Annotated in this window: 55 protein-coding genes, 1 pseudogene and 1 riboswitch; of the genes and pseudogenes, 25 read left to right on the forward strand and 31 right to left on the reverse strand. The window is 70.9% G+C overall.

Going from position 1 to position 53,506, the window contains the following annotated elements; translation table 11 throughout:
- Positions 1–70: 70 nt before the first annotated feature.
- Entirely contained in the window at positions 71–1,336 is a 1,266-nt protein-coding gene (thrC, locus tag AB0F15_RS33225; RefSeq protein WP_360279094.1) for a threonine synthase, read from the reverse strand.
- A gap of 12 nt (positions 1,337–1,348) precedes the next feature.
- Positions 1,349–1,482: riboswitch (SAM riboswitch) on the reverse strand.
- Between the two features lie 148 nt (positions 1,483–1,630).
- Between thrC and holA the strand changes: the two genes are divergently transcribed.
- Complete coding sequence (gene holA / locus AB0F15_RS33230; RefSeq protein WP_360279097.1) at positions 1,631–2,611, forward strand: DNA polymerase III subunit delta; 981 nt, start codon at positions 1,631–1,633, stop codon at positions 2,609–2,611.
- A gap of 207 nt (positions 2,612–2,818) precedes the next feature.
- Here the strand turns inward: holA and rpsT are convergent, their stop codons facing one another.
- Positions 2,819–3,079 (reverse strand): 30S ribosomal protein S20, encoded by a 261-nt coding sequence (gene rpsT / locus AB0F15_RS33235; protein WP_155545692.1) that lies wholly within the window; start codon positions 3,077–3,079, stop codon positions 2,819–2,821.
- A 330-nt stretch (positions 3,080–3,409) separates the two neighbouring features.
- Here rpsT and AB0F15_RS33240 point away from each other — a divergent pair, with 330 nt between their 5' ends.
- Positions 3,410–4,273 carry a DMT family transporter gene (locus AB0F15_RS33240; RefSeq protein ID WP_360279101.1) on the forward strand — a complete coding sequence of 288 codons (864 nt, stop codon included), beginning with the start codon at positions 3,410–3,412 and terminating at the stop codon, positions 4,271–4,273.
- 23 nt (positions 4,274–4,296) lie between these two features.
- Positions 4,297–4,671: a VOC family protein gene (locus tag AB0F15_RS33245; protein WP_360279104.1), complete on the forward strand. Its 375-nt coding sequence runs from the start codon at positions 4,297–4,299 to the stop codon at positions 4,669–4,671.
- Here the strand turns inward: AB0F15_RS33245 and AB0F15_RS33250 are convergent.
- Positions 4,668–5,288 carry a class I SAM-dependent methyltransferase gene (locus AB0F15_RS33250; RefSeq protein WP_360279107.1) on the reverse strand — a complete coding sequence of 207 codons (621 nt, stop codon included), beginning with the start codon at positions 5,286–5,288 and terminating at the stop codon, positions 4,668–4,670. The two genes, AB0F15_RS33245 and AB0F15_RS33250, sit on opposite strands and share 4 nt — an antisense overlap.
- Positions 5,289–5,403: 115 nt before the next feature.
- Between AB0F15_RS33250 and lepA the strand changes: the two genes are divergently transcribed.
- Together lepA and AB0F15_RS33260 are read left to right on the forward strand one after the other, a co-directional pair.
- A complete protein-coding gene (gene lepA, locus AB0F15_RS33255) occupies positions 5,404–7,254 on the forward strand; it encodes a translation elongation factor 4 (protein ID WP_360279110.1) in 1,851 nt (616 codons plus the stop codon).
- Positions 7,255–7,386: 132 nt separating this feature from the next.
- Positions 7,387–7,956 (forward strand): Uma2 family endonuclease, encoded by a 570-nt coding sequence (locus AB0F15_RS33260; protein ID WP_360279233.1) that lies wholly within the window; start codon positions 7,387–7,389, stop codon positions 7,954–7,956.
- Between the two features lie 6 nt (positions 7,957–7,962).
- Here the strand turns inward: AB0F15_RS33260 and AB0F15_RS33265 are convergent, their stop codons facing one another.
- From AB0F15_RS33265 to AB0F15_RS33275, 3 genes are all read right to left on the reverse strand, one after another.
- Positions 7,963–8,547 (reverse strand): hypothetical protein, encoded by a 585-nt coding sequence (locus AB0F15_RS33265; protein ID WP_360279113.1) that lies wholly within the window; start codon positions 8,545–8,547, stop codon positions 7,963–7,965.
- Positions 8,548–8,573: 26 nt separating this feature from the next.
- Positions 8,574–9,020, reverse strand: a complete 447-nt coding sequence (locus AB0F15_RS33270; RefSeq protein ID WP_360279116.1) for a pyridoxamine 5'-phosphate oxidase family protein — start codon at positions 9,018–9,020, stop codon at positions 8,574–8,576.
- A 168-nt stretch (positions 9,021–9,188) separates the two neighbouring features.
- Positions 9,189–10,961 (reverse strand): family 20 glycosylhydrolase, encoded by a 1,773-nt coding sequence (locus tag AB0F15_RS33275; RefSeq protein WP_360279118.1) that lies wholly within the window; start codon positions 10,959–10,961, stop codon positions 9,189–9,191.
- A 129-nt stretch (positions 10,962–11,090) separates the two neighbouring features.
- Here AB0F15_RS33275 and AB0F15_RS33280 point away from each other — a divergent pair, with 129 nt between their 5' ends.
- Positions 11,091–12,140 (forward strand): nitronate monooxygenase, encoded by a 1,050-nt coding sequence (locus AB0F15_RS33280; protein ID WP_360279121.1) that lies wholly within the window; start codon positions 11,091–11,093, stop codon positions 12,138–12,140.
- Here the strand turns inward: AB0F15_RS33280 and AB0F15_RS33285 are convergent.
- The 3 genes from AB0F15_RS33285 to AB0F15_RS33295 form a co-directional block, all read right to left on the reverse strand.
- A complete protein-coding gene (locus AB0F15_RS33285) occupies positions 12,137–13,582 on the reverse strand; it encodes an amino acid permease (protein ID WP_360279124.1) in 1,446 nt (481 codons plus the stop codon). The two genes, AB0F15_RS33280 and AB0F15_RS33285, sit on opposite strands and share 4 nt — an antisense overlap.
- Before the next feature lie 89 nt (positions 13,583–13,671).
- Complete coding sequence (locus AB0F15_RS33290; protein ID WP_360279127.1) at positions 13,672–14,712, reverse strand: alpha/beta hydrolase; 1,041 nt, start codon at positions 14,710–14,712, stop codon at positions 13,672–13,674.
- 147 nt (positions 14,713–14,859) lie between these two features.
- The gene (locus AB0F15_RS33295) at positions 14,860–15,825 is read right to left on the reverse strand and encodes a zinc-binding dehydrogenase (protein ID WP_360279130.1); all 966 of its coding nucleotides are present in this window, start codon (positions 15,823–15,825) and stop codon (positions 14,860–14,862) included.
- Positions 15,826–15,884: 59 nt separating this feature from the next.
- Between AB0F15_RS33295 and AB0F15_RS33300 the strand changes: the two genes are divergently transcribed.
- The 3 genes from AB0F15_RS33300 to AB0F15_RS33310 are packed head-to-tail and all read left to right on the forward strand — an operon-like array spanning position 15,885 to position 16,935.
- Positions 15,885–16,085: a hypothetical protein gene (locus AB0F15_RS33300; protein ID WP_360279132.1), complete on the forward strand. Its 201-nt coding sequence runs from the start codon at positions 15,885–15,887 to the stop codon at positions 16,083–16,085.
- An 11-nt stretch (positions 16,086–16,096) separates the two neighbouring features.
- Positions 16,097–16,570 (forward strand): ribonuclease domain-containing protein, encoded by a 474-nt coding sequence (locus AB0F15_RS33305; protein ID WP_360279135.1) that lies wholly within the window; start codon positions 16,097–16,099, stop codon positions 16,568–16,570.
- Positions 16,567–16,935 (forward strand): barstar family protein, encoded by a 369-nt coding sequence (locus tag AB0F15_RS33310; protein WP_360279138.1) that lies wholly within the window; start codon positions 16,567–16,569, stop codon positions 16,933–16,935. Before AB0F15_RS33305 ends, AB0F15_RS33310 begins: the two co-directional genes overlap by 4 nt.
- A 90-nt stretch (positions 16,936–17,025) precedes the next feature.
- Here AB0F15_RS33310 and AB0F15_RS33315 read toward each other — a convergent pair whose 3' ends face one another.
- The 9 genes from AB0F15_RS33315 to AB0F15_RS33355 form a co-directional block, all read right to left on the reverse strand.
- Complete coding sequence (locus AB0F15_RS33315) at positions 17,026–17,799, reverse strand: enoyl-CoA hydratase family protein (protein ID WP_360279141.1); 774 nt, start codon at positions 17,797–17,799, stop codon at positions 17,026–17,028.
- 38 nt (positions 17,800–17,837) lie between these two features.
- Positions 17,838–18,341: a DUF3291 domain-containing protein gene (locus AB0F15_RS33320; RefSeq protein WP_360279144.1), complete on the reverse strand. Its 504-nt coding sequence runs from the start codon at positions 18,339–18,341 to the stop codon at positions 17,838–17,840.
- Positions 18,342–18,385: 44 nt separating this feature from the next.
- Entirely contained in the window at positions 18,386–19,129 is a 744-nt protein-coding gene (locus AB0F15_RS33325; RefSeq protein WP_360279146.1) for a CbiX/SirB N-terminal domain-containing protein, read from the reverse strand.
- The gene (locus AB0F15_RS33330; RefSeq protein ID WP_360279149.1) at positions 19,126–20,388 is read right to left on the reverse strand and encodes a GTP-binding protein; all 1,263 of its coding nucleotides are present in this window, start codon (positions 20,386–20,388) and stop codon (positions 19,126–19,128) included. The genes AB0F15_RS33325 and AB0F15_RS33330 overlap by 4 nt, the downstream gene beginning before the upstream one ends.
- Entirely contained in the window at positions 20,388–21,308 is a 921-nt protein-coding gene (gene cysD, locus AB0F15_RS33335) for a sulfate adenylyltransferase subunit CysD (RefSeq protein ID WP_360279152.1), read from the reverse strand. Before cysD ends, AB0F15_RS33330 begins: the two co-directional genes overlap by 1 nt.
- A gap of 20 nt (positions 21,309–21,328) precedes the next feature.
- Complete coding sequence (locus tag AB0F15_RS33340; protein WP_360279155.1) at positions 21,329–22,024, reverse strand: phosphoadenylyl-sulfate reductase; 696 nt, start codon at positions 22,022–22,024, stop codon at positions 21,329–21,331.
- Complete coding sequence (locus AB0F15_RS33345) at positions 22,021–22,176, reverse strand: Insertion element protein (RefSeq protein ID WP_360279158.1); 156 nt, start codon at positions 22,174–22,176, stop codon at positions 22,021–22,023. Before AB0F15_RS33345 ends, AB0F15_RS33340 begins: the two co-directional genes overlap by 4 nt.
- The gene (locus AB0F15_RS33350; protein WP_360279161.1) at positions 22,173–23,861 is read right to left on the reverse strand and encodes a nitrite/sulfite reductase; all 1,689 of its coding nucleotides are present in this window, start codon (positions 23,859–23,861) and stop codon (positions 22,173–22,175) included. Before AB0F15_RS33350 ends, AB0F15_RS33345 begins: the two co-directional genes overlap by 4 nt.
- A 106-nt stretch (positions 23,862–23,967) precedes the next feature.
- A complete protein-coding gene (locus AB0F15_RS33355) occupies positions 23,968–24,162 on the reverse strand; it encodes a putative leader peptide (protein WP_360279236.1) in 195 nt (64 codons plus the stop codon).
- A gap of 184 nt (positions 24,163–24,346) precedes the next feature.
- Here AB0F15_RS33355 and hemW point away from each other — a divergent pair, with 184 nt between their 5' ends.
- Positions 24,347–25,564, forward strand: a complete 1,218-nt coding sequence (gene hemW / locus AB0F15_RS33360; RefSeq protein WP_360279242.1) for a radical SAM family heme chaperone HemW — start codon at positions 24,347–24,349, stop codon at positions 25,562–25,564.
- A gap of 68 nt (positions 25,565–25,632) precedes the next feature.
- The gene (locus tag AB0F15_RS33365; protein ID WP_360279164.1) at positions 25,633–26,553 is read left to right on the forward strand and encodes an NADP-dependent oxidoreductase; all 921 of its coding nucleotides are present in this window, start codon (positions 25,633–25,635) and stop codon (positions 26,551–26,553) included.
- Here AB0F15_RS33365 and AB0F15_RS33370 read toward each other — a convergent pair.
- Complete coding sequence (locus AB0F15_RS33370; RefSeq protein ID WP_360279167.1) at positions 26,550–27,263, reverse strand: TetR/AcrR family transcriptional regulator; 714 nt, start codon at positions 27,261–27,263, stop codon at positions 26,550–26,552. The two genes, AB0F15_RS33365 and AB0F15_RS33370, sit on opposite strands and share 4 nt — an antisense overlap.
- An 82-nt stretch (positions 27,264–27,345) precedes the next feature.
- Between AB0F15_RS33370 and AB0F15_RS33375 the strand changes: the two genes are divergently transcribed.
- From AB0F15_RS33375 to AB0F15_RS33390, 4 genes and pseudogenes are all read left to right on the forward strand, one after another.
- Positions 27,346–27,762 (forward strand): SgcJ/EcaC family oxidoreductase, encoded by a 417-nt coding sequence (locus AB0F15_RS33375; protein WP_360279170.1) that lies wholly within the window; start codon positions 27,346–27,348, stop codon positions 27,760–27,762.
- The gene (locus AB0F15_RS33380; RefSeq protein WP_360279173.1) at positions 27,759–28,094 is read left to right on the forward strand and encodes a hypothetical protein; all 336 of its coding nucleotides are present in this window, start codon (positions 27,759–27,761) and stop codon (positions 28,092–28,094) included. The genes AB0F15_RS33375 and AB0F15_RS33380 overlap by 4 nt, the downstream gene beginning before the upstream one ends.
- 76 nt (positions 28,095–28,170) lie before the next feature.
- Positions 28,171–28,983 carry a siderophore-interacting protein gene (locus tag AB0F15_RS33385; protein ID WP_360279176.1) on the forward strand — a complete coding sequence of 271 codons (813 nt, stop codon included), beginning with the start codon at positions 28,171–28,173 and terminating at the stop codon, positions 28,981–28,983.
- 9 nt (positions 28,984–28,992) lie between these two features.
- Positions 28,993–30,218: pseudogene (locus AB0F15_RS33390) on the forward strand (serine hydrolase domain-containing protein).
- On the opposite strand, the gene AB0F15_RS33395 reads toward AB0F15_RS33390, so the two are convergent.
- The 6 genes from AB0F15_RS33395 to AB0F15_RS33420 form a co-directional block, all read right to left on the reverse strand.
- Positions 30,197–31,354, reverse strand: a complete 1,158-nt coding sequence (locus AB0F15_RS33395) for a hypothetical protein (RefSeq protein ID WP_360279179.1) — start codon at positions 31,352–31,354, stop codon at positions 30,197–30,199. The pseudogene AB0F15_RS33390 and the gene AB0F15_RS33395 sit on opposite strands and share 22 nt — an antisense overlap.
- 112 nt (positions 31,355–31,466) lie before the next feature.
- Positions 31,467–32,900, reverse strand: coding sequence for an alpha/beta fold hydrolase (locus tag AB0F15_RS33400; protein ID WP_360279181.1), 1,434 nt, complete (start codon positions 32,898–32,900; stop codon positions 31,467–31,469).
- 86 nt (positions 32,901–32,986) lie between these two features.
- Positions 32,987–33,985 (reverse strand): TIGR03842 family LLM class F420-dependent oxidoreductase, encoded by a 999-nt coding sequence (locus AB0F15_RS33405; RefSeq protein WP_360279184.1) that lies wholly within the window; start codon positions 33,983–33,985, stop codon positions 32,987–32,989.
- 7 nt (positions 33,986–33,992) lie between these two features.
- A complete protein-coding gene (gene hydA / locus AB0F15_RS33410) occupies positions 33,993–35,375 on the reverse strand; it encodes a dihydropyrimidinase (protein WP_360279187.1) in 1,383 nt (460 codons plus the stop codon).
- Positions 35,375–36,157, reverse strand: coding sequence for a nitrilase-related carbon-nitrogen hydrolase (locus tag AB0F15_RS33415; RefSeq protein WP_360279245.1), 783 nt, complete (start codon positions 36,155–36,157; stop codon positions 35,375–35,377). Before AB0F15_RS33415 ends, hydA begins: the two co-directional genes overlap by 1 nt.
- A 10-nt stretch (positions 36,158–36,167) precedes the next feature.
- Positions 36,168–37,754, reverse strand: a complete 1,587-nt coding sequence (locus tag AB0F15_RS33420) for an NCS1 family nucleobase:cation symporter-1 (RefSeq protein ID WP_360279190.1) — start codon at positions 37,752–37,754, stop codon at positions 36,168–36,170.
- A 241-nt stretch (positions 37,755–37,995) separates the two neighbouring features.
- On the opposite strand from AB0F15_RS33420, the gene AB0F15_RS33425 reads away from it, so the two are divergent.
- The 3 genes from AB0F15_RS33425 (at position 37,996) to AB0F15_RS33435 (ending at position 41,354) form a co-directional block, all read left to right on the forward strand.
- A complete protein-coding gene (locus tag AB0F15_RS33425; RefSeq protein WP_360279248.1) occupies positions 37,996–38,667 on the forward strand; it encodes a response regulator transcription factor in 672 nt (223 codons plus the stop codon).
- Positions 38,664–39,656, forward strand: a complete 993-nt coding sequence (locus AB0F15_RS33430) for an ATP-binding protein (RefSeq protein WP_360279192.1) — start codon at positions 38,664–38,666, stop codon at positions 39,654–39,656. The genes AB0F15_RS33425 and AB0F15_RS33430 overlap by 4 nt, the downstream gene beginning before the upstream one ends.
- Positions 39,657–39,890: 234 nt before the next feature.
- Positions 39,891–41,354 carry a DUF4173 domain-containing protein gene (locus tag AB0F15_RS33435; RefSeq protein WP_360279195.1) on the forward strand — a complete coding sequence of 488 codons (1,464 nt, stop codon included), beginning with the start codon at positions 39,891–39,893 and terminating at the stop codon, positions 41,352–41,354.
- A gap of 116 nt (positions 41,355–41,470) precedes the next feature.
- On the opposite strand, the gene AB0F15_RS33440 is transcribed toward AB0F15_RS33435, so the two are convergent.
- Both AB0F15_RS33440 and AB0F15_RS33445 read right to left on the reverse strand, forming a co-directional pair.
- Positions 41,471–41,797, reverse strand: a complete 327-nt coding sequence (locus AB0F15_RS33440; protein WP_360279197.1) for an SSI family serine proteinase inhibitor — start codon at positions 41,795–41,797, stop codon at positions 41,471–41,473.
- Between the two features lie 58 nt (positions 41,798–41,855).
- Complete coding sequence (locus AB0F15_RS33445; RefSeq protein WP_360279200.1) at positions 41,856–43,493, reverse strand: PucR family transcriptional regulator ligand-binding domain-containing protein; 1,638 nt, start codon at positions 43,491–43,493, stop codon at positions 41,856–41,858.
- A 142-nt stretch (positions 43,494–43,635) separates the two neighbouring features.
- Between AB0F15_RS33445 and AB0F15_RS33450 the strand changes: the two genes are divergently transcribed.
- Positions 43,636–45,126: a CoA-acylating methylmalonate-semialdehyde dehydrogenase gene (locus AB0F15_RS33450; protein ID WP_360279203.1), complete on the forward strand. Its 1,491-nt coding sequence runs from the start codon at positions 43,636–43,638 to the stop codon at positions 45,124–45,126.
- 67 nt (positions 45,127–45,193) lie between these two features.
- Here AB0F15_RS33450 and AB0F15_RS33455 read toward each other — a convergent pair whose 3' ends face one another.
- Genes AB0F15_RS33455 through AB0F15_RS33470 form a run of 4 tightly spaced genes read right to left on the reverse strand, consistent with a single transcriptional unit; the run spans position 45,194 to position 47,665 of the window.
- Positions 45,194–45,688: a hypothetical protein gene (locus tag AB0F15_RS33455; RefSeq protein ID WP_360279205.1), complete on the reverse strand. Its 495-nt coding sequence runs from the start codon at positions 45,686–45,688 to the stop codon at positions 45,194–45,196.
- Positions 45,685–46,890 (reverse strand): hypothetical protein, encoded by a 1,206-nt coding sequence (locus AB0F15_RS33460; RefSeq protein ID WP_360279208.1) that lies wholly within the window; start codon positions 46,888–46,890, stop codon positions 45,685–45,687. The genes AB0F15_RS33455 and AB0F15_RS33460 overlap by 4 nt, the downstream gene beginning before the upstream one ends.
- A complete protein-coding gene (locus AB0F15_RS33465) occupies positions 46,887–47,213 on the reverse strand; it encodes a type VII secretion target (protein ID WP_360279211.1) in 327 nt (108 codons plus the stop codon). The genes AB0F15_RS33460 and AB0F15_RS33465 overlap by 4 nt, the downstream gene beginning before the upstream one ends.
- Complete coding sequence (locus AB0F15_RS33470) at positions 47,213–47,665, reverse strand: YbaB/EbfC family nucleoid-associated protein (protein WP_360279214.1); 453 nt, start codon at positions 47,663–47,665, stop codon at positions 47,213–47,215. The genes AB0F15_RS33465 and AB0F15_RS33470 overlap by 1 nt, the downstream gene beginning before the upstream one ends.
- A gap of 241 nt (positions 47,666–47,906) precedes the next feature.
- Here AB0F15_RS33470 and hrcA point away from each other — a divergent pair, with 241 nt between their 5' ends.
- From hrcA to ybeY, 6 genes are all read left to right on the forward strand, one after another.
- Positions 47,907–48,932 (forward strand): heat-inducible transcriptional repressor HrcA, encoded by a 1,026-nt coding sequence (gene hrcA, locus AB0F15_RS33475; RefSeq protein ID WP_360279217.1) that lies wholly within the window; start codon positions 47,907–47,909, stop codon positions 48,930–48,932.
- A 31-nt stretch (positions 48,933–48,963) separates the two neighbouring features.
- Positions 48,964–50,130 carry a molecular chaperone DnaJ gene (gene dnaJ, locus AB0F15_RS33480; protein ID WP_360279219.1) on the forward strand — a complete coding sequence of 389 codons (1,167 nt, stop codon included), beginning with the start codon at positions 48,964–48,966 and terminating at the stop codon, positions 50,128–50,130.
- Positions 50,131–50,133: 3 nt separating this feature from the next.
- Positions 50,134–50,886, forward strand: a complete 753-nt coding sequence (locus AB0F15_RS33485; protein ID WP_360279222.1) for a 16S rRNA (uracil(1498)-N(3))-methyltransferase — start codon at positions 50,134–50,136, stop codon at positions 50,884–50,886.
- 455 nt (positions 50,887–51,341) lie between these two features.
- Positions 51,342–51,710 (forward strand): histidine triad nucleotide-binding protein, encoded by a 369-nt coding sequence (locus AB0F15_RS33490; RefSeq protein ID WP_360279224.1) that lies wholly within the window; start codon positions 51,342–51,344, stop codon positions 51,708–51,710.
- 86 nt (positions 51,711–51,796) lie between these two features.
- Complete coding sequence (locus tag AB0F15_RS33495; protein ID WP_360279227.1) at positions 51,797–52,864, forward strand: PhoH family protein; 1,068 nt, start codon at positions 51,797–51,799, stop codon at positions 52,862–52,864.
- Complete coding sequence (gene ybeY / locus AB0F15_RS33500) at positions 52,861–53,421, forward strand: rRNA maturation RNase YbeY (protein ID WP_360279230.1); 561 nt, start codon at positions 52,861–52,863, stop codon at positions 53,419–53,421. The genes AB0F15_RS33495 and ybeY overlap by 4 nt, the downstream gene beginning before the upstream one ends.
- Positions 53,422–53,506 lie beyond the last annotated feature (85 nt).

Here is a 53,506-nt window from a genome sequence, read left to right on the forward strand (position 1 = left end):
GGGGCGGCCCCCCCGCCCCCCCCCCCCCCCCGCGGCCCGGCCCCCCCCCCCCCCCCCCCCCGGCCGGAGCTCAGTAGCCGAGTGCCTTGTTGACGGCTGCGGCCGACGGCGGCAGCGTCGCCTTGGGGCCGACGTGGTTCTCGATCGCGTCGAGGGTCTTGAGGCCGTCGCCGGTGATCAGCAGGACCGTCTCGGCGTCCGGGTCCAGCTTGCCCGTCTCGACCAGCTTCTTCGCCGTGGCGACGGTGACCCCGCCCGCCGTCTCGGTGAAGATGCCTTCGGTGCGGGCCAGCAGCCGGATGCCTTCGACGACCTCTTCGTCGGAGACGTCCTCGATCGCGCCGCCGGTGCGGTTGACGATGTCGAGCACGTACGGGCCGTCGGCCGGGTTGCCGATCGCCAGCGAGCGGGCGATCGTGTTCGGCTTCACCGGCTGGACGACGTCGTGGCCTTCGCGGAACGCAGCCGACACCGGCGAACAACCGGTGGCCTGTGCGCCGAACACCTTGTACAGGCTGGCCTCCACGAGACCGAGCTGACCCAGCTCGCGGAAGCCCTTGTCCACCTTGGTCAACTGCGAACCGGAGGCGATCGGCACGACGATCTGCGGCGGGATGCGCCAGCCGAGCTGCTCGGCGACCTCGAAGGCCAGCGTCTTCGAGCCCTCCGAGTAGTACGGCCGGACGTTCACGTTGACGAACGCCCACTTCGGGTGCTCACCCGCCAGCTCGGTGGCGAGGCGGTTGACGTCGTCGTAGTTGCCGTCGATGGCGATGAGATCGCCGTCGTACACCGCGGTGGTGAGGATCTTGGCGCGCTCGAGGGACTTCGGGATCAGCACGACCGACCGCCAGCCGGCGCGGGCCGCGGCGGCGGCCGTCGCGTTGGCCAGGTTGCCGGTCGACGGACACGCGAGCACCTCGAACCCGAACTCGCGGGCCGCGGCCAGCGCGACGGCGACGACACGGTCCTTGAACGAGTGCGTCGGGTTGCCGGTGTCGTCCTTGACCCACACGCGCTTGAGGCCGAGTTCCTTGGCGAGGCGGTCGGCGCGGACCAGCCGGGTCGCGCCCGGCTCGGTGTTCGGGATCTCTTCGACGTTGGACGGAACCGGGAGGAGCTTCTTGTAGCGCCAGATGTTCTTGGGGCCGGCCTCGATGTCTTCGCGGCGGACGCGGCCGAAGTCGTAGGCGACCTCGAGCGGCGAGAAGTCTTCGGCGGAGACGAATTCGGGAGCGAGTGGCTGCCGGTGGCCCTCTTCCTTCGACACCAGTTCGACAGCCGGACCGAGATCCGGGGTCTTCGTGGTGGAGGTCGTGCCGAGGGTTGCGGTCATCGCGAGGTTCCTTCCTCATCTGCCCCGCCGGAGCGGGCCGGAATTGGCACCGTGGTCGTCAGCTACCCCGCGATCGCGGGATGACGGGCTGTACGCCGGTTGCCGGGGCTTCGTCGGGCCGTTCCCTCTGCCCCTCTGGATGAGCGGTATTCAGTTGTCGGTGCGCGCACGCCGGAACTTTCCGGGGCGAGCTGCCTCGGCTACACCGTACGACATCTCGCTCGGGCCGTGCCATGGTGCCCGCTCGACATCACCGGAGCGGGCGCACGACTGAGCAAGTGAGAGGATTCGCGGGTGACCGCGCAAGCCACCGCCCCGGCCCCGCTGCAGCTGGTGCTGGGTGAGGAAGAACTGCTGATCGAGCGCGCCGTCCGGGAGACGCTCGCCGCCGCCCGCGCGATGGACGCCACGGCCGAGCTGACCCGGGTCCGGGTGTCCGATCTCACAGCCCCTGAGCTGGCCGAACTGGTCAGTCCTTCGCTGTTCAGCGAGGGCCGGGTGATCGTCCTCGAGTCGGCGCAGGACATCTCGCAGGAGCTGGCCGACGCCGTGGCGGGCTACCTGAAGGACCCGGCGGACGGGGTCGTGGTCGTCGTGGTGCACACCGGTGGCGGGCGCAGCAAGGCGGGCAAGTCGCTCCCGGCGGCGCTGAAGAAGGCCGGCGCCGCGATCACGGAGTGCCCGAAGCTGACCAAGCCGGCCGAGCGGGAGCAGTTCGTGCGCCACGAGGTGCGCCGGGTCGGCGGCAAGATCGACCCGGCAGGGGTCGCCGCCCTCCTTGACGCCGTGGGCTCCGACCTGCGGGAACTCTCCTCGGCGGCGACGCAGCTGGTCGCGGATACGGACGGAGCCGTCGACGCCGACGCGGTCCGCCGCTACCACCGCGGCCGCGCCGACGTGACCGGGTTCGCGGTGGCGGAGAAGGCGGTCAGCGGCGACCGCGCGGCGGCGCTGGAATCGCTGCGCTGGGCGATGCAGCTCGGCGTCCCGCACGTCCTGGTCGCCGACGCGCTCGCCGACGCGGTCCGCACGATCGCCCGGGTCTCCGCCGCCGGCCGGGGCAACCCGAACCAGCTGGCGGGCGAACTCGGCATGCCGCCGTGGAAGATCCGCAAGGCGCAGGGACAGTCCCGCGGCTGGAACCCTGACGGCCTGGCCACGGCGATGCGCGTGGTCGCCCGGCTGAACGCCGAGGTCAAGGGCGTGGCAGCGGACCCCGGCTACGCCCTGGAGCGCGCGGTCCTGGAGGTCGCCGCAGCGAAGGGTGACCGCTGAGGCCGCGGACGTCCGGAGTGGCTGCCGCGAACGGCGACCGCTGACGGGCTTGAGGTGGCTGCCTCCAAGGGCAGCCGCTGACGGCGGGGCCGTCTGGAGCTGGTCGCCTGTCAAGGTCGGCCGCTGAGGCTGGCGCGCCGAGCCGCCGCACCTCCGCGCATGGAAAAGGCCCCGGCCGAAGCCGGGGCCTTCCAGAAATCAACCAGCTCAGAGCGCGTTGACGCGCTTGGCCAGCGCCGACTTCTTGTTGGCGGCCTGATTGGCGTGGATGACGCCCTTCGAGACGGCCTTGTCCAGCTTCTGGGCGGCGTCGCGCTGCAGCTCGACGGCCTTGGCCTTGTCGCCGGACTCGGCGGCTTCGCGGACCTTGCGGATCGCGGTCTTCACCGAGGACCGGATCGCCTGGTTGCGCTGACGCGCCTTCTCGTTCGTCGTGATGCGCTTGATCTGCGACTTGATGTTGGCCATAGGGCAACTCCTGTTTCACTCGGTGAGATTCGCCGCCGCGCTGAAGTGGCCCCGCTCGAAGAGCGGGTTTCCTCCATGACGGAATGCCGCACGGGCAGCGAGCGACCACTTTAACAGCCCGGCCGCCGGCGTCCGGAGCCGGGAGTACCGTGGGCGACGGTAGTGCCTAGGGTTCCGTCGCCGGTCCGAACAGCCCGCACCACACAACCAGGGCCGGCGGGACTGGTCCGAGCGGCACCATCGGCGGGCCCGGACGGCCGGTCGTTCATCTGACGGGGCAAAAGCCTGGAGGACCGGGGTTTTCGCGCACGCGAAACCCGAGGGGATCCCGTGAACGCCACCGCCTTGTCCCTGGTCCTCGTCGCCGCCGTCGTGCACGCCGCGTGGAACCTCGCGGCCAAGCGGATCTCCTCCGGTGGCACCCAGTTCGTCTGGCTCTACTACACGGCCGGCGCCATCCTGCTGCTTCCGGTCACGATCGTGCTGCTCGTGGTCGAAGACCACCCTCCACAGTGGAGCTGGCTGCTCGCCGCCGCGGTCACCGCCGTCCTGCACATCGCCTACGGCGTCGTGCTGCAGCGGGGGTACCGGGTCGGCGACCTCTCCGTCGTCTACCCCGTCGCGCGCGGGACCGGGCCGCTGCTTTCGGTGCTGGCCGCCGTCCTGGTGCTCGGCGAGCGGCCCGGCCCGCTCGGCCTGCTCGGCGCGTTCCTGGTGATCGCGGGGGTGCTGGTCATCAGCACCGGGCGCAAGGCGGACGACCCGCACGCGGTCAAGGCCGGCATCCTCTACGGCCTCCTGACCGGGGTCGTCATCGCCGGCTACACCCTCTGGGACGCGCACTCGGTGACCGGCCTCGGCGTGCCCCCGGTCGTCTACTTCGGCCTCGGCTCGGTCCTGCAGAGCGTGCTGCTCGTGCCCGGCGCCCTGGCCGATCGCGCCGAGGTGACGCGGATCTGGCGCGAGCAGCGCCGCGAAGTCTTGCTGGTCGCGGTGCTGTCGCCGGTCGCCTACATCCTCGTGCTGTTCGCCCTCACCCTGGCGCCGGTCAGCCTGGTCGCGCCCGCCCGGGAGCTGAGCATCGTGCTCGGCGGCCTCGCCGCCTGGCTGGTGCTGGGCGAGGGCAACGCCCTGCGGCGGCTCGCCGGGTCGGTGATCGTGCTGTCCGGCATCGCGGCGATTGCGGCCGCCTGAGCCCGTCCGGTAGGGATGGTCGGATGGAGATCCTGAAGAGCCGGCTGCTGATCCGCCCGCGCGACGTCGCCGCGTCCACGGCGTTCTACCGCGACACCCTCGGTCTGGCCGTGGAACGCGAGTTCCCCGGGGGCACCGTGTTCTTCCTCGGCCACGGCTCCCTGGAGGTCTCCGGCCGGGGCGAGACGGGCTCCTCGCCCGACCTGGTGCTCTGGCTGCAGGTCCGGGATCTGGCCGGCACCATGGCCGGCCTCAAGGAGAAGGGCCTGGAGCCGGTGCGGGACGCCCAGCGCGAGCCGTGGGGCCTCGACGAGGCCTGGATCGCCGATCCGGACGGCACGCGGATCGTGCTGGTCGAGGTGCCCGAGGGCCACCCGATCCGCACGGACACCCGCTAGGCGGGCTTGACGGCGCGCAGCTGCGCGGCGAGCGCGGTGAAGCCCGGGGGCTCCCAGGTCCAGGTCTGCAGGTCGGTGAAGCCCGCGGCGGCGGCTTCGTCGGCCAGGACGTGCCTGCTCACGGGCAGCCACTTCTCGTGCGCGGACACCAGCAGCCGGCCGCCGGGGCGCAGCACCCGGAACAGCTCGGCGAACCCGGCCGCGCGGTCGTCCCACAGCATGACGTTGTTCACGGTCAGGACCACGTCGACGGACCCGTCGGGCTCCCCGGTGTGCGCTGCCGAGCCCGCACGCAGCTCGGCGCGGTCGCCGCAGCGCTCGTGGCAGAGCGCGAGCATCTCGGGGGACGGGTCGACGCCGACGACGCGCCCGGCCAGGCGTGCGGCGGCCTCCAGGCCGACGCCGGGGCCCGGCCCGACGACCAGGACGGTCTCGTCCGGCTCGATCTTCGCCAGGTCGACGACGCGGTGCTCGGTGGCGGCGTTGCCCCGCGCCATGACCCAGCCGCCGAGGCGGCCGAGCGTGCCGGAGGGGTGACCGAACGTCCGGTCGAGGACGCGGGCAAAGCCGCTGGTCTCCGGCTGGGGAGGGGGTGCCGGCTGGTGCGATGTGCTCATACTTCGAGGGCACCACGGATCCCAAAACCCCGCATCGGGGATGACCCCCACCCGCACCCGGAGGGCCATGGGACCATAGGGGTGGCCATCCCCGACTTTCCGAGGACTCATTCGAGTGACAGCGCTCAACAAGTTCGCCGACACCACCTTCACGCCTCCGGAGCTCATCCGGAACTTCTGCATCATCGCGCACATCGACCACGGCAAGTCCACCCTGGCCGACCGCATGCTGCAGCTCACCGGCGTCGTGGAAGAGCGGGCCATGCGCGCTCAGTACCTCGACCGGATGGACATCGAACGTGAGCGCGGCATCACCATCAAGGCGCAGAACGTCCGGCTGCCCTGGCAGGTCGACGGGCAGGACCACGTCCTGCACATGATCGACACGCCCGGCCACGTCGACTTCACCTACGAGGTCTCGCGGGCCCTGGAGGCGTGCGAAGGCGCGGTCCTGCTGGTCGACGCGGCGCAGGGGATCGAGGCCCAGACGCTGGCCAACCTGTACCTCGCGCTCGAGAACAACCTGACGATCATCCCGGTGCTCAACAAGATCGACCTGCCCTCGGCCGACCCCGACAAGTACGCGGCCGAGCTGGCCCACATCATCGGCTGTGAGGCCGACGACGTCCTGCGGGTCTCGGCCAAGACCGGCATCGGGGTCGGCGCGCTGCTCGACGAGGTCGTGAAGTCGGTTCCGGCACCGGAGGGTGACGCCGACGCACCCGCCCGCGCGATGATCTTCGACTCGGTCTACGACACCTACCGCGGCGTGGTGACCTACATCCGGGTGGTCGACGGCAAGATCACCCCGCGTGAGCGCATCAAGATGATGTCCACCGGCGCCACCCACGAGCTCCTGGAAGTCGGCATCATCTCGCCGGAGCCCAAGCCCAGCAAGGGGCTGGGCGTCGGCGAGGTGGGCTACCTGATCACCGGCGTGAAGGACGTCCGCCAGTCGAAGGTGGGCGACACCGTGACGTCGGAGCGCCAGGGCGCCAAGGAGGCGCTGGCCGGCTACCGCGAACCGAAGCCGATGGTCTACTCCGGACTGTATCCGGTCGACGGTTCCGACTACCCCGAGCTGCGCGAGGCGCTGGACAAGCTCCAGCTCAACGACGCCGCGCTCGACTACGAGCCGGAGACGTCGGTGGCGCTGGGCTTCGGCTTCCGCTGCGGCTTCCTCGGCCTGCTGCACCTGGAGATCACGCGCGACCGGCTCGAGCGCGAGTTCGGTCTCGACCTGATCTCCACCGCGCCGAACGTCGTCTACGACGTGGTGCTGGACGACGGCAAGGAGATCCACGTCACCAACCCGTCGGACTGGCCGACCGGGAGCAAGATCGACAAGGTGCTCGAGCCGGTCAGCAAGGTCAGCATCCTGGCGCCGTCGGAGTTCATCGGCACGATCATGGAGCTGTGCCAGAACAAGCGTGGCCAGCTGCTCGGCATGGACTACCTGTCCGAGGACCGCGTCGAGCTGCGGTACAACATGCCCCTGGGCGAAATCATCTTCGACTTCTTCGACACGCTGAAGTCGCGTACGCGCGGCTACGCGTCGCTGGACTACGAAGAGGCGGGCACGCAGGCGGCGGACCTGGTCAAGGTGGACATCCTGCTGCAGGGTGAAGCCGTCGACGCGTTCTCCGCGATCGTGCACAAGGAAGACGCCTACAACTATGGCAACCGCATGGTGAACCGGCTCCGCGAACTGATCCCGCGGCAGAACTTCGAGGTGCCCATCCAGGCCGCCATCGGCGCCCGGATCATCGCCCGCGAAACCATTCGCGCGATCCGCAAGGACGTCCTCGCGAAGTGCTACGGCGGTGACATCTCGCGTAAGCGGAAACTGCTGGAGAAGCAGAAGGAAGGCAAGAAGCGGATGAAGACCGTCGGCCGGGTCGAGGTCCCGCAAGAGGCTTTCGTCGCCGCACTGTCCACTGAGGACTCCGGGAAGAACAAGAAGTAACTGTTCCGTTGATGTGACAGCGGCGCCCATATTCACGCCTACGCGTGAATATGGGCGCCGAACTCGTGTTCGATGTGGTTTCTGTCGGTGCTGTCTGCTTTGCTCTGGTGCGAAGAGCGAAAGGAGAGCACCATGACGGTCATGGCAGATATCGAGCATCCCGCCGATTCGGGCCCCCTGACGGTGCACGATCTTGAGGGGATGCCGGACGATGGCCGACGCCGAGAACTCGTCGACGGGGTGCTCATCGTGAGCCCGGCGCCAGGAAGACGGCATCAGGCAATCGTGGTGAGACTGTGGAGAGTGATCGAGAGGGTGTGTCCGCCCGAGTACGACGTACTCGTCGCACCCTTCGCGGTGCACTCGGGGGACGATACCGAGCTGCAGCCGGACGTCCTGGTCGGCCGGGACGAAGACTTCACCGACAAGGATCTCCCGGCGCCACCGGTGCTGGCGGTCGAAGTGCTGTCGCCCAGCACGGCGATCTACGACTGGAACCTCAAGAAGGCGGTCTACGAACGGCTCGGAACCGGCAGCTACTGGGTGATCGACCCGGCGGAGCCCGCGCTGACCGTGTTCGAGCTGGACGCGGACGGCTGCTACCAGCAGGTGGCCAAGGCGGCGGGCGACGAGGCGGCCGAGCTCGAGCGGCCGTTCCCGGTCCGGATCATGCCCCGCGAGTTGCTGGGGCGGCTCGGCTGAGCCCGGTCAGAGGCGGCGGAGCCGAGGGGTGTCGCGGAGCTGGGCGGGCAGCTGCCGGTGGCGCAGTTCCTTCCGGAGCCGGTCGAGCATGGCGTCGAACAGGGCCGGCGTGAGGATCGCCGTCTGCTCGAACTGCCTCCGCTGCGGCGGTGCCGGGTCCAGCTTGCTTCGCGGCGCGTAGCGCTGCACCGAACTTTCGACGCCCCCGCCGGTGACCAGGTCGAGCCAGAGGGCGTCGCGCAGGTAGCCGTCGCCGAAGCGAGCCGAACGGCGCACGGTGACTTCGGCGATCTCCGGCCAGGGAACCAGCCGCGTGCTGAGCGTGCCCGCGGGCAGACGGATGCCCTCCTCACCGACGGTGAGGTCGCGCAGGCCCGCCAGCCCGCGCTTGAGGTCGCGGGCGCGGGAGACGCGGTAGGCCAGGACCGCCACGAGCACGGTCGCCGCGTAGGCGCCGCCGATCAGCCACGGCGAGAGACCACGCACCAGCCCGGCGGCGAGCGCCGCGCCGAACCCGGCATCGGCGACGGCGAGCAAGCCGACGAGAACCTTGACCGGTGTCGTGACGCGGTGCGGCGGGGACTCGGACAACGGGACGACTCCTGGGGCCGGAAGGGTCAGGGATTGCCGATTATCCGGTCCGCGCGGATGAACACCGCGACCCGCCGCTCTTCGGCCATCACGCGGTCGTACTCGGCCCAGTCGTCGTGGGTGCCGGTGGCGGCGATGAAGACGTCACGCAGCAGCTGCGGCAAGCCGGCGGGGTCGAAGGCGGGGTCGGGGTCGTCGGGTCCGATGAGGTGGGTGGCCCCGGTGACGGAGAGCCAGTTCCAGCCACGCCGGAAGGTCACGGTGGCGTGCCCGGCCCGGCGCAGCAGGGCGAGCTTGTGCGCCTTCCCCACGGCGACGTACGCGACACCCGGGGCACCGGTCACCGGGTCGTCGAGGACGCCGACGTTGACAACGGAGGCGTGCACGGTGCCGTCCGCGCGAGTCGTGGCCACGGTGGCGAGGCCGTGCTCCTGCAACGACAGCGTGCGAACCTGCTCCAGATCAGCGCTCATGGCCCCAACCTAGCCCGCCGAACCGGCCCGGTGCCCGAAATTCACCGGCCGAAGTGCGCCGGCAACCCTCCGCGCAGGCCGGTGACGTCCTCGCGCGGTGCGCCGGGCCAGTCGACGTCCAGCCGCGCCCGGCCGCCTGCGCGACGCCCGGTGCTTCGGCCCTTCGCCTCAACAAGCGCCGTTGTCGGTCCAGACTCCCCACTGGCCCGTCGTTCCGGGCTCCTCGCCCTGCGTCCACCACTGTGCCGTCCACTTGTGGCCGTTGTGGGACACCACGTTGCCGCCCGTGTACACCTGGGCCGCGGTCCACGCCGGGTCGGTGCACGTGCCCGGGTTCGTCGTCCCGCCGGTGTCCCACGCGATCTGCGCCGACCGGTAGAAGGTGATCCCCTGCGCCACCCAGCGCGGGGCCTGCGCGCCCAGGCGGGTCCGGAAGGCCGTCCAGTCGTGCGTTGACCACGGTGACCAGCCCAGCTCCGCGTGCGCCGCCAGGCGGGGGAACGCCAGGTAGTCGATGTCCGATGGTGTCACCACCGTTTCCGACCACAGCGGGGATTCCACCCCGCGGACCGCCGATTCGCCGACGCCGGACAGGTACGCTCCCGGGTTCCAGCCGTACGCGTCCCGGACCTCGATGTAGCCCGCCCACGACAGGCCGATCGGGGTCGAGCTGGTGTACTTCATGTCCAGGTACGCCTTGTTCGCCGGCGACAGGATCACCTTGCTGCCCCGGGAAACCGCCGTCGAGACGCCGGCGTCGGACGTCGACGTTCCCCAGAACTGCGGGGTGGCCGAAGCGGGCAACGCAGCCTTCGCGATGTCGTGCCAGCCCACCACCGACTTGCCCGTGGCCGCCACCAAGGGGAGCACCTTGTTGACGAACGTCAGGTAGTCGGCCGCCGACGTCGAGGACGCTTCGTCGCCGCCGATGTGCAGGTACGGACCCGGGGTCAGGGCCGCCAGCTCGCGCAGGACGTCCGCGATGAACGTGTACGTGATGTCCTTCGAGATGCACAGCGAGCTGTAGCCGACCGCCGTGTCCGTCCTCAACGCCGGCGCCACTCCGGTGCAGTTCAGCTCCGCGTACGACGCCAGCGCCGCGTTCACGTGCCCCGGCATGTCGATCTCCGGGATGATCGTGATGTGGCGCGAAGCCGCGTAGTTCACGATGTCCGTGTACTGCGCCTTCGTGTAGTAGCCGCCCGCGCCGCCGCCGACCTGGGTGCTGCCGCCGTACGTCGTCAGGCGGGGCCAGCTGTCGATCTGGATGCGCCAGCCCTGGTCGTCCGCCAGGTGGAGGTGCAGGTTGTTGATCTTGTACTGGGCCAGCTGGTCGAGGTACCGCTTGACCGTCGCCACCGGGTGGAAGTGCCGGGCGACGTCGAGCATCGCGCCGCGGTAGCCGAAGCGCGGGTAGTCCACGATCGTCGCCCCCGGGACGTTCCATGGGCCCTGCTGGGCCGCCGGGCTTTCCACGCGGCCCGGCAGCAGCTGCCGCACCGTCTGGACGCCGGCGAAGAGCCCGTCCGCGGTGGTGGCCCGCACGGTGACCGAAGACGCCGTCGACACCAGCTGGTAGCCCTGCGCGCCGACGGCCGCCGGCGCGCCGCTCAACAGCAGCGCGATGCTGTCCGACGGGACCGACGCCGGCGCGTCGGACACCGGCAGCGCGAAGCCGGTCGACGGCCGCAGCACCCCGGCGAGGTAGTCGCCGACCTGCCTGGCCGGCGCCGAACCGGCTTCGGTGACGATCTTCGTCGTCGCCACCAGCGGGAACGTGACCCCGGCCGCCGGGGTCACCGAGACCGGCGCCGGCACGATCGACTGCAACGCCGGTGTGGCCGCCGCGGCCGGTGTGAGGTGGGCAGCTGTCGTGCCGGCGCCGATCAGGGCCAGCACGGCGAGCGCACGGCCGAGCCGCCGCGCGAAGGACTGCTTCACCGGGGGACCTCCTGGCGGGAAGGGCGCGACTTCGCCGTCGCACCTGCCGGGATCGTCGCACTTCCGCGCGCTATGGTCTAGACCAGCTTGGGTGGTCCTCGCGCCGGACCCGGGACTACGCTCGGTGGCATGTTCGACGAGCTGACGTTCCCGGTCGTCGCCGCGCCGATGGCCGGCGGTCCCACCACTCCGGAGCTGGTCGCCGCGGTGACCGAAGCCGGCGGCTTCGGTTTCCTCTCCGCCGGCATGCTCACGCCCGCGGCGCTGGCGGCACAGATCGACCGGACCGCCGAGCTCACCGGGCGGCCGTTCGGCGTCAACATCTTCGTCCCGCAGCCGGACACCGGTGCCGACATCGGCGCGCACCGTGAGCGGCTCGAGGCGTTCGCCCGCGAGTACGACGTCGAGCTCGGCGAGCCGAAGTGGGACGACGACGCTTACCCGGCGAAGCTGGACGTCGTGGTCGAGAAACGGGTTCCCGTGGTGTCGTTCACCTTCGGGCCGCCCTCGCCGTCGGACGTGCTGCGCCTCAGGGAGGCCGGCAGCAAGGTGGTCGTCACCGTGACCACTCCGGAGGCCGCCCACCGGGCCGCGGACCTCGGCGCCGACGCGCTCGTCCTGCAGGGCTTCGAGGCGGGCGGGCACCGGAGCCTGTTCACCGACGACCCGGACCTGCCCGGCGGCGGCGCGGAATACGGCGTCCTCGCCCTTTTGAGGCTGGTCGCCGCCCGGGTCGACCTGCCGCTGATCGCCGCCGGCGGGCTGGTGCACGGCGCCGACGTCGCGGCCGTGCTCGCGGCCGGCGCCGTGGCCGCCCAGCTGGGCACCGTCTTCCTGCGCGCGGACGAAGCCGGGACGTCCGAGGCGCACCGCAAGGCCCTCGCCCTCGGCGAGCGCGAGACGGTGTTCACGCGCGCCTTCAGCGGACGTCCGGCGCGAGGTCTGGTCAACAAGTTCGTGGACGCGCTGTCCGAGGGCGCCCCGGCCGCCTATCCGCAGCTCAACAACCTCGCCGGGCCGGTGCGCAAGGCGTCGGCGAAGGCCGGGGACCCGGAAGCGATCTCGCTGTGGGCGGGCCAGACCTACCCGCTCGCGTACGACGCTTCGGCCGCCGTGATCATCGAGCGGTTGAAGGTCGAGGCGCGCGAAGCCGCGGCGCGCCTCGACCGGATCCGCTAGGCGTCCGAGCCGCCGCGGTTGAGCACCGAATGCCGCCGGCTGTAGAGGAAGTAGACGACCATGCCGATGACGAACCAGACGGCGAACCGCAGCCAGGTCGCCGGCTGCAGGAACGTGATCAGCCAGATCGAGAACACGACGCCGATCGCGGGCACCACCGGCATGCCCGGCGTCCGGAACGTTCGCGGCAGGTCCGGCTGCTTGTAGCGCAGCACGATCACCGCGACGCAGACGACGACGAACGCCAGCAGGATGCCGATGTTCGTCAGCTCGGCAGCCTCGCCGATGGGCAGGACCCCGGCGATGATCGCGGACGCGCCGCCGAGGATCCACGTCATCCGGCTCGGCACCTGGCGTTTCGGGTTGGTCTTGCCGAACCACGGCGGGAGCAGGCCGTCGCGGCTCATCGAGTAGCCGACGCGGGTGGCGCCCATCAGGAACGTGAACAGCACGGTGAGGATGCCGATGATGGCGCCGATCGCGATCACCGTGGCCAGCCCGGAGAGGCCGACCGACTTGAACGCCGTCGAGAAGCCGCTCTTCGGGTCGATCTCGGTGTACTTCTGCATGCCGGTCAGGACCAGGCAGGCCAGCACGTACAGCACCATCGAGATGCCCAGCGAGTACAGGATCGCCTTCGGCATGTGCCGTTGCGCGTCCTTCGACTCCTCCGCGGCCGTGCTCATGGCGTCGTAGCCGAAAACGGCGAAGAACACCGTCGCGGCGCCGGTCACCGCGCCACCGAAGCCGGCCGGCGCGAACGGCGTGTAGTTGCCGGTCTTGACGTAGAAGAAGCCGACCAGGATGACCACCAGCACGATCAGGACCTTGATCCCGACCATCGCCGTCTCGAACCGGGCGGCGCTGCGGATGCCGCGGTTGAGCAGGTACGCGATCAGCAGGCACAGCAGTGCGGCGAACAGGTCGACCTTGTGGCCCGGCCCGGTGCCGGGCGCGCCGAGCATCCACGCGGGCAGGTCGAGGCCGAGCTGGCCGAGCAGGAAGCTGAAGTAGCCCGAGATCCCGATCGCCACCACCGACACGATCGCGGTGTACTCCAGCAGCAGGTCCCAGCCGATGAACCAGCCGACGACCTCGCCGAGCACCGCGTAGCCGTAGGTGTAGGCCGAGCCGGCCTTCGGGATCAGGCCGGCGAACTCCGCGTAGGAGAACGCCGCCGCGGCGCTCGCGACGCCGGCGATGAGGAACGAGATCAGCACGGCCGGGCCGACGCCGGGGATGCCCGCCGCGTCGTCGCCGTGGGCGACGCTGCCGGCGAGGGCGAAGATGCCGGCGCCGATGATGCCGCCGACGCCGATGGCCGTCAGCTGCCACAGTCCCAGAGTGCGGTTCAGGGCGCCTTCGGCCTTGTCCTGGATCTGATCGATCGGCTTGCGCCGGAAGATGCCGGAGCTCGAGCCCAAGCCCCCTGGAGCGGACATCATCGCCTCCCGAACGGTCGGTGGAGAGCCCGGATCACGGGCCCTCGCGGAACCTACCGCCAACTCGGCGCGCCGACAGCTTGAGCGCGTCAGCCCGCCGCGGTGTCCTCGCTGACGGCCTTCGACGCCGTCGCGGCGGCCCGCTTGGCCTGCGTGGTCCGGACCGCGCTCGCGGCGAAGTAGGTGAGCAGCTCCGCGATCTCCACCGGGGCGTCCAGCTGCGGGCAGTGCCCCCAGTCCTCGCGGACCAGCAGCCTGCTGTGCGGCACCAGCGTGTGCAGCTGCCGCCCGGACGCGGCGGTGACGAGCTTGTCCTTGCCGCAGGCGACGACCAGCAGCGGGACTTCGACGGAGTCGAGGCGGTAGGCGTCGACCAGTTCGGCGACGAGCTGCCGGGCCTGCTCCAGCCGGGTCTTGGTCGCGCGGTAGTCCGGGAAGAGCGCGGTGAAGCGCTGCACCTGGAGCGCGTCGGCCGCGGCCGAGTCGGCGTACAGCAGCCGGGGGACGACCTGCTCGGCGACCTTGCGCACCAGGAATCCCGGCACCGGGACGGGCAGGGATGAGTACAGCCGCAGCGGCAGCGGGTAGCGCGCGACGGCGCGGATCAGCCACGAGTCGACGAATCCCGGCGCGGCGATGGACACGACCCCCGAAATCGGCAGCCTGCTGTTCTGTGCCGCGCGCAGGCTCATGGTGCCGCCGAGGGAGTTCCCGGCCAGCACGACCGAGCCGAGCACCGCCTGCTCGCGGACGACGGCGGTGGTGAACGCGTCGAGCTGCGGCAGCATCGGGCCCGGCCGCAGCGGCTGGGCGTCGCCGAACCCCGGCAGATCGACCGCGACCGCCGGGATCCCGGCGGCCGCGAGCTGCTCCAAGGCGGGGCGCCAGGTGTCGGCGCTGTCGCAGTAGCCGTGCAGGAGCACCAGGCGCGGGGCCGTGGGCCGGACGTGCGGCGCGGCGGCCCGGCGCCGCAGCGAGCGGCGCCCGGCGGGTTGCTCCGGGTCGGGGACGCTCACCTCGAGCACACGGGTGCGGACGCCGGCGTAGCGCCGGAAGGAGACCCGGATCGGATCTTCGTCACTGGGCCGGCCGCCCGGTACAGCCGGTGCGGGCCGCTTCGTCGCGGTCATGACTCCAGATTAGCTGGCCGTGGTGGGGTTTTGGTGGAATTTCGGTGCTAACGACCAGGTCTCGAACTGAAGACGTCAAACATTCACGAGATGCGGATGCTTTTCCGCGAGCGGCGGATCGCGGGATCCGCCCAGCTCGCGGCGGGTCTAGCGGGTGAAGACGATCTTGCCGGCGGTGTCCCCGTCGAGCATCGCCCGGAAGCCCTTGAGCACTTCGGAAAAAGGCAATTTCGCGCCGATCTGGGGCCGGACGCCGGTCAGGTCGAGGTAGGCGAGCAGGTCCGCGAGCTCGTCGCGGGTGCCCATGGTCGAGCCGGCGATGCGCAACTGGAGGAAGAAGACGCGCTGCAGCTCCGCGTGGGCGTCCGGGCCGCTGGTCGAGCCGGAGACGACGATGATTCCGCCCGGTTTAAGCGATTTGACCGAATGTGACCAGGTGGCCTTGCCGACAGTCTCGAACACGGCGTCAACGCGCTCGGGCAGCCGCGCGCCCGATTCGAACACCTGGTGCGCGCCGAGGCTCGTGGCGAGGGCGCGCTTCTCCTCGCTGCGGCCGGTGACCCAGACCCGGAACCCGGCGGCGCGGCCGAGCTGGACCAGCGCGGTCGAGACGCCGCCGGACGCACCCTGCACCAGCATCGTCTGGCCCGGCCGCAGCCCGGACTTCACGAAGAGCATCCGGTAGGCGGTCAGCCAGGCCGTGCCCATGGTCGCGGCTTCGGCGAAGCTGAGCGCCGCGGGCTTCGGGACGACGTTGCGGGCGGGCACGACGACCTGGTCGGCGAAGGTGCCCTGGTGCTTCTCGGTGAGCAGCGTGCGCTTCGGGTCGAGGGTGTCGTCGCCCTGCCAGCCCGGCGCGTTGATCACCGAGTGGATGACGACCTCGGAGCCGTCGTCGAGGGTGCCGGCGCCGTCGCAGCCGAGGATCATCGGGAACTGGTCCGGCTTGATCCCGACGCCGCGCAGCGTCCAGAGGTCGTGCATGTTGAGGCTGGCCGCCTTGACGTGCACGCGGACCCAGCCGCCGGGCACTTCGGGTTCGGGGCGCTCGCCCACGACGAGCGAGTCGAGCGGGCTTTCGGCGTTGGGCTCCTGCGCGTACACGGCGAACATGTCCTGCAACGTACCGCCCCTACGGGGTGGGGGCAGCAGAGCGCGCGTAGGCTCACACCGTGTTCAACGGGCTTGCCGACTGGTGGGACGGGGTCGAGCTGTGGCTCGCCCAGGCGTGGTTCCCGGTCCAGTTCGTGCTGGTCATGGTGGTCGTCGTGCCGCTGTGCCTGGCCGCCGCGTGGGTGCTCGACAAGCTCGTCGGGCTCTTCGCCCGCCGGCTCGCTCCGGGGCGTGACGACGACTCCGACGGGTCGGCATAGGCTCGCGCACCATGTTCAACCGAAGGCGGATCACCGCCGCGCTGATCGGGCTCCTCGTGCTGGTGCTGGGGGGCTGGCTGGTCAAGGACAACCTCGGCGGCGGCTCGCCGTCGCCCGCGCCGAGTACGTCGGTGAGCGGGTCCGCGAAGAGCAGCACGCCGGCCAAGGGCGGCGCGGCCGTGCCGGGCGCGGACTCCGGGTTGCCGGTGAAGGCGCTTTCCACGCTGCCCCCGCAGGCCACCGACACGTGGAAGCTGATCGAGGCGGGCGGCCCGTACCCCTATCCGCGCAACGACGACGTCGTCTTCGAGAACCGCGAGAAGAGATTGCCCGGCAAGAAATCCGGCTACTACCACGAATACACCGTGAAGACCCCGGGCAGCGCCGATCGCGGCGCCCGGCGGCTGATCACCGGGCAGGCGCACGAGCTGTACTACACCGGCGACCACTACGCGTCGTTCGTCGTCGTGGACCCGGCCCGATGAGCGCCGACGAGCAGGCGAAGGCCGCCGCGGAAGCGGCGTTCGCCCGGGGCGCGTACCCGCACCTGGTGACGTCCCGGCCGGCCGTGGACAAGGCAGGCACGCTGGCCGCGTTCGCCGAGGCACTGTCCTTTCCGGACCACTTCGGGCACAACCTCGACGCGCTCTACGACTGCCTGACCGACCTGTCGTGGCTGCCACCGGGGGAGCACGTGCTGATCTGGCCGGGTTCGGACGCGCTGCGCAAGACCGAACCCAAGACCTACCTGGCGATCCGCAGCGTCCTTTCGGACGCGCAGCGCGCGCTCGGCCCGAACGGCCGCAGCGCCGGCTCGTGGCGGCTCACGGTCGTGCTGCCGGACGCCTGAGCGGCGTCCCCGCGCGGTGCCGCCGCAGCACGTCGTTGCGGCGGGGGCCTGCTCGCGCCGGCTCCGCGCAAGCAGGCCCGCGTCCGCGCTTCAGTCCTGCGGCACCCAGTTCGGTTTGCGCTTCTGGGCGAAGGCCAGGATGCCCTCCTGGCCTTCCTCACTGGCGAAGAACTTCGTCGACAGGCCGAGCATCTCCTCGAACCCCTCCGAAGGTGTGGCCGGACGCGGGCGGCTCAGCAGCGCCTTCGTCTCGGCCAGCGCCTTCGGGCCGCCGGCCGCCAGCGCCCGGACGAAGCGGGTGACCTCGGCGTCGAGCTCGTCCGCCGGGACCGCCGAGTTCAGCAGGCCGATCTCGACCGCGCGGCGGGCGTCGAACGTGTCGCCGGTCAGGAACAGCTCGTGCGCCGCGCGGGGGTTGAGGCGGGGGAGGACCGTCAGGGAGATGATCGCCGGGACCACGCCGATGCGGACCTCGGAGAAGGCGAACGTCGCTTCCGGCACCGCCACGGCGATGTCGCACGCCGCCACCATGCCGATGCCACCGGCGCGAGCCGGGCCGGCCAGGCGGGCGACCACCGGCTTCGGGCTGGTCCACAGCTGCTCGAGAATGCGGGGGAACTCGTTCACGCCCTGGTCGCCCGCGCCGGCGCCGCGCGCTTCCTTGAGGTCCATCCCCGCGCAGAACACCGGCCCGGTGTGGGTCAGCACGATCACCCGCACGGCGTCGGCGGCGGCCGCCTTCGCCAGCGAGTCCGAGAGTTCGCGGCGCAGCTGCGCCGAAAGCGCGTTGCGGTTGTGCGGGGAGTCCAAGGTGATCGTGGCGGTGCCGCCCACCACGTCGTAGTGCACCAGTTCGTCAGCCATGCCCGCCACCCTTGCACATCCGCCCCGCGCGGCCGGTGTTACGCGGGGCACAGCCAATCGGGGTCACCCGCGTGCGCGGCGGCGGCCGGGGAGAAGTGCTGCTTCAGCGTGAACGCCTCGGGCGTCGGGCCGTAGACGCGCAGGTGCTTGATCTTCTCCTCGGCCTCCGCCGTCGTCGGCCGGTGCCCCGCGGGCACCCACCACAGCGCGGTCATCACGTCCTGGACGCGGTGGAACCACTCGCGGCGGCGCTTGAGGATCGCCAGGTGCTCGCCGGAGAACACGAACGACGCCAGTGCTTCCACCGACGTCCACACGGACATGTTGACCAGGATCCCGGACGTGCCGCGCACGTCCCACTCGAAGGCGCGGATCGACGTCGCGTCGCCGTCTTCGGTCTGCAGCCGCCACACGAAGCCGGGCGCGTGGTCGGCGATGGCGTTGACCGGCTCCAGCGCGCCGACGAAGTCGCGGAAGGAGTCGTCGTCGAGCGGTGCCTTCATCCGGCTGATGTTGACCTGGGCGAGTTCGAAGTTCCCCATGAAGCCACCCTACGGGCGGTTCCCGCCCGCAGGGGGACCCGGCGCTACGCGTATTGCCCGGCCCGCAGCAACGCGGTGACCGCGGTGGCGTACCGCGCGACGACGACGTCCGCGACGCGCGGGTCGTCCGCCAGCGGAGCGGCGATGAACGCGTCCGGGTCGGCTTCGCGGGCCAGCCGCGCGATCCGGTCCGGGAGCAGGCCCGGCGCCAGGAACCACGAGGCCACCACGAGGTGGCGTGCCCCGCGGGACCGCAGCCGGGCGGCGGCGGCCGGGATGTCGGGCTGGGTCGCGCCGGCGAACGCCTCGCTCACCGGGAGCCCGAGCCGCTCTTCCCAGCGCGCGGCCAGCGACGCGACGACGGCGTTGGCGGCGGCGTTCGACGAGCCGACCGCGCTGAGCAGCACCCCCGTGCCGCGGTGGCGGGGCGCGGCCGCCAGCCGGTCGAGGGCGACGGCTTGCAGCGCCGGGTCGGCGCCGAGCACGTCCGACACCTGGACGCGGAACCCCGGGCACGCCGAGACGACCTCGTCGATCAGCGCGGGCAGGTCGACCCGGGCGTGGAACGCGCTGCCCAGCAGCAGCGGCACCACGACCGCCGTCCGGTGCCCGGACGCGTACAGCTCCCGCAGCACGTCGGTGACCCGTGGTTCCGACAGGTCCAGAAAGGACTCGTGGACTCCGGCACCCGGTGCCTGGGCGCGCACGACGTCGACGAGCGCCCGCACGGTCGCGGCCGAGCGGGGGTCACGGCTGCCGTGCGCGACGGCGACCAGGGGAGGCGTCACGAGAAGCGATCACCCACCAGCCCCGCGGCGAGGGTGTCGCCGTCCTTCGGGTCGATCACCAGGAACGCGCCGGTGCGCGGGCTGACGGCGTAGTCGTCGACGCCCAGCTCTTCGGCCAGCTGCAGCGTGACGAGCCCGATGTCGTTGAGCTCCAGCGTGCCCGGAGCGTCCACACTGGACAGTGCCTGCTCGTCGAACCGCGCGTGCAGCTCGCCGACCAGCGCCTGCACCGTGCGGGTGCCGTGCTTGACCAGTACGCGGGCGCCCGGCTTGAGCGGCTTGGCCGACAGCCAGCACAGCGTGCCGGTGATCTCGTCGGTGACGTGCGGCGGCGCGTCCGCGGCGGCGATCAGGTCGCCGCGGGAGATGTCGATGTCGTCGGCGAGCAGCAGCGTCACCGACGTGCCCGCGCCGGCTTCGGCCAGCTCCCCGTCCGCGGTGTCGATCCGTTCGACGCGGCTGCGGATGCCCTGCGGCAGCACGACGATCTCGTCGCCCGGGCGCACCGTGCCCGCCGCGATCTGGCCCGCGTAGCCGCGGTAGTCCGGGTACTCGGGCGTGCGCGGGCGGATCACGTACTGCACCGGGAACCGCAGCGCCGAGTCGTGCGGATCGGGCGCGACCGGCACCTCTTCCAGGTGCTCGAGCAGGCTGGGGCCGGAGTACCACGGCGTCCGCTCCGAGCGCGTCGCGACGTTGTCGCCCTCCAGCGCCGAAACCGGGATCGCGAGGACCGACCCGCGCGGGTACCCGAGCGTCTCGGCGTGCGAAGCGAACTCCTTCGCGATCACCGTGAACGTCGCCTCGTCGTAGCCGACCAGGTCGATCTTGTTCACCGCGAGCACCAGCTGTGGCACGCCGAGCAGCGCCAGCACGGCCGCGTGCCGGCGGGTCTGCTCGAGCACCCCCTTGCGCGCGTCGACGAGCAGCACGGCCAGCTGCGCGGTCGACGCGCCGGTCACCGTGTTGCGGGTGTACTGCACGTGGCCTGGCGTGTCGGCCAGCACGAAGGAGCGCTTCGGCGTGGCGAAGTACCGGTAGGCGACGTCGATGGTGATGCCCTGCTCACGCTCCGAACGCAGGCCGTCCACCAGTAGCGACAGGTCCGGTGTGGACAGTCCTTTGTCGACGGACGCACGGGTGACGGCGTCGAGCTGGTCGGCGAGCACCGACTTGGTGTCGTACAGCAGCCGGCCGACGAGCGTCGACTTGCCGTCGTCGACGCTCCCGGCGGTGGCCAGGCGAAGCAGCGAACTCATCAGAAGTACCCCTCACGCTTGCGGTCTTCCATGGCCGCCTCGGACATCCGGTCGTCCGCCCTGGTCGCGCCGCGCTCGGTCAGCCGCGAGGCCGACACCTCGGCGATGACCTCTTCGACGGTGCCCGCGGTGGATTCGATCGCGCCGGTGCACGAGCCGTCGCCGACGGTCCGGTAGCGCACCGTCCGCTCGCTGATCTCTTCGCCCGGCCGGGGACCGCCCCACGGGCCCTCGGCCAGCAGCATCCCGTCGCGCAGGTACACCTCGCGCCGGTGGGCGTAGTAGATCGACGGCAGTTCGACGTTCTCGCGGGCGATGTAGTTCCAGACGTCGGCCTCGGTCCAGTTGGACAGCGGGAAGACGCGGACCTGCTCGCCGGGGCGGTGCCTGCCGTTGTAGAGGTTCCACAGCTCGGGCCGCTGGCGCCGGGGCTCCCACTGACCGAAGGCGTTGCGGAGGCTGAAGATCCGCTCCTTCGCCCGGGCGCGTTCCTCGTCCCGGCGGCCGCCGCCGAAGACGGCGTCGAACTTGTTCTCCGCGATCGTGTCGAGCAGCGGCGTGGTCTGCAGCGGGTTGCGCAGCCCGTCGGCGCGCTCCTCGAGACGGCCGTCGTCGATCCAGTCCTGCACCTTCGCGACGACCAGCCGCAGCCCGTGCTGCTCGACGACGCGGTCGCGGAACTCGATGACCTCGTCGAAGTTGTGCCCGGTGTCCACGTGCAGCAGCGGGAACGGCACCGGCGCCGGCCAGAACGCCTTGATCGCCAGGTGCAGCAGCAGCGTCGAGTCCTTGCCGCCGGAGAAGAGGATCACCGGCCGGTCGAACTCGCCCGCCACCTCCCGGAAGATGTGGATGGCTTCGGACTCCAACGCGGCGAGGTTGTCCTGAGCCGCGTCGGTGGCGGGTTCCAGTGTCGTCATGCGTCCCTCGGTGTCTGACATCAGCCGTGCAGCCCGCACTCGGTCTTGCTCTGCCCGGCCCAGCGGCCGCTGCGCGGGTCCTGCCCTGGCGCGACTTTCGCGGTGCAGGGTGCACAGCCGATCGAGAGGTAACCGATCGAGACCAGCGGGTTCTCCAGGATCCCGTGCTCGGCGATGTAGGCCTTGAACTCGTCGTCGGTCCACGCCGCGATGGGGTTGACCTTCACCAGGCCGTTGCGGTCGTCCCAGGTGACGATCGGGGTGTTCGCGCGGGTCGGCGCGTCCACGCGGCGGACGCCGGTGACCCACGCGGAGTAGTTGGCGAGGGTGTTGCGCAGCGGCACGACCTTGCGCAGGTTGCAGCACAGCGTCGGGTCGCGGTCGTGCAGCTTCGCGCCGTATTCGGCGTCCTGCTCGGCGACGCTCTGCTCGGCCTGGGCGTTCACGATCTTCACGCCGGGGTAGACCGCCTCGACCGCGTCGCGGGTGCCGATCGTCTCCGGGAAGTGGTAGCCGGTCTCGAGGAACAGGACGTCCACCTCGGGCTTGACCTTCGTGGCCAGGTCGATGAGGACGGCGTCCTGCATGTTGGACGCGACGATGAAGTCGTCCCCGAACGTCTCGGCGGTCCAGCGCAGCGCTTCTTCCGCCGTCGCGTCGGCGAGCTCCCGCGAAGCGCGCTCGGCGAGGGTCTTGTAGTCGGCAGTGGCGGTCATCGGGATACCTCCGGAAGGGACAGGCCGAGGAACTTGACCGAGAAGACCCGGCGACAGGCGGAACAAAGCCAGCCGCCCTTCTCTTCCGGCCGCAGGTCCTCGTCACCGCAATACGGGCAGTAGTACGGAGCCGCTCGTTCGGGGGAAGTCACTGCAAGGCGCTCTCTTCGGCCCGTGCGGCCCACTGCGGGAACCGTTCGCCGGGCTCGCGCCCGGTGACGTAGGCGCGCACGACGCGTTCGACGTAGCCGGTCAGCTCGGCCGCGGTCACCTTGTGCCCGCGCAGCTTCCGGCCGAACCCGGCGTCGAGGCCGAGACCGCCGCCGAGGTGGACCTGGAACCCCTCGACCTGGTTGCCGTCGGCGTCGGTGACGATCTGGCCCTTGAGGCCGATGTCCGCCGTCTGGATCCGCGCGCAGGAGTTGGGGCAGCCGTTGAGGTGCACGCTCACCGGCGCGTCGAGGCCGTCCTGGATGTCGGCGAGGGACTTCTCGAGGTCCGCGACGAGCTGCTGCGCGCGGGCCTTCGTCTCGACGATGGCGAGCTTGCAGAACTCCAGCCCGGTGCAGGCCATGACGCCGCGCCGCCACGGCGACGGCTTGGTCTCCAGCCCCAGCTCGGCCAGCTCGGCCGACAGCGTGGCGACCTGGGCTTCGGGGACGTCGAGCACGACGACCTTCTGCTGGGGGGTGAGCCGCACCCGGCCTGACCCGGCCCGCTCGGCAGCTTTGGCGACGGCGACGAGCGTGCCGCCGCTCGACCGGCCGGCGATCGGCGCCGCGCCGACGTAGAACTTGCCGTCGACCTGCGGGTGCACGCCGACGTGGTCGATCGGGAGGGCCGGGTCGACCGGCGCCGGGCCGTCGATCAGCTCGCGCTTGAGGTACTCGTCCTGCAGCACCTGCCGGAACTTTTCGGCGCCCCAGTCCTTGACCAGGAACTTGAGCCGGGCCCGCGAGCGCAGCCGCCGGTAGCCGTAGTCGCGGAAGATCGAGATGACGCCTTCCCAGACGTCCGGGACCTCGTCCAGCGGCACCCAGGCGCCGAGACGCTGCCCGAGCATCGGGTTCGTCGACAGGCCGCCGCCGACCCAGACGTCGAAGCCGGGCCCGTGCTCCGGGTGCTCAACGCCGACGAAGGCGACGTCGTGGATCTCGTGGGCGACGTCGGGCTGGCCGGAGATCGCGGTCTTGAACTTGCGCGGCAGGTTCGCGAACTCCGGCTTGCCGATGTAGCGGCGCTTGATCTCGTCCAGCGCGGGCGTGCCGTCGAGGACCTCGTCCGCCGAGATGCCCGCGACCGGCGAGCCGAGCATGACGCGCGGGCTGTCGCCGCAGGCCTCCATCGTCGTCATGCCGGCGTTTTCGAGCTTGGCCCAGATCGCCGGGACGTCCTCGATCCGGATCCAGTGGTACTGGATGTTCTGCCGGTCGGTGATGTCGGCGGTGTCGCGCGCGTACGCCTGCGAGATCTCGCCGAGCACGGTGAGCTGCTCGGTGGTCAGCGCCCCGCCGTCGATCCGGACCCGCAGCATGAAGTAGCGGTCGTCGAGCTCCTCGGGCTCCAGCGCCGCCGTGCGGCCGCCGTCGATCCCCGGCTTGCGCTGGGTGTAGAGGCCGAACCAGCGGAACCGGCCGCGCAGGTCACCCGGGTCGATCGCGTCGAACCCGCGGTGGGCGTAGATGTTTTCGATGCGCGCCCGCACGTTGAGCGGGTGGTCGTCTTTCTTGGACCGCTCGTTCGGGTTCAGCGGCTCCCGGTAACCGAGCGCCCACTGCCCTTCGCCGCGCTTCTGCTTGGCGCGCGCGGGGCGGGCTGGGGTTTGGGGCGTGGCCATGGCGGCGTCCTCCGAGAGGCGTTTCGTGGCGGCGGAGGCCCGCCGGCTCGCGGGGTTCCTCCGGCGCCGGCTGTCCAGAATTCGTGGCAGGTGGTGGCGTCGGCAGTCAGCGAACGGGTACGCAGAGGGCGCTGGCGACCCGCAGGAGGTCGACGTGGCGGCGGGCCACGAGGAGAACACCGGCATGAGTCACGGCGTCAGCGTGCCACGCGTCCACAATGTGGTCCAGGGGTGACCGGATGGTGGGAGAAGGGTCACTCGCCTGGAGAATGCGACCGGCCGGCAGGCCCGCGACCTGCACCTTCGGGTGCCCGGCGGCGGCTTCGGTCGCTGTCAACGGCCACTTGGGCCGGCCAAGCCACGGTGGGTGAAGTGCACGGCTTCGGGGTCGTCGTACCGGACGGCGAGCCTCCTCGCGTCGTAACGGGTGTTAACCCGATCGGCCTCCCGGCGCGACCGAGCGTGGCGGGGTGGACAATCCGGGAGTGCCCGAGCTGCGTCCCGACCCCGCCACCCCGATCGATCCGGCGTTGCCGGAAAGCGCGCTGAAGGGGCTCGGCAGCAGAGCGTTCGGGGTCTACGTCCACGTCCCGTTCTGCGCCACGCGCTGCGGGTACTGCGACTTCAACACCTACACCGCGGGTGAGCTCGACACCGGGTCGTCGCCGCAGTCCTGGCTCGAAGGGCTGCGCCGCGAACTCGAACTCGCCGCGCGCGTGCTCGTCGTGCCGCCCGCCGCCGACACCGTGTTCGTCGGCGGCGGTACGCCGTCGCTACTCGGCGCGGACGGGCTGCGCTCGGTGCTCGACGCCGTCCGCGACGTCTTCGGGCTGGCGCCCGGGGCCGAGGTGACGACCGAGTCGAACCCGGAGTCGACGTCGCCGGGGTTCTTCGCCGGGATCCGGGAAGCCGGTTACACCCGGGTCTCGCTGGGCATGCAGTCGGCGGCCCCGCACGTGCTGAAGATCCTCGACCGCGTGCACACCCCGGGCCGGCCGGGGAAGGCCGCCGCCGAAGCGCGCGCGGCCGGGTTCGACCACGTGAACCTGGACGTGATCTACGGCACGCCGGGGGAGCGGGCGGACGACCTGCGCGCAACGCTCGACGCCGTGCTGGCCGCCGGCGTCGACCACGTCTCCGCCTACGCGCTGATCGTCGAGGAGGGCACGGCGCTGGCCCGCCGCGTGCGCCGTGGCGAGCTGCCCGCGCCGGACGACGACGTGCTCGCGGCGGACTACGAGATGATCGACGCGATGCTGTCCGCGGCGGGGCTGCACTGGTACGAGGTGTCGAACTGGGCGGCCTCCGACGCGGCCCGCTGCCGCCACAACCTCGGCTACTGGCGGGGTGACGACTGGTGGGGCGCCGGTCCGGGTGCGCACAGCCACGTCGGCGGGGTGCGCTGGTGGAACGTCAAGCACCCGGCGCGGTACGCCGCGCTGCTGGCCGGCGGTGATTCGCCCGCGGCCGGGCTCGAGGTGCTCACCGACGACGACCAGCACCTCGAGCGGATCATGCTCGAACTCCGCGTCGCCGAAGGACTCCCGCTCGACGTGCTCGACGAGCCAGGGCTCGCCGAGGCGCGCGCGGCCGCGGCCGAGGGACTGCTCGATCCGTCCGCTTTGGACTCCCGCGGCCGTGCGGTGCTCACCGACCGCGGGCGGTTGCTGGCGGACGGGGTCGTCCGCAGGCTCGCGGGCTGACCGGCGGGGAATGAAACCTCCGGCGGCCGTCGTTACTTGTATCAAGCAACGACGTTCGAGGAGGCCACATGGCGCGCGCGATCAGGTTCGACGAGTACGGCGGCGTGGATGTCCTCCGGGTCGAAGACGTCCCCCGCCCGGCGCCGGGTCCGGGCCAGGTGCTCGTCGGGGTCCGCGCCGCCGGGATCAACCCGGGTGAGGCGGCCATCCGGCAGGGGTTCATGCACGAGCGCTGGCCGGCGACGTTCCCGTCCGGTCAGGGCAGCGATTTCGCCGGAGTGGTCACCGAGCTCGGCGAGGGCGTCGAGGAGATCGCCGTCGGTGACGAAGTGATCGGCTGGGTCGACACGCGGTCGAGCCACGCGGACTTCGTCGTCGCGGAGGCGGAAAACCTGACGCCGCGCCCGGACGGGGTGCCGTGGGAAGTGGCAGGCTCGCTGTTCGTCGCCGGGACCACCGCCTACGCCGCCGTGCGCGCGGTGTACCCGCGCGAAGGCGAGACGGTCGTCGTGTCGGGCGCCGCGGGCGGTGTCGGCTCGCTGGTCGTCCAGCTCGCGAAGCTGTCCGGTGCGACGGTGATCGGCCTGGCCGGGGCGGCCAACCACGCGTGGTTGCGCGAACAAGACGTGGTCCCGGTGGAGTACGGGGATGGCGTTCTCGAGCGGATCAAGGAGGCCGCGCCCGGCGGTGTCGACGCGTTCATCGACACCTTCGGCGCCGGCTACGTCGAGCTGGCGCTGCGCCTCGGGGTGTACGCCGGCCGGATCGACACGATCATCGACTTCGCGGCGGCGGAGAAGTACAACGTCAAGGCCGATGGCAACGCGGCCGCGGCGTCGGCCGGTGTCCTGCGCGAGCTGGCGGTGCTGGCGGACAAGGGGTTGCTGGAGGTGCCCGTCGCGCGCGTCTTCCCGCTGGACGAGGTGCGCGAGGCCTACCGCGAGCTGGAGAAGCGGCACACCCGGGGCAAGATCGTCCTGCGACCCTAGTTCACCGCCCCCTGAGCCGCCATGACCTTGAGACCGGCGAGGTAGGTGTCCAGGGCGAACTCGAGGCGCGCGGCCGCCGTGTCCGCCGAGAAGAACCGGCCGACGTCGAGCAGGTTCGGGAACGACTCGGCGGGGAGCGACCGCATGTACGCCACCATCTGCTCGCCGCGGCGGGCAGTCTCGGCCGCGTCGATGTCGCCCCACGTCCAGCTGCTCGCTTCGTAGGCGTACGCCTTGGCGTAGAGCGCCAACGCGTCGCCCGCGAAGGCTGCCTGCTCGAGGGTCAATCCGCCCACGCGCAGCAGGGCGAGCATCGCTTCGCCCTGCCTCAGTGAACTGGGCGTGACCGGCACGGCGATGTCCCACGCGATGCGCGCGATGCCGGGGTACGCGACCATCACCCGGATCTGGCCACGGACGAGTTCCCGGACCTGCTCGTCCCAGCGCGCCGGGTCCGGCTCCGGGATCGGCGCCTCGGCGAGCACGGCGTCGAGCATCAGCTCCGCCAGTTCGTCCTTGTTCGAGACGTGCGCGTAGAGCGACGCCGGCCCGGTCTCCAGCGATTGGGCGAGCCGTCGCATGGTGACCGCGTCGAGGCCGTCCTCGGCCAGGATCATCAAGGCCGCCTTCACGATCGAGGCCTGCGAGAGGGCGGGTTTCGCGGCGCGACGGCGGGGAGCGCTGCGCCAGGGCGGCGGAGGAAGGGTCACTCGAACACTGTACTTGACGCGAACGCCGTTCGATAGTAGAACAGTGTTCGGCGAACGAACATCGTTCGAAGAGGGGGATCCCATGATCACGACCACCGCCGAAGCCGACGTCCGTGCCGTCCTCGCCCGGCTCACCCAGGCCTGGAACGACGGTGACGCGACCGCGTACGGGCGGCTCTTCACCGAAGACGCGGACTACGTGACGTACTTCGGGCTGACCATGCCCGGCCGCGCGCAGATCGAAAGCGCGCACCGCGCCCTCTTCGACGGGCCGCTCAAGGGCATCAAGCTGACCGGGCAGCCCGAGGTCGCGGCCCGGGTGCGGTTCGTCCGTCCCGACGTCGCGATCGCCATCGTGGGCGGTGGCTCGTCGCTCACCGGTGCCGCCACCACGGACGAGGGCCGCGAGTCGACCGTCAGCTTCGTGCTCGTCCAGGACGACGGTGCATGGCGGATCACGGCGTTCCAGAACACCCGGGTGTCGGATCCGCGCTCGTGAAAACGCTTGCGCAGGCCTCGGGGGTCGTCGCGCGGCCGCCCGCGGAGGTGTTCGAAGAGCTGTGGCGCAGGCTCGCCGGAGGGGCCCACCCGATGCGGATGGACGTCGATCGCGAGCGCGGGTTCGTCGCGGTGCAGGGCGGCTGGTGGTACCGCGGGGAGTACCGCGTCACGGCCGATCCGGCGGGGGCGCGCGTCGAACACCGGGTGGTCAACGCGGCTTCGCGAGGGCGGTGGGGCGTGCCCCTGGCGAACCGGTTCTTCATCGGATTCCGGGCACGGGTGGCGGCCGGGTTCGCCCGGTTGCTGCAGGAGCTGGCCGCTTCCGGGTAGCCGCGGGCCGGTTTCGGCGCGTAGGGTGACTTAGGTAAGCCTTAGCGATGGTTCTTTGTGGTGGTTGGAGTGGCCGATGGCTGAAGCACCCCGGCGGTCCGGGCGTCCCGCGACACGGCTGCAGGTGCTGCGCACCGAGCGGCTGACCCCGCACATGATCCGGATCGTTGCGGGCGGCGAAGGCATCGCCGGGTTCACGCCCAACGCGTTCACCGACGCCTACGTGAAGGTGCTGTTCAAGGTGCCGGGCGTCGAGTACCCGGAGCCGTTCGACGTCCAGGAGTGCCGCGCCACGATGCCGCGGGAACACTGGCCGCGGCAGCGCTCATACACGGTCCGGGCGTTCGACCCGCAGGCCGGCGAGCTCGTTCTCGACTTCGTCCACCACGGCGACGAGGGCATCGCCGGCCCGTGGGCGGCCTCGGCCCGGCCGGGTGATGAGCTTTTGCTCCAGGGGCCGGGTGGCGCGTACGCACCGGGCACCGAGGTGGACTGGCACCTGCTGGCCGGGGACGAAAGCGCGTTGCCGGCCATTGCGGCGTCGCTCGAAGCGCTCCCGGCCGGGGCCCCGGCGCAGGCGGTGATCCTCGTCGAGAACGCGGACGAGGAGCAGCCGCTGGTCACCAAGGCCGACGCGCAGATCACCTGGCTGCACCGGGCGTCCGGCGGCAACGTGGCCGCGGCGGTGCGCGAGCTGCCGTGGCGCGAGGGCGTCGTCCAGGCGTTCGTCCACGGCGAGGCGGGGTTCGTGCGCGACCTGCGGCAGTACCTGCTCGACGAGCGCGGGGTGCGGCGCGAGCTGCTGTCGATCTCGGGTTACTGGCGCTCCGGCAAGAACGACGAAGCCTGGCGCGAGGAGAAGGCGGCCGAGCGGGCGCGGGAGAAGTAACCTCGCCGCATGGCGGACTTCGAGGTGGACGTCGACCCGGCCGAGGCCGGCTTCGACGCGGCGCGGCTTTCCCGGATCGACGCGCATTTCGACCGGTACGTCGAGGACGGCCGGTTGCCGGGCTGGCTCGCGGTGGTGACCAGGCGCGGCCGCATCGTCCACCTCGGTCGCGGCGGCCACCGGGACGTCGAAGCGTCGCTGCCGGTCGAGCCGGACACGCTGTGGCGGATCTTCTCGATGACCAAGCCGGTCACCTCGGTCGCGGCGATGATGCTCGCCGAAGAGGGCCTGCTGGGAGCTCGACGACCCGATCTCGCGCTGGCTGCCGGAGTTCGCTTCGCCGCGGGTGTACGTCAAGGGGTCGGCGTTGGCGCCGCTGACCGAGCCCGCCACTGAGCCGATCCGCGTCTGGCACCTGCTGACCCACACGGCGGGCCTGACGTACGGCTTCCACCACGGCCACCCGGTGGACGCGATCTACCGCGCGGCCGGTTTCGAGTGGGGCACGCCACCGGGTCTCGACTTGGCCGCGTGCTGTGCGAAGTGGGCGTCACTGCCGCTGCTGTTCCAGCCCGGCGCGGAGTGGAACTACTCGGTGGCGACCGACGTGCTCGGACGGCTCGTCGAGGTGGTGTCGGGTTCTTCGCTGGACGAGTTCTTCGCTTCGCGCATCTTCACACCGCTGGGCATGACGGACACGGGTTTCGTGGCGGCTTCCCCCGCGCGCTTGGCGGCCATGTACGTGCCGTCGGGCGGCCGGGCCACCCGCAACGACGCGTTCGGCCGCTGGGGAGCGGTCCGCCCCGGACTACCTGTCCGGCGGCGGAGGCTTGGTGTCCTCGGCGGCGGACTACTGGCGCTTCACGGAGATGCTCCTGCGCGGCGGCGCCTTGGACGGCGTCCGGTTGCTGTCCCCGCGCACGGTGTCCCTGATGGCGAGCAACCACCTGCCGGGCCACGTGGACCTGGAGGCGTTCGGTCGCCCGCTGTTCGCGGAGATGCCGTTCGACGGCCACGGTTTCGGGCTGGGCTTCTCGGTGCTGGAGGACCCGGTGAAGGCCCGCACGTTGTCCTCCGCGGGCGAGTTCGCCTGGGGCGGCGCGGCCTCGACCGCCTTTTGGGTGGACCCGGCCAAGGACTTGACGGTGGGGTTCTACACACAACTGCTGCCGTCGAGTACTTACCGGCTGCGGCCTCAGCTGCGTCAGCTGGTCTACCAGGCGCTGGTGGACTGAGCCGGGTCTGTGTGCCGGCGCGGCCGGAAGGTCAACCGGACGAGCCGCGCATCGTGAAAGACGAAGATCGAGGACAGAAGCCCGGCTTTGACATCTCTGGCGCGCATGGCCACGGCTGTTTCGTCCTCCAGAAGCCAGCTCGCCAGCAAAGTGGGCAGCGAGAACCGCAACGCGAACCTCTCCGAACCGTCCGCTGGAACGATCACCCAATCGCCGCTGGCATTCCGGGCCGTAGCGAACCGGATGTCGACAAGTACTTCGATGGGGTGGTCGATGACGTATGCGGCGAACGCGGGCAGGTTGTCGGGTCGGAGCACGAGGATAAAGGGGCTGGTAGGGAAACCGAGGAGAAGCGAGCCGACGATTTCGCTGGCGAGTGTGTCCGCAACGGACATCAGGCGCTCCGGAGGCAAGGCGCGCTTCTCCGCGTGGGCAGGGTTGCGGCGGATCGACTCGTCAGGGCCGACGCGCCGAACGGGTGAGGATTGGTGGAGGACCGACGAACTCGATTCGGTCGGCGGTCCCCCGTCTTCTGATGAGCCATCATCGGTCCAGGTGCCCAACGAGATTCTTAGTGCTGTTCGGACCTGGCCTCGAGGAAAGGGCACATCGGTCTCCGAGAGGAGCTGAACCAGTCGCCTCGCTGCGCGATCCGTCGCCTCGGTCAGGTTGCTGAACGCGGGCCCGGACAGATCGACCAGGAAGATCTGCTGAGCCAGCGCGTATTGCTGCGCGGGAAGACTGAACCCACTGGTGGAGAAGAGCGCGTAGCGGTAGAGGTGCCGTCGCACGGGCACCCGTCGAGAGCCGGCATGCGCGGTTGCATACTGTTCGTTGACGTCGTGAACGACTCCGTGTGCGTTGCGCGCATCCCGCAGACCGACCTTTTGGCCCCGGTACTTGGCCTCCACGAAGACGCGCAACGGCAGGGAGAAAGGCGTTGGAAGGGTCAGTTCGCCGAGAACATCGGCTTGGTGGTCGGAACCGCGACCGCGGACGAGTAGGCCGTGTCTTCCGCGTTTCAGTGCGTCAGGATCCTGCTTGACGGATACCAGGAGTCGATAGCCGTTGTCTTGGAGCAAGCGGGCGAGCACCTCTTCGAGTAGATAACCTCGCAGTGCCTCGAACGAGACCATCGAGCTACTCCCTTGCCGAGTCTGGTGCGCAGGCGGCTCAGGAATGCAATTGTGGCGTATCCAGCCGAGTCGTGCTGACCGTAGCGCCTCGACACAATCCTCGTTTAACGTTTTACTCCTCCGGAGCGCAGAGCGTGCCCGGGGCCGGAACCGCACCCTGGGCGAAGTAGCGGTCCAGCCAAGCGTCGACACAGGCGCTCTTGCCCCGTGAACCGTGGCCGTACGTGTCCAGGGTCAGCAGGCGCGCGTCGGCCAGCAGCCTTTCCGTCCGCTGAGCCCCGGCGTACGGCGTCTCGAGGTCGCCCTGGCGGTTGGCCAGCAGCAGGATCGGGGCCGTCGGGTGGTTCCACGGGCCCGCGTAGCGGCCGGTGTCCGCGACGCCCCACGTGGCGCACGGCAGCGTCTTGTAGACGTCGAACGGCCCGAAACCGCGGCCGACGCGGTCGGCGCGGTGGGCGAAGTCCCACCAGACCGCCGGCTCTCGGGGGTTCGCCGCGTCCGAACACAGCGTTGCGCCGCCGCCCAGGAGGGAGTCGATGTCCGGGGGGCCGCCCGTTGACGCCGGAGCCGGCGAAGCCGGGTCCGCCAGTGCCTGCAGGAACGCCGCCAGTTCGGGTGCCGACCGGGCGTCGGTCAGGTAGCCGTGGATCCGGGCGATCGCGTTCTGGTACGTGACGACGACCTGGCGTCCGGTCATGTCGGTCACCGTGATCGGGCCGCGCTCCAGGCGGTTCAGGATCTCGTCGTAGTCGAAAGCGCAACGCGATGCGCAGGCGTCCAAAAAGGACTGAAGCGCCCGTGGGCCGTCGGCGAAGCCCTGCAACCGGTAGCTCATCGGGGCCGGGCCGGTCGACCAGCGGACCGGGTCGTCGACGGCGTCGAGCGCGAGCGAACCCACCCGGCCCGGGAACAGGTTCGCGTACGTTTCGGCGACGTAGGTGCCGTACGACTTGCCGTAGTACCGCAGCTTCGGCTCGTCGAACGCGACCCGCAGGCGGTCGAGGTCGCGGGCGATGGTGCCCGTCGACAGGTGGTTCGCCAAGGGGCCGGCGTTCTGCTCGCAGAGGTCGGTGACCACCCGGGTGTCCGCGATCTGCTGCTGCTCGGCCGCGCGCGTCAGGGGGAACGTGCCGAGCGCGCGCTGGAGCACCTCCAGCTGTGCCGGGTCGGTGAAGCAGTGGATCTTCGAACTGGCGCCGACGCCGCGTGGGTCGAAGTCGACGATGTCGAAGCGGGCGTGCAACGAGGGGGTCAGCGCCGGGGCGAACCGGCCGGACGAACCGGGGCCGCCCGGGTTGTAGAAGATGGTGCCCAGCTTGCCGGCTTGGTCGGTGGCGGGCAGCCGGGCGAGCGCCAGCCGCACGGTACCCGCTGAAGAGTCCTGATAGGACAGTGGGACGTCGAGGTGTCCGCACTGGTACCCGGCCTGGCAGGTGTCTTCCCAGACGATTCCGGTGGGGCTTGCCGCGGCGGCGGGGGCGAGGGCGCCGACCGCGAGCGCGGCGGCCCCCAGCGCCGCCGCCGCGCGGAGGTTCCGAGGTGTCATCTTCCGAGCGTCCCGTTCCGGACCCGGTGCGCGCACGGGGGCGCACCACCGGATCCGGGGTGGGGTCACCCCCCAGCCCGCCGGGATCAGGTGGTGAGCTTCGGGATGATCTGCGACCCGTAGGACGCCAGTGTCGCCTCGCGGTCGTCGTGCATCAGGTACAGCGAAAACTGGTCCACGCCCAGCTCCGCCAGCTCCTGCAGCCGCTCGACGTGGGCAGCCGGGGGGCCCAGCAGGCAGAACCGGTCGACGATCTCGTCCGGGACGAACTCCGTCGACGGGTTGCCCGCCTTGCCGTGGTGGCTGTAGTCGTACCCCTCGCGTTCGCGGATGTAGTCGGTCAGCTCGCGCGGCACCGCACCCGACGAGCCGTACCGCGCCACCAGGTCGGCGACGTGGTTGCCGACCATCCCGCCGAACCAGCGCAACTGCTCGCGCTGGTGGGCCAGGTCGTCGCCGACGTACGCCGGGGCCGCGACGCAGATCGTGATGCCGCCCGGGTCGCGGCCGGCCGCGCGGGCCGCGTCGCGGACCGCGCCGATCGTCCAGCGCGCGATCGCCGGGTCCGCGCACTGGAGGATGAAGCCGTCGGCGTGTTCGCCGACCGTCTGCAGCGCCTTGGGTCCGTACCCGGCCATCCACATCTCGAGCTGGCCGTTCGTGATCCACGGGATCTGCACGGTCTTCTCGTTCATGGTCACCGCGCGGCCCTCGGCGAGGTCCTTGACGACACGCATGCAGTCGCGCACGGTGGCCAATGTGGACGGTGGCTTGCCGACCACCCGGTGCGCCGAATCGCCGCGGCCGATGCCGCACACCGTCCGGTTGCCGTACATGTCGTTGAGCGTGGCGAACGTCGACGCCATCACCGACCAGTCCCGCGTCCCGGGGCTGGTCACCATCGGCCCCACGACGAGAGACGACGTCGCTGCCAGGATTGCCGAGTAGATGACGAACGGCTCCTGCCACAACACGCACGAGTCGAACGTCCAGCCGTAGCGGAAGCCGACGTCTTCGGCGTCCTTCATCAGCCGCACGACGTCCCGTGCGGGCGGGTCCGTCTGCAGCACGATCCCGAAGTCCATGCCCACCTCAGTTCAGGTACTGGTTCAGCGAGCGGGACAGGAACTTCCCGTGGGACGTCGAACCCGAGAAGCCGGAAGGCGAGACCACCACGCGCCCGCGGGACAGCACGGTGTGCACGCGGCCGGTGAGCTCGAACCCCTCGTACGCCGAGTAGTCGACGTTCATGTGGTGCGTCGAAGCCGACAGCGTCTGCGTCGCCGAAGGGTCGTAGATCACGATGTCCGCGTCCGAACCCGCCGCGATGACGCCCTTGCGCGGGTACAGCCCGAACATCCGCGCCGGCGTCGCCGAGCACGTCTCGACCCACCGGCCGAGCGTCAGCTCGCCCGCGACGACGCCCTGGTGCAGCAGGTCCATCCGGTGCTCGACGCCCGGCATCCCGTTCGGGATGGCCCGGAAGTCGTCGCGGCCCAGTTCCTTCTGGTCCTTGAAGCAGAACGGGCAGTGGTCGGTGGACACCACGGACAGGTCGTTCGTCCGCAGCCCGCGCCACAGGTCGGCCTGGTGCGACTTCTCCCGCAGCGGCGGCGAAGCCACGTACTTGGCGCCTTCGAAGTCCGGCTTCGCCAGGTCTTCGATGGACAGGTACAGGTACTGCGGGCACGTCTCGGCGAAGACGTTCTGCCCCTCGTTGCGCGCTTCCGCGACCGCCGCAAGTGCTTGCGACGCCGACAGGTGCACGATGTAGAGCGGCGCACCGGTGACCTTCGCGAGCTGGATCGCCCGGGACGTCGCCTCGCCTTCCAGCTCCGGCGGCCGCGTCAGGCCGTGCTGAACCGGGTCCACGCGACCGGCGGCGACGGCCTGTGCCGCCAGCTGGTCGATCGCGATGCCGTTTTCGGCGTGCATCATGATCGTCGCGCCGATTTCGCGCGCTTTCTGCATGGCCAGCAGGATTTCGCCGTCCGTGGAGTAGAACACCCCGGGGTAGGCCATGAACATCTTGAAGCTGCCGACCCCGCCGTCGACGCAGGCTTCCATCTCCTTCAGCGACTGGTCGTTGACGTCGGAGACGATCATGTGGAAGCCGTAGTCGATCGCGCAGTTCCCGTCGGCCTTGCCGTGCCACTTGTCCAAAGTGGACAGCAGTGACGTTCCCTTGGCCTGTACGGCGAAGTCGATGATCGTGGTCGTGCCGCCCCACGCCGCGGCCGTGGTGCCGGTCGAAAACGTGTCGACGGAGTGCGTGCCGCCGAACGGCATCTCCATGTGCGTGTGCGCGTCGATGCCGCCGGGCAGCACGTACTTCCCGGTGGCGTCGATCGTCTCGTCGCCGGTCAGCGTCCCGGGCGCGCCGACGGCGGCGATGGTCTCGCCGTCGACGAGCACGTCGGCCAGGAGCGCACCCGACGGCGAAACGACCTGACCGCCCTGGATGAGCGTGGTCATCAGGCCTCCGCGAGGGGGCCGTAGGTGTCCGGCCGGCGGTCGCGGTAGAACGCCCACTGGTTGCGGACCTCGTCGAGCAGCCCCAGGTCGAGGTCGCGGACCACGACCTCGTCGTCGGTGTCGGACGCGGCGTCACCGACGAGCTGCCCGCGCGGGTCGACGAAGTACGTCTGGCCGTAGAAGTCGTTGTCGCCCAGCGGTTCCACGCCCACCCGGTTGATCGCGCCGACGAAGTACTCGTTCGCCACCGCGGCCGCCGGCTGCTCCAGCTTCCACAGGTACTGCGACAGGCTGCGGCTGGTCGCCGACGGGTTGAACACGATCTTCGCCCCGGCCAGGCCGAGCGCGCGCCAGCCCTCCGGGAAGTGCCGCTCGTAGCAGATGTAGACGCCGATGCGGCCCACCGCGGTGTCGAACACCGGGTAGCCGAGGTTGCCGGGGCGGAAGTAGAACTTCTCCCAGAACCCCTGCACCTGCGGGATGTGGTTCTTGCGGTACTTGCCGAGGTAGGTGCCGTCGGCGTCGATCACCGCGGCGGTGTTGTAGTAGACGCCGGGCTGCTCGACCTCGTACATCGGCACGATCAGCACGATGCCGTGGCGCTCGGCGACCTCCTGCATGAGCCTGGTCGTCGGACCGTCGGGGATGGCCTCGGTGTAGGAGTAGTAGTCGGCGTCCTGCACCTGGCAGAAGTACGGCCCGTAGAACAGTTCCTGAAGACAGACGACCTGGGCGCCCTGGGAAGCGGCGGTGCCGATGTGGTCGACCGCCGCCTTGATCATGGACTCCTTGTCACCCGTCCACCGCTGCTGGATCAGGCCGGCTCGAACCACGCTCACTGATTTCCTCCTTGTTCTCATACGTTGAGGGCTTGTTTGAAGGCCGAGCCAGGGCGGCGAACACGACGAACGCACCGACCAGGCCGATCACCCAGTTGTAGTCGTAAAGCGGCTTGAGGAACGGGATGAGCCCGTCGGCGGGGAACGGGCCGGTGTCGGCGGAGCTGTAGGCCCCACCGACCGCGAGCACCGCTCCCACCAGCGTGGCGACCAGGGCGCGCCAGTTCCAGCCGCCGCTGAACCAATACACCCCATCGGGTGTGTAGAGGTCCTTCAACCGGAGCTTCGTGCGGTTGACGAACCAGTAGCCGGCGACGAGCACCCCGGCGACCGCGCCGAGCAGGCCGCCGTAGAAGCCGAGCCAGGCGAAGATGTAGATGTTCGGGTCGGAGTAGAGCCGCCACGGCTGGATCAGGATGCCGATGACGCCGGTGATCCCGCCGCCGATCGCGAACGTGATCTTCTTCGGGAACGCGTTCGAGAAGTCGTAGGACGGGCTGACGACGTTGGCCGCCAGGTTCGCCGAGATGGTGGCGAGCACCAGCGCGACCAGCGCGACGACGACCACGGCCGGGCTGGTGAACTTGTCGGCCAGCTTCGCCGGGTCCCAGATGTCCTCGCCGTAGAGCACGTGCCCGCCCGACGTCGTCAGGATGGCCACGATCGCGATGAACGTCATCGTCGTCGGCAGGCCGAGGATCTGGCCGCGGACCTGCTTGCGCTGGCTGCCGCCGAAGCGGGTGAAGTCCGGCATGTTCAGCGACAGCGTCGACCAGAACGCGATCATCGCCATCAGCGACGGCGCGAACACCTTCCAGAAGTCCGGGCCCCAGCCGAGCTTGCCGCCGTCGGAGAGGATCGGGCCGAAGCCGCCCGCCTTGACGAGCACGTACCCGAGCATGATCAGGAAGCCGACGGACACCAGCGGCGCCGTCCAGTTCTCGAACCGGCGGACCGCGTCCATGCCGCGCCAGATGATGAGCATCTGGCCGATCCAGAACACCACGAAGGAGAGCCACAGCGTCCAGTGCTGCCCGGCGATCATCGCGGAGTCGCGCCACCCCGAGCCCAGCAGCCTGCCGAGGATGACGTAGATGGCCTCGCCGCCGACCCAGGTCTGGATGCCGAACCAGCCGCACGCGATGAACGCGCGCAGCAGGGCGGCGAGGTTGGCGCCGCGCAGGCCGTAGAAGGCGCGGGCGAACACCGGGAACGGGATGCCGTACTTGGTGCCGGCGTGGCTGTTGGCCAGCATCGGTGCGAGCACGACCAGGTTGCCGATCGTGATGGTGAGCAGCGCCTGCACCCAGTTCATGCCGAGGGCGATGAGGGATGCGGCCAGTGCGTAGCTGGGGATGTTGTGCGCCATCCCCATCCAGAGCGCGAAGTAGTTGTAGGTGGTCCAGGTTCGTTTTTCGATCGCGACGGGGGCCAGTTCCTCGTTGAAGAACCGGCTGCCTTCGAGAGACCCGACGGCGGCGGGGTCGAGCTCGACCCGGCCGTCGTCGTGCACGCGCTGGTCTGCGGGTGTCGGCGCCATTGCGGAATCCTGCGCGCCTGGTCATCGCCGGGGCAACGGCAGTCTGTTCACTCTTCGCTGATCAGGAGTGCAGTCTGTCGATTGCGCGGAGGGGTCCCGGGGTGCATGACCTGTGTCACACATGCAGCCGTCATCAACCGGCAAAGAGGGTGAAACGTCTCCACAGGATCTTCACACTTCACGCGGACCGTCTCCACCGGAGGTGCTTAGGGTCGTGGTCATGGAACTGGGTGGGCGGCGCGTGCTCGTCGTCGAGGACGACGTCACGATCGCCGCGTCGATCGCGGCCCGGCTGCGGGCCGAGGGCTTCACCGTCGACGTCGCCCACGACGGCCCGGCCGCCGTGGAAGCCGATGCGGCGGGCGAGCCGGAGCTGGTGGTGCTGGACGTGATGCTGCCGGGGTTCGACGGCCTGGAGGTCTGCCGCCGGATCCAGGGCCGCCGCCCCGTGCCGGTGCTGATGCTCACCGCGCGGGCCGACGAGACGGACCTGCTGGTCGGGCTCGGCGTCGGCGCCGACGACTACCTCACGAAGCCGTTCTCGATGCGGGTGCTGACCGCCCGGGTCCACGCGCTGCTGCGGCGGGTGGACCGCTCGGTGGCCGTCGCGGGTACCCGGATCGTGCTCGGCGACCTCGAGATCGACGTCGACCAGCGGCGCGTCGCCCGGGCCGGCGTCGCGGCGCAGCTGACGCCGATCGAGTTCGACCTGCTCGTGCACTTCGCGCGGCGGCCGCGGGTGGTGCAGCCGCGGGAACGGCTGCTGTCGGAGGTGTGGGACTGGGACGTCCACGGCACGTCCGCGGCCACCCGGGCCGTGGACAGCCACATCAAGGCGCTGCGGCGGAAGCTCGGCGCGGACCTGATCCGCACGGTGCACGGAGTCGGCTACGCACTGGAGGCGGGATCGTGAACCTCGTTCCGCGGCCCCTCGACCGGATCCGCTCGATCAAGCTGAAGCTGGCGATCCTGATGGTCGCCTCCGGCGGGGTGGCGTTCGCGTTCTTCAACTGGCAGATCGGCTGGCTGCCGCCGAAGACGACGATCACCGCGATGGTGCTCGCCCTGGTGCTTTCGCAGCTGCTGGCCCACGGGATGACGCGCCCGCTGCGCGAGATGACCGCGGCGGCGCGGGCGATGGCCAAGGGCGACTACACCCGCCGCATCCGCGCGACGACGCGTGACGAGGTCGGGGAGCTGGCGCAGGCGTTCAACCAGATGGCGGGCGACCTCGGCGACGCGGACCGGCAGCGCCGGGAGCTGATCGCGAACGTGTCCCACGAGCTGCGGACCCCGATCACCGCGCTGAACGGCGTGCTGGAGAACCTCGTCGACGGCGTCGAGGACCCGGATCCGGCGACGCTGAAGACGGCGTTGCAGCAGACCGAGCGCCTGACGTCCCTGGTGGAGGAGCTCCTGGACCTGTCGCGGCTCGACGCGGGGGCGATCCCGCTGCACAAGACGGAGTTCTCGCTCTGGTCGCTGCTGTCGGAAGTGGTCGGTGAGGCGAGGTTCGCCCGCCGCGGGGTGACGTTCGCGGTGACGGTGTCACCCGAGGGCGCGCTGGTGACGGCGGACCGCGGCCGGCTGTTCCAGGTGGTGGCCAACCTTCTCGAGAACGCCGCCCGCCACGGCCCGGCGGGCGGCGAGGTCCGGGTGATCGCCCAGGTGCGCCCGGGTGAGGTGCGCATCGACGTCTGCGACGAGGGGCCGGGGATCGCGCGGGCGGACCGCGAGCGGGTCTTCGAGCGGTTCACCCGCGGGGATCGGCCGTCGGGCGGGGGTACCGGGCTCGGCCTGGCGATCGCCCGGTGGGCGGTGGACCTGCACGGCGGGACGATCGGCGTGGTGGACCCCTCACCGGGCACGGGCAGCCGGATCCGGGTGACGCTCCCCGCTTAGCTCGGCTCGGCCCGCTTGGGCCTGGGTCAGTGGCGGACTCGGCCACAGAAGTTTGCAAAAGTGAACTCGAGGAAGGGGTGAAATGCCCAAAGCACATGTCGGCGGCTCCGGGGTACCGCGCGGTAAGCGCTCGGTCGCGCGTCGCGGGTGACGACGCCGGAGACTGATACGGCCCGCGGTCGGGATGCGGCGGCCGAGTGGTCCGCTGGCCCCGCCCGTTCTGCGGCGGGAGGGGTGGCCGTGGCCGCTCCGTCCGTTCTCCTGCGGCCGCTGCCCCCACCGAAGTCCGCGGTCGTGCCACTGCCGCCCGCCGTGCTGCCTGCCGCGGGGCTGGCCGGGGTGGCCGCTGCTCTCCTGCTGCCCGTCGATCGGCCCGGGGTGGGGTGGCTGCTTTCCGGGCTGGCCGTCGCCACCGCGGTTTTCCTCGCCGATCGGCGGTCTCGGGCGGCCGGTGAACCCGGCTCCTTCACCTGGCGCAGCGCCGGGTGGGCGTCTCTCGCACTGGCCCTGCTCGCGATGGGGGCCGTACGGGCGTCGGGGTGGCTGTTCGTGCTGTGCGTGCTGGCCGCCGTCGTGGCCGGGTCGCTGGCCGTGGTCGGGGAGCGGACCGTCAACTCCGTGCTCTACGACATGCTCGCCCTGCCCGTCGAGGCCCTCCGCGCCATCCCGTGGATCGGCCGCGGCGCGGGGCGCTTCACCGCCCGCCGCGACGGTGTCGCCCGCCGGATCGCGCTCGCCGTGCTGGCCGCCGCCGCGCTCGTCGCGGTGTTCGTGCCGCTGCTCGCCAGTGCCGATGCCGCCTTCGCCGCCGTCGTCAACGCCATGGTCCCCGAACTCAGCGTCGCGACGCTCGTGCGGTGGTGCGCGGTGTTCGCCGTCTTCACCTCCGTCGTGGCCGGCGCCTGCTACTTCCTCGCTGCACCACCGCGTCGCGCGGCGGCCGACCGTCCACACCGGAGTGGTTACGGTCTGGAGTGGACGGTCCCGCTCGGCGTCCTCGTCCTGGTGTTCAGCGTCTTCGTCGGGGTGCGGCTGGTCGTGCTGTTCGGCGGCACCGGGTACGTCCTGCGCACCAGCGGGCTGACGTCGGCGCAGTACGCCCGCGGCGGCTTCTGGCAGCTGTGCGCCGTCACCGTGCTGACGCTGGCCATCGTCGCGGCCGCGCTGCGCTGGGCGCCGGACGCCACCCGCGCCGACCGGCTCCGCCAGCGGGTCCTGCTCGGGACGTTGAGCGCCCTGACGCTCGTGCTGGTCGGTTCGGCGCTGAGTCGCATGTGGACATACCAGCAGGCGTACGGCTTCACCGTGCTGCGGCTGCTGGTCGAGGTGTGCGAACTGTGGTTCGGTGTGGTGTTCGTCCTCGTCGGCGCGTCGCTGGTGCGGCTGCGCTCCTCGTGGCTGCCCCGCGCGGCGATCGGGACGGCCGCGGCGGCGCTGCTCGTGCTCGCGCTCCTCGACCCGGAACGCCTCATCGCCGACGCCAACCTCGACCGCGCGGCCGCCGGCAGGCCCCTGGACGACGGCTACCTCGCCGGGTTCTCGGCCGACGTGGTCCCGGTGGTCTCGGCCCGGCTGCCGGAACCGCGGCGCACGTGCGTGCTGCGGCAGGTGCTGCGCCACGACACCCCGGACGGCTGGCCGGCGTGGAACCTCAGCCGTTCGGCGGCCCGTGACGTTCCTCTCGGTGGCTGCGGCTGAACCGGCGGCGTGGGTCGTGCGTGGTTAAAAACGGTGCGCGGAAGTCACCGGGTCGTCGTGGGGGCGGCCCGGCGGCTTCTGCGCGCGCAAAGCGCGTACGCGCCTCCGAAGCCGAATCAGAAGCCGAAGACGCCGTCCGAGTCGCGGTCGGCCTCGCAGCGGTTCGCGTACGTCGTGCGGAACGAGACCGGCTTGCCGTGCCAAACGCCCACCGCCGTGACTTCCACCGGGGCGTAGATCAGCGTGCACAGCTGGTGCCGCGCGGTGATCCGGGAGAAATCGCCGCCGGCGCCGGACAGCACCGCGCACGCCTTGTCGCGCTTCGGGTGCGTGCCACCGGGCGGGTCGCACGTCAGCACCACCGAGCCGATCCGGTTGGCGGTGTCGTGGGTGGTCAGCTGCAGCGTCGACGCCGGGGCCGGCGCCAGGCAGCCGAGGCTCATCAGACAGGCTGCGAAGGGGAGAAGGGCCATATCGGTGTCATCGGCCGTCCGGAGCTGATCACTGTGCTGCACGTCCGGGTGACTCTTCTTCACTCGGCCGGGTGAGGTCCCAGGCCAGCAGGGCGACGTACAGCGAAAGCATCGACTCCGGGTCTTCCAGCCGGACGCCGAGAACCTGCTCGATCCGGGCGAGCTGCTGGTAGTAGGCCGTCCGGGAGGTGTGCGCCGCCGCGGCCGCCGCCGACTTGTTGCCGCCCTGGGCGCAGTAGTGCCGCAGCGCCTGGACGAGCCGGCTGCCCGAAGCGGCGTCGCGCTGCAGCAGCGGCCCGAGTTCCCGCTGCGCGAACGCCGTCACGCGGTCATCGCCTTCCAGCAGGTGCAGCAGGCCGCGCAGGCGCACATCGGACAGCCGGTGGACCACCCGCTCCGCGCCCGTGCCCAGCGCCGCCGCCGCGACCTGGCCCGCTTCCAGCAACGTGCGGCGGGCTTCGGCGGGGGACGACACCGTCGTGCCGACCGCGAGCACTCCCGGCGCGCTGCCGCGGGCCTCGTGGACGTCGGTGGCGAGCCGGTTCAGCACGGCGTCGGCGTTCGCCTCCGGGGACAGCGCGATCAGGGCGCGCACCCCGAGGTCGTCCGTCGCCACCAGCGCCGACACCTTCGCGCGGCGAGCCGCCAGCACGGTCGCCTCGGCCAGCTCGCGCAGCACCGGCGGGGTGGACAGCGCGGGCCGCGGAACCCCGATCAGCTGGGGCCGCACCGCCAGCCCGACGAGCTGCCGTCCGGGCAGCGGCACGGCCAGTGCCGAGGCGCGGGCCAGCAGCTCCGCCGACGGTGCCGGCGAAGCGAGCAGCTCGGCGAGGACCGCGCGGTGGGCCTGGCGTTCGAGACCTTCGGACTCCTTGGCGACCAGCCGGTGCACGGCCAGCGCGGACGCGGCCCGCTCGGCGACCACCCGGAGGCGGTGCGGCGGCTGGTCGGCGCAGACGACGATCAGCCGGCCCCAGTCGTGCCCGCGCGCGCCGACCACGGTCACCAGCCAGCCCGAACCCGGGTGGTAGCCGGTCCGCTCGCCGATCTGGACCACCCGCGACCGGGACGGCCACCCGGCGAGCAGCTCGGCCGGGTCGGTGCCGGCCGCGTCGTAGGCGAGCACCTCGTGCGACAGCGTTTCCAGCACCACCGGCAGGTCGGTGAGCCGGGCGACCTCGCCCAGGACGACGCCGGGCTCGGCGCCCGCGACCGTCAGGGCGGTGAACGTCTCGTGCACGCGCTCGGCGGCCCGCAGCTCGGCGACCTGGGCGTCGACGATCTGGCCGTTGACCGCTTCGGTGACGCTCACGAACCGCGTCTCCCGCGAGAGCGTGACCAGCGGCAGGCCGTGCTCCTCGGCCGCGTCGACCAGCGCGGCGGGCAGCTTGTCGCTCCAGTGCCGGACCAGCTCGACCACGACTCCGGCGGCCCCGACCCCGGCCAGGTCGGCGACGTACCGGGCCAGCGCCGGGCCGTCGTCGGGCAGCGCGACGCCGGTCGTCAGCACCAGCTCGCCACCGCGCAGCAGGTGCGCGATGTCGGCGACCTCGGCGACGTGCGCCCAGCGCACCGGCGCGTCCAGCCCGGCGGCGCCGGCGACGACGTGCGGACGGCCCTGGCGCAGCACCGGCAGCGCGAGGACCTCGGCGACGGTCGGGTACATGGCTCCTCGGCGTGTTGTCTGCGGCAGGGGACAGACTGTACGGCCGGAAGCCAACTGACGTACACGTTGCTGATGGCGGTGGCGTGGCGTCCGCACGGAGACTCGTCTTCGCCGATGTTGCCGAGTGCCAGGAGTGCCCGCCGTGACCGACCGCATCAGCCACTGGATCGACGGCAAGCCGTTCACCGGGACGCCGGCACGGTTCGGTGAGGTCTTCGACCCCGCCACCGGTGTGGTCCGGGCGCACGTGGACTTCGCCGGCGAAGCCGAGGTCGAAGCCGCTGTCGGCGCGGCCACGGCGGCGCTGCCGGGCTGGCGCGGGACGTCGCTGGCCGGCCGGACGCGGGTGCTGTTCGCCTTCCGCGAGCTGCTGTCCGCCCGCAAGCACGAGCTGGCGAAGATCGTCACGAGCGAGCACGGCAAGGTCGAGTCCGACGCGGCCGGGGAGATCGCCCGCGCGATCGAGAACGTCGAATTCGCCTGCGGCGCCGCCCAGCTGCTCAAGGGCGGGTTCAGCGAGAACGCGTCGACCGGCGTCGACGTCCATTCGATCGCCCAGCCGCTCGGCGTGGTCGGCGTGATCTCGCCGTTCAACTTCCCGGCCATGGTGCCGCTGTGGTTCGTGCCCAACGCGCTGGCCTGCGGCAACACCGTGGTGCTCAAGCCGAGCGAGAAGGACCCGTCGGCGGCGGTGTTCATCGCGGAGCTGTTCGCCGAGGCCGGGCTGCCGGCGGGTGCGCTCAACGTGCTGCACGGCGACAAGGCCGCCGTCGACGGGCTGCTGGAGCACGCCGACGTCAAGGCGATCTCGTTCGTCGGGTCGACGCCGATCGCCCGGTACGTCTACGAAACCGGCACCCGGCACGGCAAGCGCGTCCAGGCGCTCGGCGGGGCGAAGAACCACATGGTGGTGCTGCCGGACGCCGACCTCGACCTCGCCGCCGACGCCGCGGTGTCGGCCGGGTTCGGCTCGGCGGGGGAGCGGTGCATGGCGGTGTCGGTGGTCGTGGCCGTCGACCCGGTCGGCGACTCGCTCGTGGAGAAGATCGCCGAGCGGATGGCCCGGCTGCGCGTCGGCGACGGCCGCGACCCCGAGTCCGAAATGGGGCCGCTGGTCACCGCGGCCCACCACGCCCGGGTGGAGTCCTATGTGGACGCCGGGGTCTCCGCCGGTGCTGCCCTGGTCGTCGACGGCCGGGGGATCGAGGTGGCCGGCGACGGCTTCTGGCTCGGCCCGACGCTGTTCGACCACGTCCGCCCGGAGATGCCGATCTACACCGACGAGATCTTCGGCCCGGTGCTGTCGGTGGCCCGCGCGGCGTCCTACGACGACGCGCTGGCGCTGATCAACGCCAACCCGTACGGCAACGGCACGGCGATCTTCACCGGCGACGGCGCGGCCGCGCGCCGGTTCTCCAGCGAGGTCGAGGTGGGCATGGTCGGGATCAACGTGCCGATCCCCGTCCCGGTCGGCTACTACTCCTTCGGCGGCTGGAAGGACTCGCTGTTCGGCGACAGCCACGCGTACGGGCCGGAGGGGTTCCACTTCTTCACCCGGACGAAGGTGGTCACGTCCCGCTGGCCGGACCGCTCGCACGCGGGCGTCAACCTGGGTTTTCCGCGCAACTCCTGAGGCGTAGCTTTCACGTGAAAGTGATCCGGAGTGGTCGCTCCAGGTCACTTTCACGTGAAAGTGCCGGTCAAGCCGGGAGGACGTTGATCAGCAGCTTGCTGCGCGGAGCGATGAGCACGGTGTTGACCCGGTCCGGCCGGATCCGCTCGCGGAGCTTCCTCTCCAGCGGGTAGGTCCGGCCGCCGGCGCGCAGGCTGAACGACTCCAGGCTCTTGAACCCCGGCGGGCTGCGGTGCAGGCCGATCGGGTACTCGTCGGTGACGCGGGCGGTGTCGAAGTCGTGCGTCCAGCCGGTGACCGCGGCCAGCCGGCCTCCGAAGGCGTCGGCGAGCCGGCGCCAGCAGACGAACGCGAACCAGCCGGTGATCGCCAGGAGCGGGACCACGGTGCCCAGCGCCTCGCCCGCGGTCTCCGCCACCACCCCGAGGCCCACCGTGAGCACGAGCCCGGCCACGACCAGGACCGCCGCCACCCAGAAGTTCAGGTCGAGCAGCGCGCCGCGCTGCCCGGGGTGGAGCCGCCCGCTGCGGTTGGCCGGCTCCACCCCGGCCTCGTCACTCACTCGCCCTCCCCTTCGGGGTGTTCCTTCTCGTAGGCTTCCTGGCCCTCGTGGTACCGGTCGTACTGCTCGTTCTCCTGGCGGCGGCCTTCGGTGACCACGCCGACCGTGTCGGCGGTGTTCCAGTGCACCGGCTCGCCGGGCTCGCGCAGCTTGTGCTGGTTCAGCACGCTGCGGCCGTCCTCGGAGAACTTGTCACCGGGGCCTTCGAGCTTTTCGCGGCCGGGCACCTTGTCCTTCCACGCCTGGCCCCACTGGTCGGCGGTCTCCTCGGCGGACTTCGCCTCCTTGCCCGCCTGCTTGAGCTCGTTGGCCCGGCGCTCGATGTTCGCGGCCGTGTCGACGCTCTTGTCCACGATCTTGTCGACGCCCTTGCCCACCTTCTTCAGCGCGTCCGCCGCGCTTTCGAGGGCCGCCTTCGACTTGCCGGCGCCCTTCGCGAGGCCCTCCAGCTTTTCGACGATCTTCGCGATGCGCGTGCTGATCTTCTCGGCGAGCACGCCGCCCTCGATCACGGTGTCGGCGATGAACGCCGCGATGGTCCCGCCGAAGGTGCACCAGGACGCCGCGAGCGCGGCCAGCGCCTTGACGATCAGCTCGCCCACGAACGACGAGATCAGGTCGCGGATCAGCCCGCGCTCGGTGCCGACCAGCGCGGCGCCGATGTTCATCGCGGTCGACGCGCCTTCGGCGTGCGAGGCGGCCCCGCGCAGCACACCGACGTAGCTCTCGGCCGTCCGTTGGTAGGCCTCGGCGGATCCGCAGTCGCTGAACGACTGCTGGACCTTCTTCGCCTGCTGCTCGTACTGCTCGGCCGTCTCGGTGAGCTGCTTCGCGATGTTCGTCCAGGTCACGGCCTTGGCGGTGACCGCCTCGGGCTTGCCGGCGAGCTTGTCGAGGCCGTCCTTCAGGAAGCTGATGTGCTCGATCAGCCAGCCGACGCCCGCGCTGGCCAGCGTGCCGAGCGGGTCCATCGCCGCGCCGAGCAGGTCGAGGGCGTCGGTGCCGACGTCCATGGCGAGGTTGCCCCAGTCGCCGTTGCGGGCGTCGGTCAGCGTCGAGGCCGCGTCGCTGAAGATGCCGGCGCCGCCGGTCTGGGCGTTGACGTTGTCCAGCTCGCCCTTCGAGCCGTCGCCCATGCCGCTCCAGAAGCCGCCCGGTGATTCGGCGGTCGCGACCAGGGGGTTCTCCTGCGTCTCGGTCATGCCGGCAGCTCCTTGCCGATGCCCTCGATCAGGCTCTTCGTCGTCTGTTCGTGGTCGCGGAACGCCGTGTGCGCGGTCTTGATCCGGTCGGCCACCTCGTGGCCGGCCTCGACGGCCGCGTTCAGGAAGCCGTCCGCGGTGTCCACCCACGCCTGGATCGGCACCGCGAAGACCTGCCCGACCAGCCCGAACGCGTCGAAGTCGAGCGCCTGCGCGGTGCCCGCCGCGTCGACCGCCTGCTGGACCTTGCCGGCGATTTCGCGGATCTCGTCCTCGTGGCCGCCGAGGACGTCGAAGTCGACCTTCATCGCTTTGCCCGCCATCACTGCCCCCGGCGCAGGATCGGGCCGCCGAAGTCTTCGTCGTCGGCCGGGCGGGGCCGGGCCGGACGCGCGGGCGGCGGAGTCGGGCTTTCGCGCCGCTCTTCGGTGAATTCCCAGCGCGGCGGTGCTGCCGCTTCCTCTTCGGGTACGGCGGGCGCCGGAATCTGTTCCCGGAGGAATTCCATTGCCTCGCTGTGCTCGCCGATGACCGGCGCCATGATGCCGGCGAGCTGCTGGGCGGCGTCGACCTGGGCCCGGCGGGCCGTGGCCAGGACCACCTGGGCCAGCCGCGTCCGCGGCAGCTCGTCCGCGCGCGGGCCGAAGGTGAGTTCCTGCAGCGCACCGGCGGTGTTGACGGTGACCGTGACGGCTCCGTCGGCACTCGTGGCGGTCGCCGAGACGCGCTCCAGCCGCGCCTTCGCCTCGGCCGCGCGCCGGGCGATTTCGGGCATACCGGCCGAAGCCGGGGCAAAATTGTTCACGGCGACCTCGGAAGTCGGGGAAAGTGACGTGGATCAGAGGGAGCAAACCCGGTTTCGGTTCCCCTTTCAAGCGCAAAATCCCGGGCCAGAACAATGCATGGGTATCGGTTTGCGTGCTCTTTACCCGACGCGGGACGCCCCGCGTTGAGCGCAACCGGCTCAGGCTTCCGTAAACTCGGATCGAGCAGCGAGCGAGGTAGGTGAGGAACCGGTGGCCAACGCGGAGGAACGCCGCTTCGACGTGCTGCGCGCGATCGTGGCCGACTACGTGTCCAACCAGGAACCGGTCGGGTCCAAAGCGATCGTCGAGCGGCACAACCTGGGTGTGTCGAGCGCCACGGTGCGCAACGACATGGCGACGCTCGAAGAAGAGGGCTACATCACCCAGCCGCACACCAGTGCCGGTCGCGTCCCGACCGACAAGGGTTACCGCCTCTTCGTCGACCGGCTCTCGGAGATCAAGCCGCTCTCCACCGCCGAACGCAAGGCCATCACCACGTTCCTCGACAGCGGCACCGACCTCGACGACGTCCTCAAGCGCTCGGTCCGGCTGCTCGCACAGCTGACCCGCCAGGTCGCCGTCGTCCAGTACCCGATGCTGACCAACGCCAAGGTGCGGCACCTCGAAGTGGTGCCGCTCACCCCGGCTCGGCTGATGCTGGTCCTGATCGCCGACAACGGGCGCGTCGACCAGCGCACGGTCGACCTCGGCGACGTCGTCACCGAGGAGGACGTGGCCCGGCTCCGCAGCGTGCTCAACACGGCCATGGCCGGGCGGCGGCTCAACGACGCCGCGGCGCGCGTCGCCGAGCTGCCCGACAAATCGCCCGGCGAGCTGCGGGACGCCCTCATCCGCGTCACGACGGTGCTGGTCGAGTCACTGGCCGAGCACCCGGAAGAACGCCTGGTGCTCGGCGGCACCGCCAACCTCACGCGGAACGTCGCCGACTTCCCCGGCTCGCTGCGCCAGGTCCTCGAAGCGCTCGAGGAACAGGTCGTCGTGCTCAAGCTGCTGGCCGCCGCGCGCAACCCCGGTGCGATCACGGTGCGCATCGGTGAGGAAAATGAAGACGAGCAGATGCGCAGCACCTCCGTCGTCTCGATCGGCTACGGCCGCGACGACGTGGTGCTCGGCGGCATGGGGGTGGTCGGCCCGACCCGGATGGACTACCCCGGCACGATCGCCGCGGTCCGGGCGGTCGCCAACTACGTGGGGCAGATCCTGGCCGGCCGCTGAGCCGGGCAGAGCAGAAGGAGAAGCAGAGACGGTGGCGAGGGACTACTACGGCATCCTCGGGGTGGCCAAGAACGCGAGCGATCAGGAGATCAAGCGCGCGTACCGGAAGCTGGCCCGGGAGCTGCACCCCGACGTCAACCCGTCGGAAGACGCGCAGCACAAGTTCGGCGAAGTCACGACGGCCTACGAGGTGCTGTCCGACCCGCAGAAGCGCAAGATCGTCGACCTCGGGGGCGACCCGATGGACGGCGGCGCGCGCGGCGGGGGCGGCGGCGACCCGTTCGCCGGCTTCGGCGGCCTCGGCGACATCATGGACGCCTTCTTCGGCGGCGCCGGCGGAGGCGGGGGGCGCGGGCGCGGCCCGCGCAGCCGCGTCCAGCCCGGCTCCGACGCGCTCATCCGGCTCGGCCTCAGCCTCGAGGAGTGCGCCACCGGGGCCGACAAGGAAATCGCCGTCGACACCGCCATCGTGTGCGACCTCTGCCGCGGTGCGGGCACCAGCGAGGGCACCTCGGTCAAGACCTGCGACACCTGCGGCGGCGCCGGCGAGGTCCAGTCCGTCCAGCGGTCCTTCCTCGGCCAGGTCGTCACCGCCCGCCCCTGCCCGGTCTGCCGCGGCTTCGGCGAGGTCATCCCCGACCCCTGCCGCCAGTGCGGCGGCGACGGCCGCATCCGCGCCCGCCGCAACGTCACGGCCAAGATCCCGCCGGGCGTCGGCGACGGCATGCGCATCCGCCTCTCCGGCCAGGGCGAGGTCGGCCCCGGCGGCGGCCCGGCCGGCGACCTGTACGTCGAGATCGACGAGACCCCGCACGAGGTGTTCGTCCGGCAGGGCCACGACCTGCACTGCAACTTCCGCATCCCGATGACCACCGCCGCCCTCGGCGCCACGGTGCCGATCTCCACCCTCGTCGACGGCGACTACGAACTCGACGTCGAACCGGGCACCCAGCCCAACGCCGAGCTCGTCCTCACCGGCAAGGGCATGCCGCGGCTGCGGTCCTCCGGCCGCGTCGACGGCCGCGGCGACCTGCACGTCCACATCGACGTCGTCGTCCCCACCAAGCTCGACGAAGCCCAGCGTGAACTCCTCGTCGAGCTCGCCCAGCAGCGCGGCGAAGAGGTCCCCACCCTGGCGTCCAACGGCACCAAGCACGGCGGGCTGTTCTCCAAGCTGCGCGCCAAGAACCACCGCTGACCCGTGCCCGACACCACCCTGCCGGTCTTCCTCGCCCCCTCCGTGCCCACCTCGGGACACGCGGTCCTCGACGGCGAGGAAGCCCGGCACGCGGCCACCGTCCGGCGCCTGCGCGCGGGCGAACGGCTCGTCCTCTCCGACGGCGCCGGCACGATGGCCCGCTGCGTCGTCGAAGGCGTCCGGACCGGCCGCGACCCGCTCCTGACCCTGTCGATCGAGGAGCACTGGACCGAGGAACCACCCGCCCTGCGCGTCCTGGTCGCCCAGGCACTGGCCAAGGGCGACCGCGGCGAACTCGCCGTCGAACTCGCCACCGAGGCCGGCGTCGACGCGATCGTGCCCTGGCGAGCAGCCCGCAGCGTCGCCAAGTGGGAAGACGGCGGCCGCGGCGAGAAAGCCCTCGCCCGCTGGCGCGCCACCGCCCGCGCCGCCGCCAAACAAGCCCGCCGCGCCCACGTCCCCGACGTCACCGAACCCGCCACGACCGACGAGCTCGCCGGACTCGTGGCCACGATGGCACTGACGATCGTCCTCGAGTCCGACATCCCCGACCGGCTCGCCGACCTGCCACTGCCCGACACCGGCGACATCCTCCTGGTCGTCGGACCCGAAGGCGGCATCACCGACGAGGAACTCCGGACCCTGACCGGCGCCGGCGCCCGAGCGGTCCGCCTCGGCACCACAGTCCTGCGCACCTCCACGGCCGCCGCGGTCGCCCTCGGCGCGCTCGGCGCCCTCACGACCAGGTGGCAGTAGAAGATCAGCAGCGAAAAAAGCGAAAATTTGGCGCCCAGTTATGGCGCGATCACGCTCCGACCGGTTACTCTCGTTGATTAACGCACCACTCAAAGTTTCGGTGCGCCACTGGGAAGACACAGACCCCGCCGGGCACCTCCCCCCTCGGTCCGGCGGCCGCCGCGGTCGCGGTGAGGCGACCCCCAGGCTTCACCGCCGCCGCGGCACCTTCCTGCTCGCTTCGCTCGCAGGTGGTGCCGCGGCTTGGTTTCGTCCTCGTCTTCTGGGGGTCAAACCCCCAGGCCCCCAGCCGGGGGCACGCCCCCGGACCCCCCGCCTGTGCCGTCGTCGTTCGGTCCGTGAGGCGTGTTGCGTTCGATGGTGGGGTGAGTTGCGTTTGGGCGTGGGGCGTGGGGCGTGTTGTGGTGGTGGGGCGTGTTGTGGTTGGTCGTGGGGTGGGTGGCTAGGGTGCTCTTATGAGCGAGAGTGATGCCGATCTTCTCTTTGAACGGATCGTTGGTGGGGAGATCCCTGCCGATGTCGTCTATCAAGATGAGACCACCTTTGCCTTCCGGGATATTCGGCCTCAGGCGCCCGTTCATGTGCTCGTCGTGCCTCGGAAGCGGTACCGGAATGTGGGCGAGCTTGGTGCTGCTGATCCGCAGCTGCTGGCCGATGTTGTCGCTGCTGCTCGGAAGGTTGCCGAGCTCGAGGGCATCCTTGAGAGCGGGTATCGGGTTGTCTTCAACTCCGGTGGGGATGCCGGGCAGACCGTTTTTCACGTTCACGCCCATGTCCTGGGCGGGGAGCCGCTCGGGCTGTTCGGGGCTCCCGACGAGGACTAGGGAAACCGGCCTGCGTCTTGCCGGGCGCTGCCAGTAGCATCGGTGGGGTCCGTTCTCCCTCACCGAGAAAGCAGGCCTGAGGCCACGTGGCCGGAACCGTACCGGGTGGTGCCGCCCGACCCGACGTCCCCGGGGACGTCGCCAAGACCGAGGATGCCGCCGTCCCAGCGGCTCAGTCCCGGTTCCCCATTCCTGACGCTGCCGCTCTCAGCCTGCTCGGGTCGCGCGACGAGAACCTGCGTGTCGCCGAGGAGCTCCTGGCCGCTGACGTGCACGTTCGCGGCAACGAAGTCACGCTGACCGGTCCGCCCGCCGACGTCGCGTTCGCCGAACGCGTCTTCGCCGAGCTCGTGCAGCTCGCCACCGGCGGCCAGCAGGTCGGACCCGACACCGTCCGCCGCACCATCGGCATGCTCTCCACCGGCGACGCCTCGCCGGCCGAGGTCCTCAGCCTCAACATCGTCTCCCGCCGCGGCAAGACCATCCGGCCCAAGACGCTCAACCAGAAGCGCTACGTCGACGCCATCGACAAGCACACCGTCGTCTTCGGCATCGGCCCCGCCGGCACCGGCAAGACCTACCTCGCCATGGCGAAGGCCGTCCAGGCCCTCCAGGCCAAGCAGGTCACCCGCATCGTGCTGACCCGCCCGGCCGTCGAAGCCGGCGAACGCCTCGGCTACCTGCCCGGCACCCTGAACGAGAAGATCGACCCCTACCTGCGGCCCCTCTACGACGCGCTGCACGACATGGTCGAGCCCGAGTCCATCCCGCGGCTCATGCAGGCAGGCACCATCGAGATCGCGCCGCTCGCCTACATGCGCGGCCGGACGCTCAACGAGGCCTTCATCATCCTCGACGAGGCCCAGAACACCACGCCCGAGCAGATGAAGATGTTCCTCACCCGGCTCGGCTTCGGGTCCAAGATCGTCGTCACCGGCGACATCACCCAGGTCGACCTGCCCAGCGGGCAGCGCAGCGGCCTCCGCGTCGTCCGAGACATCCTCACCGGCGTCGAAGACCTCCACTTCGCCGAACTCACCAGCCAGGACGTCGTCCGGCACCGGCTCGTCGCCAGCATCGTCGACGCCTACGAGAAGTGGCAGGCCGTGCAGGACGCGCAGCAGAACGACGGCTGGAAGGGCAACCGGCGGTGAGCATCGAGATCGCCAACGAATCCGGCGTCGACGTCGACGAGACGTCCATCGTTTCCGCCGCGCGCTACGCCCTCGACAAGATGGAGGTCAGCCCGCTCGCCGAGCTGTCCATCCTCCTCGTCACCCTCGAGGTCATGGAAGACCTCCACGAACGCTGGATGGACCTCCCTGGCCCCACCGACGTCATGGCCTTCCCGATGGACGAGCTCGACTCCTCCCGCCGCCCCGACGCGCCCGACGCGTCACCGGCACTGCTCGGGGACATCGTGCTCTGCCCGGCGTTCGCCAAGGACCAGGCCAAGACCGCGGGCCACGGCCTGATCGACGAGCTGCACCTGCTCACCGTGCACGGCGTGCTCCACCTCCTCGGCTACGACCACGCCGAACCCGCCGAGGAACGCGAGATGTTCGCCCTCCAGAAGCGCATCCTCGGCGAGTACCAGGACGCCGTCGCCGCGCTGGAGAAGCGGGACGCCCAGCGCAACACCGACGACCGCGTCCTCGGCATCGCCGGGCTCGACGCCGCCGCCGAACCCCCCGCTGGGGAAACGTCCTAGTGTCGCGCGTCCCCGATCTCGGCTCCGGACCAAGCGCCCCAATGTGGCCTTCGGTGCGTTCAACGCACCCAAGGCCACATTGGGG

This window comes from Amycolatopsis sp. NPDC026612 (genome assembly GCF_040638285.1).
In the GTDB taxonomy this organism is placed as follows: domain Bacteria; phylum Actinomycetota; class Actinomycetes; order Mycobacteriales; family Pseudonocardiaceae; genus Amycolatopsis.

Excerpts from the sequence above, each read along its gene's own strand:
- thrC (WP_360279094.1), bottom strand. The coding sequence starts at position 1,336 with ATGACCGCAACCCTCGGCACGACCTCCACCACGAAGACCCCGGATCTC.
- rpsT (WP_155545692.1), bottom strand. The coding sequence starts at position 3,079 with ATGGCCAACATCAAGTCGCAGATCAAGCGCATCACGACGAACGAGAAG.
- AB0F15_RS33245 (WP_360279104.1), top strand. The coding sequence starts at position 4,297 with ATGGAGATCCTGAAGAGCCGGCTGCTGATCCGCCCGCGCGACGTCGCC.
- AB0F15_RS33250 (WP_360279107.1), bottom strand. The coding sequence starts at position 5,288 with ATGAGCACATCGCACCAGCCGGCACCCCCTCCCCAGCCGGAGACCAGC.
- AB0F15_RS33260 (WP_360279233.1), top strand. The coding sequence starts at position 7,387 with ATGACGGTCATGGCAGATATCGAGCATCCCGCCGATTCGGGCCCCCTG.
- AB0F15_RS33270 (WP_360279116.1), bottom strand. The coding sequence starts at position 9,020 with ATGAGCGCTGATCTGGAGCAGGTTCGCACGCTGTCGTTGCAGGAGCAC.
- AB0F15_RS33280 (WP_360279121.1), top strand. The coding sequence starts at position 11,091 with ATGTTCGACGAGCTGACGTTCCCGGTCGTCGCCGCGCCGATGGCCGGC.
- AB0F15_RS33285 (WP_360279124.1), bottom strand. The coding sequence starts at position 13,582 with ATGTCCGCTCCAGGGGGCTTGGGCTCGAGCTCCGGCATCTTCCGGCGC.
- AB0F15_RS33290 (WP_360279127.1), bottom strand. The coding sequence starts at position 14,712 with ATGACCGCGACGAAGCGGCCCGCACCGGCTGTACCGGGCGGCCGGCCC.
- AB0F15_RS33295 (WP_360279130.1), bottom strand. The coding sequence starts at position 15,825 with ATGTTCGCCGTGTACGCGCAGGAGCCCAACGCCGAAAGCCCGCTCGAC.
- AB0F15_RS33305 (WP_360279135.1), top strand. The coding sequence starts at position 16,097 with ATGTTCAACCGAAGGCGGATCACCGCCGCGCTGATCGGGCTCCTCGTG.
- AB0F15_RS33310 (WP_360279138.1), top strand. The coding sequence starts at position 16,567 with ATGAGCGCCGACGAGCAGGCGAAGGCCGCCGCGGAAGCGGCGTTCGCC.
- AB0F15_RS33315 (WP_360279141.1), bottom strand. The coding sequence starts at position 17,799 with ATGGCTGACGAACTGGTGCACTACGACGTGGTGGGCGGCACCGCCACG.
- AB0F15_RS33320 (WP_360279144.1), bottom strand. The coding sequence starts at position 18,341 with ATGGGGAACTTCGAACTCGCCCAGGTCAACATCAGCCGGATGAAGGCA.
- AB0F15_RS33330 (WP_360279149.1), bottom strand. The coding sequence starts at position 20,388 with ATGAGTTCGCTGCTTCGCCTGGCCACCGCCGGGAGCGTCGACGACGGC.
- cysD (WP_360279152.1), bottom strand. The coding sequence starts at position 21,308 with ATGACGACACTGGAACCCGCCACCGACGCGGCTCAGGACAACCTCGCC.
- AB0F15_RS33340 (WP_360279155.1), bottom strand. The coding sequence starts at position 22,024 with ATGACCGCCACTGCCGACTACAAGACCCTCGCCGAGCGCGCTTCGCGG.
- AB0F15_RS33350 (WP_360279161.1), bottom strand. The coding sequence starts at position 23,861 with ATGGCCACGCCCCAAACCCCAGCCCGCCCCGCGCGCGCCAAGCAGAAG.
- AB0F15_RS33365 (WP_360279164.1), top strand. The coding sequence starts at position 25,633 with ATGGCGCGCGCGATCAGGTTCGACGAGTACGGCGGCGTGGATGTCCTC.
- AB0F15_RS33375 (WP_360279170.1), top strand. The coding sequence starts at position 27,346 with ATGATCACGACCACCGCCGAAGCCGACGTCCGTGCCGTCCTCGCCCGG.
- AB0F15_RS33385 (WP_360279176.1), top strand. The coding sequence starts at position 28,171 with ATGGCTGAAGCACCCCGGCGGTCCGGGCGTCCCGCGACACGGCTGCAG.
- AB0F15_RS33395 (WP_360279179.1), bottom strand. The coding sequence starts at position 31,354 with ATGGTCTCGTTCGAGGCACTGCGAGGTTATCTACTCGAAGAGGTGCTC.
- AB0F15_RS33400 (WP_360279181.1), bottom strand. The coding sequence starts at position 32,900 with ATGACACCTCGGAACCTCCGCGCGGCGGCGGCGCTGGGGGCCGCCGCG.
- AB0F15_RS33405 (WP_360279184.1), bottom strand. The coding sequence starts at position 33,985 with ATGGACTTCGGGATCGTGCTGCAGACGGACCCGCCCGCACGGGACGTC.
- hydA (WP_360279187.1), bottom strand. The coding sequence starts at position 35,375 with ATGACCACGCTCATCCAGGGCGGTCAGGTCGTTTCGCCGTCGGGTGCG.
- AB0F15_RS33415 (WP_360279245.1), bottom strand. The coding sequence starts at position 36,157 with ATGATCAAGGCGGCGGTCGACCACATCGGCACCGCCGCTTCCCAGGGC.
- AB0F15_RS33420 (WP_360279190.1), bottom strand. The coding sequence starts at position 37,754 with ATGGCGCCGACACCCGCAGACCAGCGCGTGCACGACGACGGCCGGGTC.
- AB0F15_RS33440 (WP_360279197.1), bottom strand. The coding sequence starts at position 41,797 with ATGAGCCTCGGCTGCCTGGCGCCGGCCCCGGCGTCGACGCTGCAGCTG.
- AB0F15_RS33445 (WP_360279200.1), bottom strand. The coding sequence starts at position 43,493 with ATGTACCCGACCGTCGCCGAGGTCCTCGCGCTGCCGGTGCTGCGCCAG.
- AB0F15_RS33460 (WP_360279208.1), bottom strand. The coding sequence starts at position 46,890 with ATGACCGAGACGCAGGAGAACCCCCTGGTCGCGACCGCCGAATCACCG.
- AB0F15_RS33465 (WP_360279211.1), bottom strand. The coding sequence starts at position 47,213 with ATGGCGGGCAAAGCGATGAAGGTCGACTTCGACGTCCTCGGCGGCCAC.
- AB0F15_RS33470 (WP_360279214.1), bottom strand. The coding sequence starts at position 47,665 with ATGCCCGAAATCGCCCGGCGCGCGGCCGAGGCGAAGGCGCGGCTGGAG.
- AB0F15_RS33490 (WP_360279224.1), top strand. The coding sequence starts at position 51,342 with ATGAGCGAGAGTGATGCCGATCTTCTCTTTGAACGGATCGTTGGTGGG.